Raw genomic sequence first — 55,278 nt, 5'->3', positions numbered from 1 at the left:
CAGGGCTTCAGGCCGCTTACCATAGTTTGTTCGGTAATTGGCTGCCTGAGTCCGGAGAGGAACCGGCGGATCAGCCCTGTTACGAGATTTACCTGAACGATCCGCGCGAAACTGCACCCGAGGACTTGCTGACCGAGATCTGCCTGCCGCTGAAATAGATCAAGGCCACAGCACCGGATACAGCGAGGCCACAAGAAGCCCCGCCATCGCCCAGTTGAACACCAACAACCGGCGCGGATTGGTCAGAATCCGCGCCATCTGTTGGCCGAGCACTGTCCAGACGCTGACCGATGGCAGATTGACCGCGCCAAACACGAGCGCGACGATTACGATGGCTGTGATCGTGTGGCCGGGCGTGTAGGCTGTGGTCGCCGTCAGCGCCATCGCCCAGGCTTTGGGATTGACCCACTGAAAGGCCGCCGCTTGCAAGAAGGTCATCGGCCTACCCGAAGCAGCCCCTCTTTGCGCCGGGGCGGCGTGGGCGATCTTCCATGCGAGATACAGCAGGTACAGGACCGATGCGATCTTGAGCAGCGTATAGCTGACGGGGAACCGATTGAAGACCTGCACCAGCCCGGCCCCGACCAGCAGCACCATGAACGTAAAGCCCAGCCCAATGCCCAGCATATGCGGGACGGTTCGGCGAAAGCCGAAATTGGCACCTGACGCCATAAGCATCAGATTGTTAGGCCCCGGCGTAATCGACGAGACGAAAGCAAATGCAATCAAAGCCAACAGGATGTCGTAGGTCATGCTTGGTATAATCTCGCCAAAGTGGGCAAATGTAATTGCGTTTTTGTGCGTTTGGGTGCAAATTTAGCAATAAATGGTGAATATAGATGAAATAAACCATCGAATATTGCGCGAGCTTTCTGAGGATGGGCGCATCAGCAATCTGGAGCTGGCTGAGCGTGTCGGCCTGTCCCCGTCGGCGTGCCTGCGACGCGTACAGGAACTGGAACGGACCGGCGTGATCGCTGGTTATCGCGCAGTGCTCAACCCTTCGGCCTTGGGTGTTGGCTTCGTCGCCTATATCGGCGTGGGGTTGGGAGAGCACACAAAAGCCGCTCAGGAAGGGTTTGAAAAAGCGCTTCACCGGGCCCCGGAAGTGGTCGAGTGTCACAATATCACCGGTACGATCGAATACCTGCTGCGGGTGGAGTGCGCCGATCTGCCGACCTACAAAGCCTTCCATACCGAGGTGCTGGGCACATTGCCCCATGTGACCTCAATCACGTCTTATGTGGTTATGGATTCCCCCAAAGACAGGCGCGCCTAGGGGCTATTTTGTGAAGTTTAACCACCTTGCCGGGTCGAATTTCACACCATAGAGTCATCATAAATACGTCGTCGGCAGGGGGATCGGCGCGAATTCAGGGAGATAAAGATGACCTTTCTCAGGACCGGGGCGCTTGCCGCTACCATGGCCGTGTTCGCCGGTGGTTGCTTTGCAGCGCCGTTGAAGCTGAAGCCAGCCAATCCGCAACCGAGCCCGAAGTCTGGGTTAAACGTAAAATATGCGTGGGAGGGAAACCCGCCTCGCAAGATTCAGAATTTTGGCAAAGTCGACCAGTTGCTGAAGAAAGCAAAGCCAGGTCAGCCGCTGCGAGGCCTTGATTACCGGGACACCAACGAGGGCGATCCGGTGCTGACCTTCAATGAAGCCTTCAATGTAGCAGCGGACATTACAGGCTATATCAGGTTTGACGCGGCGGGGGTCTACGAACTTGAAACATGGTCAAATGACGGTGTTGATGCCTGGATCGGTGGTCAGCAAATCGGCTATGTAAACGGGCGCCAGGGGTGTGAGGCCAACCAGCGCACCGAGGTCGAGGTACCGCAGGCAGGTTGGTATCCCGTGAAAATAAAGTATTTTCAGAAATATGGCACCTCGTGCCTGATGATGAAGTGGGGCAAGCAGGGCGAACGCTTTACCTGGACACCCAACGACGTTTTTGGGCGCTGAACCACGATCATAACTCAGATGAGGCGCCCTTTCGGGCGCCGATCTTTTGTCAGCCTCCGGCTGCGATCAGGTCCGACTGTGCCACGATTACTTCGGCCTGTTTGATCGAGGCAATGTCGACAAGACGGCCTTTGTAAACGGTTGCGCCTTCACCGTTGGCTTTGGCCTGTTCCATGGCCGCAAGGATTTCGCGCGCCTCAGTGACGGCTTCCTCTGAAGGCGTGAACACCTGATTGGCCAACGCAATCTGTTTGGGATGAATGGCCCATTTGCCGACCATACCCAGCGTCGCGGAACGTTTTGCCTGAGCGATATAGCCTTCGTCGTCCGAAAAGTCGCCAAAAGGTCCATCGACCGGAAGCACGCCATGGGTACGGCAGGCGGCGACGATCGCGGCTTGCGCCCAGTGCCAGGGATCGGACCAGTGCTTTTCGCCCTCTCGCAGCATGTAGTAGTTTTCCTGCGTGCCACCGATGCCGGTGGTTTGCATGCCCATCGAAGCGGCGAAATCCGCAGCGCCAAGGCTCATCGCCTGCAGGCGTGGAGAGGATGCGGCGATTTCTTCCACATGCGCCAGACCCGCCGCAGATTCGATGATAACCTCGAATGAGATTGGTTTGGTTCGGCCTTTGGCGTGCTCGATGGCCGTGACCAACGCGTCCACAGCATAGACATCGGCGGCGCAGCCCACCTTTGGGATCATGATTTGATCCAGCCGGTCGCCCGCTTGTTCCAGCACATCCACCACATCGCGGTACCAATAGGGTGTGTCCAGACCGTTGATACGGACGGACATGTACTTAGTGCCCCAGTCCACGCTGTTCAGCGCCTCGATGACATTGGCGCGGGCCGTATCCTTATCTGACGGAGCCACCGAGTCCTCGAGATCGAGATTGATGACATCCGTAGCCGATGCCGCCATCTTGGGGAACAGTTTGGTGTTCGAGCCGGGGCCAAACAGCTGGCAGCGGTTTGGCCGCGCCGGGGCGGGGGGTTGGATGCGGAAACTCATCTGGACCTCGCGTGAGTAATGAAATTGCGTTCTCTCGTTATGATGGGATATTAAATTGCGCAGCGGCACGCAAGCGCGATTGTGCATCTGCGGCAATGCGCGTGCAGCAACGGTCGCGAAGTGTGCTGAAATGAGTGCTTAAAGTTTGATCACTTTAAAAACTTCGAAGAATCTTGCTGAGTTGAGATCATATCTGCAAAATTTTTGCATGAATATCTCTGTTGTAAGGAGAATTCGAGAAACGCTCGCCAAATTGGTTCTCTAGTTTGGCTCGGAATCAAAGGAGTGCTGCGCGATGATCGAGACACCATATCTGTTGTTTTTGGGGGATGCGCCCGACCAACTGGCGGCCAAGGTTGCCGTTGGGATCAAGGACTGGCGGCCTGAAAACGCCGTAGGTCAGTACCGGATGGATGGCTGCAAGGCGGATCTTGGTCTCAAAGACATGGATCTGGTCGAAGCGCGCGAAGCGGGGGCCAAGACCCTGGTCATCGGTGTGGCCAACCGGGGCGGGGTGATCAGCCAGGATTGGAAAAAGGTTCTGGTCATGGCGTTGGAAGAAGGTTTCGATCTGGCCTCGGGCCTGCACAATCTTCTGCGCGATGAGCCCGATCTTGTTGCTGTGGCCGAGGCCACCGGGCGCAAGCTGCATGATGTGCGGGTGCCCGAAGTCGACTATCCGATCGCAAATGGCGTCAAACGTACCGGCAAGCGTTGTCTTGCCGTGGGCACCGATTGTTCGGTCGGCAAGATGTATACGGCCATGGCAATGGAAGCCGAGATGCGCAAGCGTGGAATGAAGGCCACCTTCCGCGCGACGGGGCAGACCGGTATTCTCATTACCGGCGATGGCGTGCCCTTGGATGCGGTCGTTGCCGATTTCATGGCGGGTTCGGTGGAATGGTTGACTCCGGACAATGACGAAGATCACTGGGATCTGATCGAGGGGCAGGGATCGTTGTTCCACGTCTCTTATTCGGGTGTGACCATGGCCCTGATCCATGGTGGGCAACCGGACGCGCTGATCCTATCGCACGAACCAACCCGTGAACATATGCGGGGTTTGCCCGGCTACCAACAACCCTCGCTGGAGGCGCTGCGTGATACGGCGCTCAACCTCGCGCGTGTTGCCAACCCCGACTGTCAGGTTGTTGGTGTCTCGGTGAATACTCAGCACATGAGCGAAGAAGACGCATCGGCCTATCTTGCACAGATCGAGGCCGATATGGGCCTGCCAGCAACAGACCCGTTCCGCTTTGGCTCGGGCAAGCTGGTCGACGCACTGGCCGAGATGTGATCTGAAGGACACGCGGGTGGCGGGCAATGTCCGCCACCGTCGCGTATTTGGGAAAAGATGAAGGAGCTGGCTCGTGCAGGTTGAAGTCTCTCGCGATGTGTTTCGGCTGGCGCAGGTGTTCACCATTTCGCGTGGCTCACGAACCGAGGCGCAGGTGTTGACCGTTCGGATTACGGACGGGACTTATCAAGGGTGGGGTGAATGCGTGCCTTATGCCCGTTATGACGAGACTTTGGATTCTGTTGAGGCCGAGATTGCCGGTCTGCCCGGTGAGTTTTCGCGGCACGCGCTGATGGAGCTTCTGCCCGCAGGGGCCGCACGCAATGCGGTGGATTGTGCGCTGTGGGATCTTGAGGCCAAGCGCGCGGGCAAACGGGTATGGGATCTGGCCGGATTACCGGTGCCGGGGCCCGAGATAACGGCCTATACTCTGTCGCTGGATACGCCCGAAGCCATGCAGGCGCAGGCCGCGCAGAATGCGCATCGTCCTTTGTTGAAGATCAAGCTTGGAACACCTGATGACATGCCGCGGCTTGAAGCGGTGCGTGCGGGTGCGCCAAAGGCACGGATCATTGTGGACGCCAACGAAGGTTGGTCGGCTGCAGTTTATGCCGATCTTGCGCCGCATCTGGTGCGACTGGGGGTGGCCTTGGTTGAGCAACCTTTGCCAGCCGGAGAAGACGAGGCCCTGATCGGAATGGAGCGCCCGGTCCCCGTTTGTGCGGATGAATCCTGCCATGACCGCGCCAGCCTGCCCGCGCTGAAGGGTAAGTACGACGTCGTGAACATCAAGCTGGACAAAACCGGAGGCCTGACCGAAGCGCTTGAATTGCGCAAGGCTGCGCTGGCCGAGGGGTATCGCGTGATGGTCGGGTGCATGGTCGGCAGCTCTCTGGCGATGGCGCCTGCGACCTTGTTGGCGCAGGGTGCGATGGTAACAGACCTTGACGGGCCGCTTCTGTTGGCCGAAGACCGAGCTAACCCGCTGACATTCGATGATGCCGGGGTGCATCCGCCAAAGGCAGCGCTCTGGGGGTGACGGACACCCGGGAAACGGGCGAAGCCCGGAGACGAAGAGGAAATGACATGACCCGCACCGTTTACGTGAATGGCGAATACCTGCCCGAGACCGAGGCCACGGTCTCGATTTTTGACCGGGGCTTTCTGATGGCTGACGCTGTTTACGAAGTGACCAGCGTTCTGGGCGGCAAGCTGATCGATTTCGACGGCCACGCGGTGCGCCTGAAGCGTTCGCTCGACGAACTGGATATGGCAGCGCCCTGCAGCAAAGACGCGCTGCTGGACATCCATCGCAAGCTGGTCGAACTCAATGAGATCGACGAAGGCCTGATCTATCTTCAGGTCACACGCGGCAGCGACGGTGACCGGGATTTCGTCTTCCCCTCGGATGATACCAAACCGACGCTGGTTCTGTTTACGCAGAACAAGCCTGGCTTGGCCAACAGCCCAGCGGCGCAGAAAGGGATCCGTGTCATTTCGATTGACGATATCCGCTGGGGTCGCCGCGACATCAAAACAACCCAGCTGCTCTATCCGTCACTGGGCAAGATGATGGCAAAGAAGGCTGGGGCTGACGATGCCTGGATGATCGAAGACGGCTATGTGACCGAGGGCACCTCGAACAACGCCTACTTCGTCAAAGACGGCAAGATCGTTACGCGCCCGCTGTCGAATGACATTCTGCATGGCATCACCCGTAAAGCGGTTTTGCGCATGGCGGCCGAGGCACAGATGGTGGTCGAAGAGCGTCTGTTCACCATTGATGAGGCGAAACAGGCGGAAGAGGCCTTTGTCACTTCGGCTTCGACATTTGTGATGCCAGTCGTCGAAATTGATGGCGAGACGCTCGGCGAAGGCACGCCAGGTCCCATCGCAAAGCGGTTGCGCGAGATTTATCTGGAAGAGAGTCTGAAAGCCGCTGTTTGAACCGGTTCTGGAAAAGGCCTGCCGCAAGGAATGCGGCAGGCCTTTTTCGTTCGACAGTAGGGCGCGAAGGCGCAGGGCGGGCTTTACGCCGCTGATCGTTAGGGCTCAGCCCTGTTTCCCCACATTCTCTTCAAAGGCGACCTTGAAAGCGGCCTGTTTCTCGGCGCTGGCTTCGGTCTGATAATTGGCCTTCCACTCATCCATGGTCATGCCATAGAAGATCTCGCGCGCCTCATCCTTGCCGATCTCGATGCCCTTTTCATTGGCCGCTTCCTGATACCAGCGCGACAGGCAGTTTCGGCAGAACCCGGCCAGATTCATCAGATCGATGTTCTGCACATCGGTGCGGTCTTCCATCAGATGTTTCTGCAGCCGACGAAAGGCAGCCGCCTGAAGTTCGATTTCGGTTTGCTTGTCCATGTTCTGGCTCCGAAGGTTTGTTTGCTAAGCCTGACCTAGCAATCCGGCGGCCATGTTACAATGAAACGAAAGGCGTATGAGCCCACCGGGACAATAGTTCTGGATATTACGCCAGTTTAAGTGCGATCCACGGCATCAGGCTGAATGTGATCGTCAGGATCTTGAAATTGGCAAGATACCGAAAATAGGCGCGCTTCACGTCGTGCTTTTCCATTTGGAACATTCTACCGTGTATACCGGCAATCCAATCCTGCAAGGCCACAACCATTAGTGTGCTGAACAGCAACACGCCGATGTTAAGGACTGTCATCCAGCCGAAGACGGTGGTCAGGAATTCCTGCGTCATGATCGCCTCCTTTCGTCCAATATATGTGTATCGGCGTCGACGCTCACAATGTCGTGAGCCGTGAAAGCGACCAGAGGCGTCCCTATGTCACAGCCCGCTTTCCGATAGTGCGTCCTGCAGAACAACGGCAAGCCGTTCGGCCCAGTGCCGCTGTCCGTCGTGATCTGCAATCAGGTCGTTGCGCAACTCGATCAGTGCATTGGGGCGGCCAAAAGTGGTGCAGTGCTTGTCGATCGCGTCACCCGGCAGCGTGCCGGTATAGGGCTCGTTGACGCCTACGCACAGATCGCCCTCGGCCTCAAGCCGGTTGATCAACGGGCGTGAGAAGCGTTCATCCGGGGTGTGCAGAACGCCGATATGCCAGGGGCGCGGTTCTCGGCCGCGCAATTGGCGGGTGAAAGAATGCATCGACACGATCACCGCATGCGGCAGGGCTGCCAGTTCAGCCAGTGCGTCGTGATAGGGCCGGTAACACATGTTCAAACGCCGTTCGCGCTCAGCCGCATCGGCGTGACGGTTTCCCGGGATAATCGAGCCGTCATACAGCTTCATCAGCAGGGTCGGGTCGTCTTCGCCTCGGTTTGGGTCAATCACAAGACGCGAGAAGTTGGCTGCAATGACAGGAGCGTTCAGAATCTCCCCCAGATGCTTCGAAACCTCGTAGGCCCCTACATCATAGGCGATATGGCGTTCCATATCTTCACGTGGCAGGCCGAGGTCACCGGCATTGATATCCGGCGGCACCATGTTGGTCGCGTGATCGCAGGTAATCAGCCAGCGCGACGGGCGATCCGCGCCGTGAACGAAAAACGGAGAGTATGTCATGAACCTGTCATCTTGTTTGCCGCAGGTGTAGGACAGTTGCTTCGGAAAGGGAATTGCGCAATAAGCAGCCTGAGAACTGTTTGCGGTAACATTTGGACGTTTGAGGAGAACTTGATCGATGCGACGCCTGAGAAACGTGAAGATCGTGGCGACGCTGGGGCCAGCGTCCAATGACTATGACATGATCCGCGCCCTGCACGAGGCTGGGGCGGATGTGTTCCGACTGAACATGAGCCATGGCAGCCACGATGAGATTCGCGAACGCCACCGCATCATTCGGCAGGTGGAAAAAGACCTGGACAGCCCAATCGCAATTCTGGCCGATCTTCAGGGGCCCAAACTGCGCGTTGGTGTGTTCGCCAATGATGCTGAAGAGTTAGAAGAGGGTGCGACCTTTCGGCTGGATCTGGATCCGGCACCTGGTGATGCCGGTCGTGTCTGTCTGCCGCACCCCGAAATTTTTGCCGCGCTGGAGGTTGGCGCGCGGCTGCTGGTCAACGACGGCAAGATTCGCCTGATCGTTCGAGAGTGTGGTCAGAATTTTGCGAATTGTACCGTTGAGGTCGGTGGCACGATCTCGAACCGTAAGGGTGTGAACGTCCCGGACGTGGTGCTGCCCTTGGCAGCGTTGTCGGCCAAGGATCGGGACGACCTGGAATTTGTATGCCAGCTGGGTGTGGACTGGCTGGCGCTAAGTTTTGTGCAACGCGCCAAGGACGTTTTTGAGGCGCGTGCGCTGGCCGATGGCCGTGCGTCGATCCTGTCGAAGATTGAAAAACCAGCTGCGGTCGAGGCGTTTGACGACATTCTTGACGCCTCGGACGGGATCATGGTTGCACGCGGTGACCTGGGGGTCGAACTTCCAGTCTCTGCCGTGCCGCCAATTCAGAAGCGTCTGGTCCGCAGATGCCGCAGTGCCGCCAAGCCGGTGATCGTGGCCACGCAGATGCTGGAGAGCATGATCGAAAGCCCAATGCCCACGCGAGCCGAGGTCTCGGATGTCGCCACCGCGATCTACGAGGGCACGGACGCAATTATGCTCAGCGCGGAATCGGCAGCCGGTACCTATCCGATCGAGGCCGTTCAGACCATGAACAAGGTGGCGATCGAGGTTGAGGCCGATCCGACCTACACCCAGATTATCGCCGCCTCGCGCACGGCGAAGGGCACGACGGTCGCGGACGGGATCGTTGCCGCCGCACGTGAGATTGCCGAGAAGACCGATATCAAGGCGATTTGCTGTTTCACCCAAAGCGGCACGACCGCCTTGCTGACCGCGCGTGAACGTCCCGGCGTGCCGATCATCGCGATGACCCCGGCCACTGGAACGGCGCGTCGCCTGTGCCTCAGCTGGGGGTGCCACTGTGTCATGACGCCCGAACTGGAGCGCTTCAAAGGTGCCGTGGTCAGCGCTGCTCGTGCCGCGCGCGCCGCGGGATTTGCATCAGAAGTTGATCAGATCGTGGTCACTGCCGGTGTCCCGTTCAACGTGCCCGGCACCACCAATATTCTGCGCATTGCGCCTTGCGATGAGCGGCTGATCTACAATACGGACCCGGGTTGAGCTCGGGTCCGCAGGCTAACTTTCAGTTCGACACTTCCGTGTATGTCAAACTATTAGGCAAAAAATATACTTATTTATCAATAGTATATTTGATTTCGGGTTGTGCTCGGCAATTATCTCTCTGTTTTTCCGTGTTTTTTAGGGATACTCGCCCCTAGGGCAGTCTACTCAAACAAGTTCCAGGTTCCGGCTGCCCTGCCGGGAGCGAGGGTCCCGGCCAAATCAACAATAACGGAGGAACGGCATGACAACGAAAATTGTCATAGGGCTGGACGGGACAGAAACCGGAGAACGCGCGATCACCTTTGCCAAAGATCTGGCAGGGCTCATCGGATCATGCGAGCTTCTGGCGGTTTATGTCATCGAATGGTCTCCTTTCACATTCCAGACACCAGAAGAAAACGCATTGCGCCACAAGCGGCGTGAAGAAGAGGTGGCGTTGGCCACGTCGCGGATCATTGAGCCAGCGGTCGAAGCGCTGAAGGCTGCAGGGTTCGAGGCGCGCGGCATCGTCCGTCACGGAGATGTGGCGGAAACGTTGAACGCAATCACGGTTGAAAACGGCGGTACTCAGATCGTTGTAGGCCGGGCCTCGGCAGATGGATTCAAGAAGCGCCTGTTTGGCAGTTCGACCCAGAACCTTGTCATGCACGCCGACGTTCCCGTCACGGTCGTGAACTGAGGGGAGAGATGATGATGAAAATTCAGAACAAACTGGGTCTGGCCGCGCTTACCGCTCTGGCCGCAGGTCCTGCCGCCGCTCAGGAAGCGGTTGGGTTGGACGACAAGATCAATCAGGCCTTTGCAGATTTCACCGGGCCGTTCGTCAGCTTTATCTTTGCTCCGTTCCCGGGCACCGGGTTCCCGTGGATTGTGGGTTGGCTGGTGATCGCGGCAACCGTGTTCACGCTGTATTTTGCCTTTGTTCAGCTGCGCTTTTTCGGGCATGCGATCAGCCTCGTGAAAGGCGATTATTCTGACCCCAATGATGCGGGTGAGGTTAGTCACTTTCAGGCGCTTGCCACGGCTCTGTCTGGTACGGTCGGTCTCGGGAATATCGCCGGTGTGGCGGTTGCCGTCGGGATTGGTGGTCCGGGTGCGACTTTCTGGATGATCGTCGCGGGTCTGCTGGGCATGGCGTCGAAATTCACCGAATGTACGTTGGGCGTGAAATATCGCAATGAATACGAGGACGGCACCGTTTCCGGTGGTCCGATGTATTACATGTCCAAAGGGTTCGACGAACTGGGCCTGCCGGGCGGTAAGATTCTGGCCATTCTGTTCTCGATCTTCTGTATCCTTGGCGCGCTGGGCGGGGGCAATATGTTCCAGGCCAATCAGGCGCATCAGCAGATTGCGGGTATTGTCGGAGATTATCCGGGCTGGATCACCGGTCTGGTCTTTGCAGGTATCGTCTTTGCCGTGATCGTTGGTGGCCTGAAATCCATCGCACGGGTGACTGAAAAAGTCGTGCCGTTCATGGGTGTCATGTATGTGGCGGCGGCGTTGGTCATCATTATCATGCATGCAGACCAGATCGGTTGGGCCTTCGGCCAGATCTTCGCAGGTGCCTTCACAGGGCTTGGTGTCGCCGGCGGTATGGTCGGCGCGCTGATTCAGGGCTTCCGCCGTGCGGCGTTCTCGAACGAAGCGGGCGTTGGTTCTGCGGCCATCGCACACTCGGCAGTGCGGACGAAGGAACCGATTACCGAAGGCTTTGTGTCTCTGCTGGAGCCGTTCATCGATACGGTTGTGATTTGTACCATGACCGCGCTGGTGATCATCATCACGCAACAGCTGATTATCGATCCGGCAACTGGCAACTACATGCTGAACGAAGCAGGCAACGCGATTGCAACCGTTGACGGCAATACTGGTGTCAGCCTGACATCGGCGGCGTTCGGCAGCGCATTCAGCTGGTTCCCGTTCATTCTGGCGATTGCCGTGGTCCTGTTTGCCTTCTCGACCATGATCAGCTGGTCCTACTACGGCCTGAAGGCCTGGACCTACCTGTTCGGCGAAGGCCACACCAAGGAACTGGTGTTCAAGATCATCTTCTGCATCTTCGTTGTTATCGGTGCGGCGGCCAACCTTGGCCCGGTCATCGACTTCTCGGATGCGGCGATCTTTGCGATGGCGGTTGTGAACGTCTTCGCGCTCTACTTCCTGATGAAAGTGGTGCGGCAGGAGCTGGCCTCTTACGCAGAACGGCTGAAGACCGGAGAAATCCGCAAATTCGGCCACTAAACCATTCCACCGGGGCGGCCCCGCGCGGCCCCGGTGCCTGACCCGATGCGAAAAGCGCAGAATCTGGGCCAAACCCCCTTGCCAGTATGACCGAACTTGCGTAAATGGCGCTTCTGATCGCGTGACCGGCCGAGATGGCATGCCGAGTCGCGTCTGAAACCGAACCCGGAAAAGGAGACGGAAATGCCTAAGATGAAGACCAAGTCGAGCGCCAAGAAGCGCTTTAAGGTGACTGCGACCGGTAAGGTCCTTGCTGGCCAGGCCGGCAAACGGCACGGCATGATCAAGCGGACCAAGAAATTCATCCGCGACGCCCGTGGCAACACCACCCTGTCCGCCCCCGACGCCAAGATCGTCAAGGGCTACATGCCCTACGACCGCTAAGAGGAGATTAGAAGATGTCCCGCGTTAAAGGTGGAACCGTAACTCACGCCCGTCACAAGAAGGTCATCAAGGCCGCCAAAGGTTACTATGGTCGCCGCAAGAGCACCTTCAAGGTTGCCCGTCAGGCCGTCGACAAGGCCAACCAGTATGCAACCCGCGACCGTAAGAACCGCAAGCGCAACTTCCGCGCGCTGTGGATTCAGCGTATCAACGCTGCTGTCCGTTCGCATGACGAGGCTCTGACATATTCCCGCTTCATCAACGGCCTGAACCTGGCCGGTATCGAAGTGGACCGCAAAGTTCTGGCCGACCTTGCCGTGCACGAACCGGAAGCGTTCGGCGCGATCGTGGCCAAAGCTCAGGCAGCTCTGGCCGCCTGATCCTCTGATACAGAGACAGTGAGCAAAGGGGTCGTTCCAAAAGGAACGGCCCTTTTTTGTTTCAGCCCTCTCTTTGTCCGATACCTGAAACGGGGGCGACCATCGAATTCACTCTATGTTTGGGCCTGCCGCGTTCCAAGCGCGAGGAGCTCTTGCCGTAGCTGCTGGATTCCCGGAGCCTTCAGGACTTCTTTCAACTGCCTGCGCCACAGTCTCAGAGATTTCTTTCGCAAGAGGAACAGCCTGCCATTGGACAGTTGGTTCAATCGCTGCATCTCATCCTGTACCGGGCCAACCCAGCGCTGTATAGAGCGATCTTCCTGATCATTAAACGACATTCTTTTCCAGTATTGCATCTGGACCTTTCGATCGGGATGAGAGGCGCTGCCGCGGGCGGATTTCAGCAGAAAGCTTGAAAGATCACGAACCGCATAATGATTGACTTGCGCCACTGCTCGTTTCTGAGGGTCGAGTGCGCGCCAACCCAATTCGCGGAATTGCCCTTGCTGCAAGCCTGATCCGTTGATCCGGCGTGGGGCTTCTATGAGAGGGGTCTTGGCGCGATGAATGCCGGGTCGCTCGAAAGCGCTGGTGCGAAACAGAGTCTTGACCCCACGCCACCGCTCTTTGATCAGATTTTCGTCCTCGGCCATGAAGAAGCGGCTTATCACAAGGTCTGGCGACAATTCGGTTTCGGCGCAGTCACCAAAAAGTCGCCAGTTGATTGCCATTTCGTCGAACGCATCCCCGACCGCATCAAAAAGCGCTGAAAGCGTGCCGTCGCCTGCCTGGATATTGAGAAATTCGTCACCATCCAGGGCCATACACCATTGGCACTCCTGGTATTCAGGCGATAGAGCAGAACGTCTATAAGCACGGTTCTGCCATTGCCGGTTCGGTGCTGCATTTCTGAAGTACTGGATTACGCCCAGCCGATTTAACGTACGCAGGGTCTTCTGCGTCTCGTCAGTGGAATCGTTCTGATACACATGGATATCCGTAAAGCCGATCAAACGATGATAGGCCACCCACTCGAGTATGTTTGGACCTTCATTCTTTACGGTCGTAACCAGAAGTGTTCGGCTCATGGTGGGTATGTGGCGTCCGTAAAAGGGCAGTTGGCCTGTTCTATCCTGATGTCGGTGCTGCACGAAAGGCTTGCACCGTAGTTTCCACGTTCAGAAAACGCGCGCAATTCGTACATACGACATATTGTCGGAAGTGGCGATTAATTGACGAAATCAACGACCTTTTCGTCAAGATACATCCTGCAGCCCGAACAAACCGTGCCTCATACTTGAAGCAAACGAAAAGATGGAGGCGCGTTTTGAACTGGAATGTTTGTATCGTCGGGGCAGGAAAGATCGGTCAGATGATCGCCACCCTGCTGAAATCGTCGGCGCATTATTCGGTAACGGTCGCAGATCATGATCTGTCCGCTTTGTCCGCATTCAAGAAGCGCGGCATTCCCACCCGACAGATCGATGCAACGGATAGCGTGGCGCTCGAACGGGCACTTGCAGGGTTTGATGCCGTTATTTCAGCGGCTCCGTTTTTCCTGACCCCCGCGATTGCAGGTGCGGCCAAGGCAGTTGGTGCGCATTACTTCGACCTGACCGAGGACGTGGCCGCCACAAATGCGGTGCGTGATCTGGCGCGTAACAGCGAAACTGCATTCATGCCGCAATGTGGTTTGGCCCCCGGATTTGTCGGAATTGCGGGCGCGGCCCTGGCATCTGAGTTTGATGAGATCGACAGCCTGCACATGCGGGTCGGTGCATTGCCGCTCTATCCGACGAATGCTCTTAAATACAATCTCACCTGGTCAACGGACGGGTTGATCAACGAATACTGCAACCCCTGCGATGCTATCGTGAATGGAGAGCGGACGAAAACTGCGCCGCTCGAAGATTATGAACTGATTGGCCATGACGGTGTGGAGTATGAATGTTTCAACACCTCGGGTGGCCTGGGCACATTACCGGAGACGTTAGAAGGTAAGGCGCGCGCAGTGTCTTATCGCTCGATCCGGTATCCGGGGCATCGCGATATTCTGCGTCTCTTGCTGAACGATCTGGGGCTTGGGCGTCGTCGCGATCTGCTGAAAGAGATTTTCGAAACGGCCCTACCGCGTACCGATCAGGATGTCGTACTGGTCTATTGCACCGCCAAAGGGATGGTTGATGGTACGCTGCGCGAGAAATCCCTGATCAACAAATCCTTCGCCCGCACAATCGATGGGCAGGTCTGGAGCGCGATCCAGATCACTACAGCGGCGGGTGTGCTGGGTGTCGTCGATCTGATGCGGGTGGGTGTGCTGCCCTCGAAAGGCTTTGTCCGGCAAGAGCAGGTGAAGCTTGCCGATTTCCTAAGCACCGAATTTGGCCGGCTCTATCGCGCCGGTGACGTCACCGAACAGAACAAGGCGGCCTGAGATATGAAAGATGTTGTGATGAATGCTGAAGCTACTCTTGCGAAACTGGACTTGACCGCGGCAGAGCTGACAGGGGGCGCATTGCGCGTAACCTCTCCGATCGACGGCAGCCTGCTGGCTGAAGTGCATGAAACACCGGTGTCCGAGATGGGGGCCATCTTTGATCGTTCGAAAGCAGCGTTCAAGGCATGGCGCGTGGTACCTGCACCGCGCCGGGGCGAGCTGATCCGCTTGCTTGGGGAAGAGCTGCGCGCCGCCAAAGACGACCTCGGCGCGCTTGTCAGTTGGGAGGCGGGCAAGATCACTTCGGAAGGTCTGGGCGAAGTGCAGGAGATGATTGACATCTGCGACTTCGCAGTTGGTCTGTCACGGCAGCTTTACGGTTTGACGATTGCATCTGAGCGCCCGGGCCACCGGATGATGGAAACATGGCATCCGGCGGGACCGGTAGGTGTGATTTCTGCCTTCAACTTCCCGGTTGCCGTATGGTCGTGGAACGCCGCGTTGGCTCTGGTCTGTGGTGACCCAGTGATCTGGAAGCCGTCCGAGAAAACGCCATTGACCGCTATGGCCTGCCAGAAGATCTTTGAGCGCGCTTTGGCTCGCTTTGGCGATGCACCCGAGGGTCTGCTGCAGACCCTGATCGGCGGCGCTGATTTGGGTGAGGCACTGGTTGCCAGCGAGGACGTTCCGGTCATCTCAGCCACCGGTTCGACCCGTATGGGTCGCGCGGTTGCGCCGATTGTGGCGCAGCGCTTTGGTAAATGCATCCTTGAGCTGGGCGGTAACAATGCGATGATCGTGGGCCCCTCGGCCGATCTGGAAATGGCTGTGCGTGCGATTGTATTCTCGGCCGTTGGGACAGCAGGTCAACGCTGCACTACATTGCGTCGCCTTATCGTGCACAACTCAATCCGCGAGGAACTGGTTGCGCGTCTGAAGAATGCCTATGCCGATCTGCCGATTGGCAACCCGTTGACCGAGGGCACGTTGATTGGCCCGCTGGTGGACGAAGCCTCGGGCAATGCCATGAGTGCCGCCCTTGAGGCTGCCAGGGCTGAAGGCGGAAGCGTGTTCGGCGGCAATCGCGTGACCGAAGGCGTGCCGGGTGGCGTCTATATGCAACCGGCCATCGTGGAGATGCCGGGCCAGACCGCAACAGTGAAGACCGAAACCTTTGCACCGATCCTCTATGTCATGGGCTATGACGACTTTGCCGAGGCGATCGATCTCCAGAACGACGTGCCGCAGGGCCTGTCCTCCTGCGTGTTCACGCTGAATATGCGCGAGGCGGAACAATTCCTGACGGCTGCTGGTTCGGATTGCGGCATTGCCAACGTCAATATCGGCCCGTCGGGGGCCGAGATCGGTGGGGCGTTTGGCGGTGAAAAGCAAACTGGCGGCGGGCGCGAGAGCGGCTCGGACGCGTGGAAGTCCTATATGCGGCGTCAGACCAACACGGTGAACTACTCGGCTGAACTGCCGCTGGCGCAAGGAGTCAAGTTCGATATCTGAGCCAGGTCTCCGGCGGTGTTTGGTGCGCCGCCGGACCTAATCTGCAAACAGATAATCCAACTGCATCACCGCATGTGCCTGACCCGGTTCAAGGTCAAGAAACTTGGCAATGACCGCCTCGTTTTCGGCGCGATTTGCAGACTCTCGCAGATAAAACAGCCCGTCATTTTGCGTGCCCCGGATCTGTTCGGATTCGAAGGCCAGAGCATTGCGCAGCGTTGGTAGCAATCGCCCCAAAGTGTCGTCCGAGCTATTCTGCCCGGCCAGCCCGACACGATGGGCGTGACCCTTCAGATATGCGTCGGAATAGTTGCAGTCGATTTCCAGTATGCGCGTTTCCGCCTGATCAGAGCAGAAATCCTGAATTGCATCCAGATTGGCCGGATCGAGGCAGAGCACCAGCCTGTTGTCTCCAAAATGATCGAACAACATCCGCATCACCGCACGCCGATGACGCGCGCGTTTCTTCAAAGTAGTTTCGATACCCCCAAGGTCGGGCAGTGCTGTCTCTTGCTCATCAAAGATGTATTCAATACAGGGCGTGTTGGTCTCAGACGCGATCTGATCAACCAGGCGCTTGGCTACGTGCCATTTCTTACAAACGATCAGAAGCACCTGACGGTTTGGACCTAGCGTATTTCCCGCTTCCCAGAAGCGTTGGCCAAAACGCCGCCCAACCCGCCCACGCCCCGTGAGGAAATGATAGAGGTTGCGCCCTTCATCCGAGATATCGAATGCGACCCCTTCACTGGCATAGAGCTGACCCAGCCGCTGTTTCAACTCATGCGCTTCAGCGCTGATCTTGCGCGCGAACAGATAATCCTGGCCCAGCAGCATGTCATAGTGATCGTTATAGAAAGTCACGGGCATCCCGTAGTCCGAAAACATCAGGAACGTCAGCGTCCGATTGTCGATCTCTTGCCTTGGGATCAGGTGGCGGACAAGGGTTTGAAAAAAGGTTTCGTCCGGGATCCAGGTGGTCGAGAAGAACCGGATCACATCGCGGCGCTGGCGCAGGAAATCAAGGATCATCTCAACCGTGCGGCGGCGCAGACACCACCATTGGCTGCCGATCATGATCTGCAGGTCAGCGGGGATTTCGCGCGTCAGGCCAAACCGCTTTTGGGTTTCATATGACGCGTAGAACAGGCGCGATTGCGTGCGTTCGTTGAAATAATGACGATAGATCAGCCGGTCCTCTTTCATGCCGGTCTTGATCCAGTTGCTTTCAAAGAAGTCATGGCTTTCGATGAAATCCATATCACACTCGTCGAGAAAGCGATGCGCGTACTCCGCTGTCTTGATCGCCATGCAATCGCCCGAAAGCATGTAGAAATGGGTGGCACGTGGGAAGGCCTCCACTGCGGCTTGCAGCGCATTCAGCGTGGCCTGGACAAGCGACCACTCCCCCCAGCCGCACTTTATCCGTTTGCGGGCGAAGGTAACGTTCGGGTTGTCCCTCAATGCGTCGCGGATGCGCGTATAGGCTGCCTCACTGGCGCGGGCGTCGAAATGGATCGCCATGCAATCCCCCGCCGCCGTCAGCTGCCCGGCCTGATCAATGATCGCGTCAGGGTCTTTGTGACATAGCAAGATATAGGCAATCTTTGCCATTTGCGTTTCGCTATTCCCCGTTTCTACCGTTCGCGACCGTGATACTGAGGATGAGCGATTGAATAAACAGAATATTTTTGGTTCTTTGGGCCAATACCGCCGAAGTATCACTCCGATATCCGGCCAAGGAGGCGCAGCAGATGGGTTTTCCCGGAACATGGATGACCGAAAGCCAGAGCATGGTGTACCGCGTGGTGCCGAAATGCGCCTGCTCGACCATTGGCCAGATCATGTATTATTCGGATCACGGTCGGTTTTTTGGTGGTGATATCCATGACGCCAAGGACGGGATGCACAAATGGGCTTTTGGGGCCAGCCAGGACCCGATCTCGCGCAACGTGCGATCACATGAATCCTATACGTTTACCTGTGTGCGAAACCCATATACCCGCATCCTGAGCTCGTTCTTCGACAAGATCTGCGGCATTCAGCGCAACGGTAAACGCTATCGCGGTAATCTGGTGCCAACGCTGATTTACAATTACGGGATCGAAGTGGGCGGCGAAGACGGTAAGGGTGAGTTCGATCAGATCGCCAGTTTCCGTCGATTTCTTCTTTTCGCGCGGGATACCATCCGTTGGCGTCGCCCGATGGACCCGGATATTCACTGGTCCGCCATGTCTGGCCATGTCTCGACCCTGATTGCAAATGGCGGGCGCTATGACCGGATTTTCTGGACCGAGAAGTTCAACGATGGGATGCAGGGTGTTCTGGACAACCTCAAGACCGCACACCCGGTGACCCTGTCCGAAATTCCGCGCTTTAATGAATCCGAAGGTCACGGACCCAAACGCGCGCATCCGGTCGAGGATTATTTTGACGATCTGTCCATGCACCTGGTCTATGAAATCTACAAACAAGATTTCGAACTGTTTAAATACGATTTCGAAAACCCGGCCAATAAGATGCCGGTAGGTGAGATCGATCTGGACGAGATTCACGCCAAGCTGGGTGACTGAGTCACTTAGACTAAAGAGCAAGACCACCCGCCCATCGTTAATGTCTCTGATGAGACATCTCCTCTGGTTGGGCCCGGCGCCGCGCGGCGCGGGCCCAAGTCCGCAAGGGGTATCGGCTTTGCCGATAGCACGTAGCGGGCGCGGGAGCGCGCCCATCTTCGTAGACCCTAGACCTGGCGAACAGCACCTTTCGCCGCGCTGGTGGTTAGCTTGGCATAGGCCTTCAGCGCCGTAGACACCTTGCGTTTGCGCGGTGCTGCGGGATGCCAGCCTTTTTCATCCTGTTCTTCGCGCCGGGCGGCCAGATCTTCATCGGACACCGCAAGATGGATGCTGCGGTTCGGGATGTCGATTTCGATGGTGTCGCCGGTTTGCACCAGCCCGATTTCACCACCCTCTGCCGCCTCGGGCGAGACATGGCCGATTGATAGACCCGAGGTGCCGCCCGAGAAGCGGCCATCGGTCAGCAAAGCGCAGGCTTTGCCCAGACCTTTGGATTTCAGGTATGAGGTCGGGTAGAGCATCTCTTGCATGCCCGGCCCGCCGCGCGGGCCTTCGTAGCGGATCACGACCACGTCGCCTTCTTTGACCTTTCCGGTCAGGATGTCGTTCACCGCCTGGTCCTGGCTTTCGCAGACATAGGCTGAGCCGGTGAATTTCAGGATGTTCTCGTCAACACCTGCAGTTTTCACAATGCAGCCGTCGCGGGCAATGTTTCCGAACAGTACCGCAAGACCGCCATCCTGGCTAAAGGCATATTCTTTCGAGCGGATCACGCCGCCTTGGCGGTCGGTATCCAGCTCCTTGTACCGGTTCGACTGGCTGAAGGCCTGAGTGGTGCGCACTCCGCCTGGTGCAGCCTTGAACAGTTCCTGCGCTTTGGGATTGTTGGCGATCTTGATGTCCCAATTGGCAATCGCTTCGCCCATCGTAGCCGAATGAACGGTTGCGCAATCTTCGTGCAGCAATCCCGCACGGCTCAGTTCGCCAAGGATTGAGAAGATGCCACCGGCGCGGTGCACGTCTTCCATATGCACATTCTCGGTATTGGGTGCGACCTTACACAAACAAGGCACTTCGCGGCTGAGGTGGTCCATATCGGACATGGTGAAATGCACCTCGCCCTCATGCGCAATGGCCAGCAAGTGCAGTACCGTGTTGGTCGAACCGCCCATAGCGATGTCGAGGCTCATGGCGTTCTCAAAGGCCTCGAACGTAGCGATCTCGCGTGGCAGGAAGCCTTTTTCGTCCAGATCATAGTGCCGCTTGGTGATCTCGACGATCCGGCGACCGGCCTCAAGGAACAGCTCTTTGCGGTCCGCGTGTGTGGCAAGGGTCGAGCCGTTGCCCGGCAGTGCCAGACCCAGCGCCTCGGCCAGACAGTTCATCGAGTTGGCAGTGAACATGCCCGAACACGAGCCGCAGGTGGGGCAGGCGTTTTCCTCGATATGCTGAACCTGTTCGTCGGTGAAGCGGTCGTCAGCAGCGGCTACCATCGCATCCACAAGGTCGATTTTCTTGGCGTCCAGATCGGCGATATCGATCTTGCCCGCTTCCATCGGACCACCCGAGACGAAGATGGCCGGGATGTTCAGGCGCATGGCCGCCATCAACATGCCGGGGGTGATCTTGTCGCAGTTCGAGATACAGACCATCGCGTCGGCGCAATGCGCGTTGACCATGTATTCCACCGAATCCGCGATCACCTCACGCGAGGGCAGCGAATACAGCATCCCGTCATGGCCCATGGCGATGCCATCATCGACCGCGATGGTGTTGAACTCTTTCGCGACACCGCCGGCTGCCTCGACCTCGCGCGCGACCATCTGGCCGAGGTCCTTCAAGTGGACGTGACCGGGCACAAACTGGGTGAACGAGTTTACGATAGCGATGATCGGTTTGCCGAAATCATCGTCGCCCATACCGGTGGCGCGCCACAAACCGCGGGCACCGGCCATGTTGCGGCCATGGGTAGAGGTTCTGGATCGGTACAATGGCATGATGCTGTTTCCCTTTTGCCTCGGGTTGCATGTCTTGGGGTTCGTACGTTATAGCGCACGTATCACATGTGCGCTATAACGTACAAGAGGATTCGGAAGTTGATGATATGGCACCGGACGACATAACGCTGAAATTACGGGACGTGCGGACGGCGTCCGGGCTGAGCCTGTCGAAGGTGGCTGAAATGACCGGGGTCAGCAAAGCCATGCTGGGCCAGATAGAGCGCGGCGAATCCAGCCCCACCATCGCGACCTTGTGGAAAATCGCCAAAGGCTTCCAGCTACCACTCAGCGCGCTGATCGATACGGCGCTGGGCGACCCGTCTGTTTTCCAGACCGTGACCTTCCCCGGGACCATAGAGGTCAAGATCGTCTTTCCCTTCGACCCCGCCCTAGGGGCCGAGACATTTCACGTCAGCTTGCATCCGAACCAAAGCCACGAATCCCCCGCCCATGCCGCTGGTGTGACCGAGGAGGTGTTTGTTCTTTCAGGTACGCTCGAGATTCTACGCGATCGGGAATGGGTATCTTTGCAGGCCGGACAGGGCTTGCGCTTTGCCGCTGATATCCCCCATGGATACCGCGCGGGTGCAGAGGGTGCCGCATTCCTGAACATGCACCACTACGCCCAGCACAACGAGTATTCTGAAAACGGCAAGGCCCATTCATGACTGCAGTTCTCGACAGCCTCACCATCGTCGACGCTATTGGCTCGTTTGGGGCTTTGATCGTGGTCGCGGCCTATTTTGCGACACAGATGCGGATGATGAACTCTGACGATCTCGCGTTTCCGGTGGTGAACCTCTTGGGGTCGGTTCTGATCGTCTATTCGCTGCTCGAGAATTTCAATCTGGCGTCGATGCTGATCGAGGGGTTCTGGATTCTGATCAGCATGATCGGGATCATTCAGCATTTCAGGTTGCGCCGCGCAAAGTAGTGCGCGGCGCGGGATGTTTAGGCTGCGCTGAGAAGACGTGGCGTGAACAGGCCGAGCTTGTTCAGACCCTTCATGGATTTCGCAGCCGCAAGAACGGCAAGATCGGCCAGGGGCTCAATCAGGATAACCATCATGTAAGCTCCGCCAAAGCTGGCCACGGCGGCGATGTTTTCGGCACCGAAACCCTGACCGTAGAACGCCCAGAAGGCCACCCATAGTACGACACCACCCTGATAGGCGGTCGACAGCGCAAGTGCCTGAGAATACTTGAGGTCAACATAGGCCGTATTCGGCGCAATGACGCGGTTTGCCAACGCCTGCAGGGCAAACAGAGGCACCAGCAACGTCGTCATGTTCATTCCGAACTGGGGCAGATCGAAGGGTGCCAAGAAAAACCCTTGAACAAAGAGGCCCAGGATCAGACCAATCGCAGCCGGGGCGGCACCGAACAAAAGAAACAGTGTCGAGCCCAGAATAAAGTGCACCTCTGACACTCCCACCGGGAAATGAGGCAGAACTTCAAAGAATGTGAAAACAAGGCCGGTTGTCAGGGCAGACCGCACTGCAAGGCTTGCAACACCACTGTTTTTGACGCTCTCCCACGCCAGCTTCAGACTATAAAGCCCTGCCCCGGCCGCGGTGGCATAGCTCAGGACAAGTTTGGCGCCGTTAACGACGCCCGGTTCGATATGCATAGTTTGTTCTCCTTACCGTCACACCCGACGGTAGAAACGTGTTGAAATTGGGCGGATGCCCGGTTTGTGCATGGCAGGTCTCCTGACTCGCGGATTGGGATCGATCCCGGCCTTCCCAACCGATCATTTCGGTCAGTGGCCCTGATGGGGCGATACTCCGCTTACAGTTGCGGGGGCAGTTCCGGAATTGACAGGATTTGTCGCACCGGATTCCCTTTTCATCCCTCTGGGGAAACCCCTTTGGGAACCATGTCGCACAGATTTCTGCCACAGAATGCTGTCTGTCAAGCACGCCAAGCATGTGGTTGGAAAAAAACGTTCCCCGCGCGGGTTCTGAACTGCGGCGTGACTTGAACGTTTGGCCGTGCCCATATAGGGAAAATCCAAGCTCGCTCAGGGGAGGCTTTGATGCAGGACGATCCGAAAACTCTCGTATCCACAGACTGGCTGGCCGCGCATCTCAAGGACCCGGATCTGCGGATTTTGGACGGGTCCTGGTATCTGCCCGCGCAGAACCGCGATGCGAAGGCCGAGTATGATGTAGGCCATATCCCCGGTGCACGGTTCTTTGACATTGATGACATTGCTGATCACCGTTCGGACCTGCCGCATATGGCACCCCCGGTTGAGAAATTCATGTCCCGCCTGCGGGCGATGGGGGTGGGCGACGGCCATCAGGTCGTTGTCTATGACGGGGCCGGGCTGATGTCTGCCGCACGCGTCTGGTGGCTGTTCCGTTTGATGGGTCAGGACAATATTGCCGTTCTGGATGGGGGGCTGCCGAAATGGCAGGCCGAAGGTCGCGAGATTGAGGACCTGCCGCCCGTCGTTCGCGATCGCCATATGACCGTTCGCGTACAAAACCATCTGGTGCGTGACGTGACGCAGGTTTCAGCTGCGGCCAAGCTGAACGATCATGAGATCATCGATGCGCGCTCGACCGACCGCTTTGCCGGAACAGCGCCAGAACCACGCGAAGGTTTACGCTCGGGTCATATTCCGGGCTCTCGCAATGTGCCCTTTGGCACGCTGTTGAAAGCAAATGGCACCATGAAGTCGCCGGAAGAGTGCCACGCCATATTTGAGGCCGCAGGCGTAGATCTGTCGAAACCCGCAATCACATCCTGCGGCTCGGGCGTCACGGCTGCGATCCTCAGCCTTGCGCTTGAGCGCATGGGTAAAAAAGATCATTCGCTTTATGACGGCTCCTGGGCTGAATGGGGTGCCTTCCCAACCCTGCCCGTCGCAACCGGAGAGAACTGATGTTCGAGAACCTCAAGCCACAGCCAGCCGACAAGATTCTGGCGCTGATGCAGATGTATCGCGATGACCCGCGCGATCAGAAAATTGACCTGGGGGTTGGCGTTTATAAAAACGCTGAGGGCATCACCCCGGTCATGCGCGCCGTGAAAGCGGCTGAAAAACGCATTCTGGAAGAGCAGGAGACTAAGGCCTATACCGGTTTGGCCGGTGATCCAGCCTATGCCGATGCCATGATCGGTCTGATTTTGGGTACATCGGTCCCGCGCGCCAACATCGCCGCCGTGGCGACGCCGGGCGGCACCGGTGCCTGCCGTCAGGCGTTTGAGATGATCCGCATGGCCAATCCGTCGGCCCGTGTTTTTGTGTCGAACCCGACTTGGCCGAACCATCTGTCGATCCTGAACTATCTAGGAATCGAGACGGTCCAGTATCGTTATTTCGACGGTGAAACCCGCGGCGTCGATTTCGACGGCATGATCGAGGACCTGAAAACCGCCAATGCGGGCGATGTGGTTCTGCTGCACGGCTGCTGTCACAACCCGACCGGAGCCAACCTGAACATGGTGCAGTGGCAGGAGGTCGTGAACCTGATCAACGAGCGAGGCCTCGTAGCGATGATCGATATCGCCTATCAGGGCTTCGGCGACGGCCTTGAAGAGGATGCGCAGGCGACCCGTCTGGTTGCCTCATCGGTCAAGCGCTGCCTGATCGCGGTGTCCTGCTCGAAGAACTTCGGCGTCTACCGCGAACGGACTGGTCTGCTGATGGCGATCAGCGACGATGCGGCGCAAACGGCTCTGAACCAATCGACACTGGCTTTCCTGAACCGTCAGAACTACTCGTTTCCGCCAGATCATGGTGCGCGGGTGGTAACGACGATCCTGAATGATGACGCGCTGCGCGCCGACTGGGCCGCTGAGCTGGAAGAGATTCGTCTGTCCATGCTGGGCCTGCGTCAGCAACTGGCTGACGAATTGCAACGCCTTAGCGGGTCGGATCGTTTCGGGTTTGTCGCACAGCACCGCGGCATGTTCTCGCGCCTTGGTGCGGCACCTGAACTGGTCGAGCAACTGCGCAACGATCACGGGATCTACATGGTCGGCGACAGCCGCCTGAACATCGCCGGTCTGAACGCGACCACCGTGCCAATTCTGGCGCAGGCGATTGTAGACGTCGGGGTCTGATTCCAACGAAAATGGTTTGCTGAGCGCTGCGCAAACGAGCGCAGCGTTCAGTGAGATTTGTATTGGGTTTTCTCAAAGTCATCTTGCCCGCTCGGCTATGACCATATTTCTTTGTCACCAGCGATGGCAGAGACAACTGCCTTTGCACGTTGCTCAACTCCGGGCATATAGGAAAGGCCCATATGCTCAACCTCAATGTATATCAAATAGTTGGCAACATCAGTTTGGGTGCTACCGTTGCGCAGTTGGCCAGCTGCTGACATAAGATACGTATCGTACTCATCCGCGAAGGGTTCGGATTGCTCATCTCGCCAGCAATCTCCGGGGGCTAGTAACCCAATAGGATCCCAAAGTGACCATCCTATGTCGCGTAGCCGGGGTAAATTAATTCGAGGATTACGAGAAGAGTGCATTGCTGTCGTCATTCAATTGTTCCCCCAGACGGTTTCATAGGGGCACCATTTTGAAAAGCGGCACTTCGACGAAATACAATTCTCGGGGATAAATAAAAAAACCGGGCGCGGACGCCCGGTTTTGATTGTGCTTTGATGGGGAGGTTTAGCCCTTCGAAAACTCCGGATAGGCTTCCATGCCCAGTTCCGCCATGTCGAGGCCGTTGATCTCGTCCTCTTCGCTGACGCGGATACCAAGAGTGGATTTCAGGATCACCCACAGGATCAGCGCGCCGACAAAGGTGAACACACCGTAGGCGACAATGCCGATCAGCTGAGTGATCAGGCTCGCCTCACCGTAGAAGATCACGGCGATGGTGCCCCAGATGCCTGCGAACAGGTGAACCGGGATGGCACCCACGACGTCGTCGATCTTGAACTTGTCCAGCATCGGAACCGCGAAGACCACGATGATACCGCCGACGGCACCAATCCAGAGCGAACCGAACAGGGTCGGGGCCAGCGGCTCCGCCGTGATCGAGACCAGACCGGCCAGCGCGCCGTTCAGAACCATGGTGAGGTCGGGCTTTTTGTACATGACCTGTGTCATGATCAAAGCGGCGACGGCGCCAGAGGCCGCGGCCATGTTGGTGTTGGCAAAGATGCGCGACACGTCGGACACGTCCCCAACAGTACCCATTGCCAGCTGTGAGCCTCCGTTGAAGCCGAACCAGCCCAGCCACAGGATGAATGTACCCAAAGTGGCCAGCGCCAGGTTTGAACCGGGCATCGGATGTACCTTGCCATCTTTATACTTGCCGATACGCGGGCCAAGGATGATGGCACCTGCCAGAGCGGCCCAGCCACCAACCGAGTGTACAACGGTCGAGCCGGCAAAGTCCGAGAAACCGGCTTCGGACAGCCAGCCGCCACCCCACTGCCAGGACCCCGAGATCGGGTACAGAACACCAGTCAGAACGATGACGAAGATCAGGAAGGGCCACAGCTTGATCCGCTCTGCCACAGCACCTGAGACGATCGAGGCGGTTGCAGCCACAAACACCAGCTGGAAGAAGAAATCCGAGCCAATCGATGCGTAGTCGAGCGCTGCGTCAGCGGGCGCAACGCCAACGGCATCGAGTTGTGTGGTCGAGAAGAACGGCCCCAGCCAGCCAGCGATGGTCCAGCCGTCGCCAGGATACATCAGGTTAAAGCCGATCAGCCAGTACATGATCGCGGCAAAGGAAAACAGCGCAACGTTCTTGATCATCTGCATTGCGACGTTTTTCGACCGCACCAGACCGCCTTCCAGCATGGCAAAGCCAGCGGCCATGAAGAAGACCAGAAAGCCCGCCATCAGGAACAGCAGTGTGGTGAAGATATATTGGGTATGCAGCGCAGCCTCGCCTTCGGCAGCCTCTTGCGCCAGCCCCATCTGCGGCAGCACAACAAGTGCGGCGGCAGGAATGATGAATTTCATCAGGTTCATTGTCAGTCCTCGAATGTTTTGGAAGCGGGGCGCTTAAAGCGCGTCCTCGTTGGTTTCCCCGGTCCGCACGCGCATGGCCTGCTCGACATCGAGGACGAATATCTTGCCGTCACCGATCTTGCCGGTTTTGGCTGTTGTGGTGATGGTCTCGACGATCTGGTCGGCCATGGTGGCGGGCACCACGATCTCGAGTTTGATTTTGGGCACGAAGTTCACAGCATATTCCGCGCCCCGATAAATTTCCGTGTGGCCAGATTGCGAGCCGAAGCCCTTGATCTCGGTCACCATCATGCCGCGCACGCCCGCGTTGGTCAGTGCCTCGCGCACCTCCTCGAGCTTGAACGGCTTGATTGTCGCAATGATCAGTTTCACGTCTTTCCCCTCTATCGTCCCGGACAGACCGGTATTTTGCACCTGCAGAAAAAGAGCGTGACATCGCGCGTTAGGAAACGATTCCGGAGGGGTGACGCGGGGAAAAAGAATGAAAAGTTGCACAATTTTTGCACAAACAGAGAGGCAGGATGAAAAAATAGGCAGTTTTACGAGGGGAAATACCGGAAATTCACACCTCTACATGGCTGCTTTGCCAAGGTATGGTGACGCAAAAGCATAAACGGGCAGAGTTTGAGCATGACTGAGTCCAAGCGCCGCAAGCCTACATTGGTCGCGGACAAAAGATACCCCTCGAAGGGTCGCAAGCCTGCGGCAACCAAGCGGTCTGCCAAACCGGCGGGCAAGAAAGCGGCTGCGCGCAAAACCGCCACACGCAAGACGGCGCGCCGGAAATCGCGCCGCAGTTCGGGCGGCAAGGGTGGCGGTATCTTCCGCCGTCTGTTCCGTTGGATTTGGCGTCTTTTCTGGGGAATCACATGGCGGGTGGGTGCCGTCGCGGGCCTGCTACTGGCGTTGGCGGTCGGCGTCGTCTACTCTTCTTTGCCCGAGGTCGATGCCCTGCTGGACGGGCGCGCAAAGGGTTCGGTGACGTTGCTGGACCGCGATGGCAAGGTATTTGCCTGGCGCGGGGATCAGTTCGGCGGAGTAATCACGGCGGATACGGTCTCGCCTCATCTCAAGAACGCGGTGATCGCGACCGAAGACAAGCGGTTCTACCGTCATTTCGGCGTCAGTCCGCGTGGTGTCGCCAGTGCGGTGCGGATCAACCTCAGCGAAGGGCGCGGGCCGTTGTCGGGCCATGGCGGCTCGACCATCACGCAGCAAACGGCGAAGTTGCTGTGTCTGGGTGTTCCATACAACCCAGCTGATTGGGAGTCCGAGGCGGCCTATGAGTCGGATTGTCGGCAGGGGTCGCTGTGGCGCAAGGCGAAAGAGGCTGTTTATGCCATCGCGATGGAGGTGAAATACTCCAAAGACGAAATCCTGACCATCTATCTGAATCGCGCATTCCTTGGGGCGGGCGCACGCGGGTTCGAAGCGGCCAGTCAGCGCTATTTCGGTATCTCCGCAGCCGAGGTCAGCCCGGCAGAGGCTGCCATGCTGGCCGGTCTGTTGGTGGCACCCACGCGCTATGCGCCAACGAATAACCTGCAGCGTTCACAGGATCGGGCGCGGTTGGTGGTCGGTCTGATGGAAGATCAGGGCTATCTGAGCCAGGCGCAGGCCAGCGAGGCCCGCAGCCGTCCGGCAGAGCTGTCCGAGGCGGCGGCAGCGCGTGCCGGTGGATATTTTGCGGATTGGGTCATGGCGAGCGGACCAGAATTCTTTACCCGCAACACCACCGAGGATGTTGTGATCCGTACCACGCTGGATCAACGCATTCAGCAATCGGCGGAAGAGGCGTTGCAATTCATCTTTCAGGAAAAGGTGCGCGAAGGGTCAAAGGCACAGGCCGCCATTGTTGTGATGTCGGCGGATGGCGCGGTCCGCGCCATGGTGGGCGGGCGCAAGACCCGAGTATCAGGGGCGTTCAACCGGGCCACACAAGCGCTGCGACAGACCGGGTCGTCGTTTAAGCCCTTCGTTTACGCCACCGCGCTGGAACTGGGCTATTCGCCTCTGGATACGGTGATGGACGAGCCCTATTGCGTCGACATCCCCGGGTCGGGTCAGTGGTGCCCCAAGAACTACACCAACAAGTTCTATGGCCGGGTGACGCTGGCGGATGCCCTGAAAAACTCGCTGAACATCCCCGCCGTTAAAGTGGCTGAGATATCGGGGCTGGAAAATGTCCGAACCGTGGCCAGCGGTTTTGGCATCACGAGCGATCTGGCGCAGGGTCCGGCGCTGGCGCTGGGCGCATCAGAAAGCACGTTGATCGAGATGACGGGCGCTTATGCGGGTATCCTGAATGGCGGTTCGTCGGTCGAGCCGTATGGCCTGACCGAGCTGAAGTTGTTAGGCGAAACCGAACCGGTGATGGTGACGACCACCGGGATCGGTGAGCGCGTGATCAATGACAAGGCTGCGAAACAACTGACCTGGATGATGGAGCGCGTCGTTTCGGAAGGCACTGGAGGGCGTGCGAAACTGCCCGGCTGGCAGGTGGCGGGCAAGACCGGCACAACGCAGGCCGCCAGGGATGCGTGGTTTATCGGCTTCACTGCCGACTATGTGGCGGGTGTTTGGATGGGATATGATGACAACACGCCCTTGGCGGGTGTCACAGGCGGTGGGTTACCTGCAGAGATCTGGAAAGAGACCATGGCCCGCGTCACCGAAGGGATGACGCCCACACCATTGCCGATGCTGGCGCCTGATCCGCCCGTGCGTACGGCACAACCCAGACAGCAGCGCCGCAAGAACAATGGTTTTGAAAATGCGATCAACAACCTGCTGAATAACATTTTCGGAAACTGACGAAGCAAAGAAAAAAGGCGGTGCATATGACACCGCCTTTGACGTTTCAGGCGCTCGCGTCCAGCGCAGCGACAATCGCGTCGCCCATTTCCGAGGTCGAAACTGGCTGAACGCCTTCCTCGGCCAGCAGATCCGCAGTGCGGACACCATCGGCCAGAACCTTCTCGATGGCGGCTTCCAGACGATCCGCCTCGGCACCCTGGTCAAAGCTGTAGCGCAGCGCCATGGCAAAGCTCAGGATACAGGCGATCGGGTTGGCTTTGCCTTCACCCGCGATATCCGGCGCTGAACCGTGGACCGGCTCGTACATCGCCTTGGGGCGACCATTCGCCATCGGAGCACCGAGCGATGCAGATGGCAGCATACCCAGTGAGCCGGTCAGCATCGCGGCGCAGTCGGACAGCAGATCGCCAAACAGGTTGTCGGTGACGATGACATCGAATTGCTTCGGTGCCCGCACCAATTGCATGGCACCGTTATCCGCGTACATGTGGGTCACTTCGACTTCGGGATATTCCTCGGCCACGCGGTTCACGACTTCGCGCCACAGGATGCCCGATTCCATGACGTTGGCCTTTTCCATCGAGCACAGCTTTTTGTTCCGACGCATTGCCAGTTCAAAGGCCGAGCGCGCGGCGCGTTCGATTTCGGATTCGGTGTAGCGTTGGGTGTTGATGCCCACACGCTCATTGCCTTCCTCAAAAATGCCGCGCGGTTCGCCGAAATACACACCCGAGGTCAGCTCGCGCACGATCATGATATCCAGACCGGCCACGATGTCCTTCTTCAGCGACGAGAAATCGGCCAGCGCGTCAAAACACTGTGCCGGGCGCAGGTTCGAGAATAGATCCATTTCCTTGCGCAGGCGCAGCAGGCCGCGCTCGGGCTTAACCGAGAAGTCCAGGTCGTCGTATTTCGGGCCACCCACGGCACCCAGCAGCACCGCGTCAACCTCTTGCGCTTTTGCCATGGTCTCATCCGACAAAGGCTTGCCGTGCGCGTCATAGGCCGCGCCGCCCACAAGGTCCTCGCTCACGTCAAAGTGAAGGCCGCGATTGGTGCCGAACCAATCGATGACTTTGCGCACTTCGGCCATGACTTCGGGGCCAATTCCGTCTCCGGGCAGGATGAGGAGCGAGGGGTTGGACATGAAGGATCTCCTTGCGTTTCGTTGCACAGGCCCTAGCGTTTGCGGCGCATCGGGTCAATGAGACGAACCCGCCAAAACACGAGGAACAGACATGCTGACACCCGGAAAACCCGCCCCATCGCTGAAAATCGAAACCGTGAGCCACGGCACCTTTGATCTTGAGCGTGACACAGGTGAAAACGGGACGCTGGTGATTCAGTATCGCGGTCTGCATTGCCCGATCTGTATTCGCCAGATGGGCGAGGTCGAAGCAGCGCTGGATGACTTCGCCGAACTGGGTATCGAGGTGATCATGATCACCACGGATACAGGCGAACGCGCGGCTGAAACGGTCGAGAAAGCCGGGGTCTCAAAACTGCGCGTGGGGTATGGTTTGTCGATGGTCGATGCGCGTGACACCTGGGGGCTGAATATCTCGGTCGCACGCGAAGGCAGCGCTGAGCCTGCGCTGTTTGCTGAGCCGGGGCATTTCTATATCAAACCGGATCAAACCCTGTACTACGTCTGGCAGCAGACGACGCCATTCGCCCGGCCTCCGATGTCGGATATTGTCGGAGGGTTGAAATTCACCCTCGCCAATGACTATCCAGCGCGCGGCACCTATACTGGCGCGCTGTAGGAGGCATCACAATCTGGCCTTCAACCCCTCAGCCAGCAGATTCCAGACCCTGCGGATGCGTGGGGTCTGACGCATGGCTTGCGGGGCGGCCAGCCAGACCGGCAGAACGGGTATCTCGGCTTCGATATCCAGCACCTCAACCGCCGGATCCGCCTGTGCGATGCTGAGTTGGCTGAAGCCGACACCGCAGCCTGCGCGGATCAGCTCCCAATAGGCGGTCTGGTTGTCGCAGCGGGTGGCAAAGCTGTCACGGCTGGCAGGCCAGCCTTTGTTGCGCATGGCGGTGATGATGTCCTGATTAGCGTCGAACCCTACCAGATCATGCTGCATCAATTCCTCGGGGGTCGTTGGACGCCCGGCGCGTTCCAGATAGGATCGCGCAGCACAAAAGCAGAGCGGAAGCTCTCCGATATGTTTGGCCACGATGTCGACCTGCTCGGGGCGATACATGCGCACGGCGATGTCGGCCTCTCGATACAATAGGTTCTCGCTGGCATCCGAGGCGACCAGATCAAGCTGTATGGCCGGCTCCTCCTGGCGGATCGCGGCCAGGATGGGAGGCAGCAGGTGGTGCGAGACAAAGACCGAGGCGGTGATCCGGACCGAACCCTCAAGCTGTTGCGCCTGCCCCGCCGCCGTCAGCCCAAGCGCGTTAACCGCGCCGTGCATCTGCTGAGCCATCGGCAACACCTGTTGCCCAACTTCGCTGAGTGTCAGGCCGCGCGCATGTCGGTCGAACAGGGGCACGCCCAGTTCTTCCTCAAGCGCATGCACTTGTCGCCCCAGTGTCGGCTGACTGCGCCCCAACCGCCGCGCCGCAGCTGAAAGCGAGCCGGTTTCAGCCACGGCCAGAAAGCTCTGGATCAGGGACCAGTCGGAAAGCTGCAGAGGGTTTGCCATTCAAAAACGAATACATGATCTGCGGTTATTGGCAATTCATCAATGCATGCGAATGAGTAAATTGAGAGCATCAGGAGGAATACATGCAACAAACAGCGCTAATCCTTGGTGCCTCAGGGCGTTTTGGCCGCAACTCAGCTGCAGCGTTTTCTCATGCGGGCTGGTCCGTGCGCCGTTTCAACCGTGCCTCGGATGATCTGAAAGCTGCGGCCTGCGATGTGGATGTCATCGTGAATGCGTGGAACCCGCCCTATCCGGACTGGGCGCGTGATGTGCCGACGTTGCATCGCAGAGTGATCGCGGCTGCTGAAAGCAGCGGGGCCACCGTTATCTTGCCCGGCAATGTCTATGTCTTTGGCGCAGACGCTCGTGCCCCTTGGTCGTCTGAGACGCCACATTTGGCCACCAATCCGCTCGGTCGTATTCGCATTGAGATGGAGGCTTCCTATCGCGATTCATCCGTGCAGACCATTTTGCTGCGGGCCGGAGATTTCATCGATACCGCTACATCGGGGAACTGGTTTGATCAGGTGCTGATCAAGCATCTGCGTCGTGGTCGCTTCGTATATCCCGGTAATCCCGACATCCCGCATGCCTGGGCATATCTGCCTGATCTGACCCGCGCTGCTGTCCGCTTGGCCGAGATGCGCGCCGACCTGCCACGATACAACGATATTCTGTTTGCAGGTTATACGCTATCCGGCAACGACCTTGCGCGGGCGTTGTCGCGGGTGATTGAGCGCGAGGTTGAACTGCGGAAGATGGCTTGGTGGCCGTTGCAATTGGCCCGTCCGTTCTGGCGTATGGCGCCTCATCTGCTTGAAATGCGGTACCTGTGGGACACGCCGCATCGTTTGGATGGTGCGCGGTTTGAAGCGCTGCTGCCTGATTTTGTGCAGACTGATCTTTCTGCAGCGTTGACAGCTGCAGTTCCGGGTTTTGCCGTACAACCGCGCGGACAATCGGGCGGTGCCCCTCTTTGGTCATAACGCGCATTGCTGTTCTCTTATGCTGAACGCCGCTTCATGGGAGGTATCCCAAGCGCGTTAGCATCACCGATCACTGATCGAGCAGATCGACCCAGACCAGTCGATGACGGCTGGCAGTCTCGGCGTTGTCACGATCCGGTTGAGGTGGCCAATACGCACCTGCATCCTGTATCTGCCAATCGGCCGAGGGCAGGACATAATCGACCCGCATCTCGCCCACGCCCTTCCAGAGAACCGTCGCGGTGGAACCTTCCGCATTCGTGGGTTTTGGGTCTTGCAGCAAAGGGTGGGCAAGCAGGTCCCGGATGGCGTCCTTGCGACCTTCACCGCCATCCGGGTCGAGATTTGCATCCCCCGCTATTACGAACCGATTTGATGGAGCAGGGCCAATCTCTTTCTCCATGAGCACTGACCAGAACCTTATCTCATCTCTGTTTCGCAGACCGTTGCGGTCCTCTGGCCCGTCAAACACCGGTGGGCTGGCGTGGAACGTCATCAGCTCAAGACGACCCCCGGGCGCATCGATCGGAATGACCCAATGGGCAGTTGAAGAAAGCCGTTGAATGGCTTGCGCTTGGGGCGACGGAAATGGAGCATTCCTAGCGACAGGCAGCGTAGCACCCGGAAGATCCTGCCATAGCATCGTGGAGTAGACCTGCACCTGATCTTCCGCGATGGGATGTCGTGATAGAACGGCCAAACCGCCTTGCCCTGTGAACCGGCCCCAGCCCTGAGCATCGCCCGGCCCGCCGGTTTTGCCGTCTCCGTCCAGATCTATCGGGGTTTCGAGCCCTGAATTGGGTTGTGCCGAAAAGCTGTGAGGATAAGTCAGACCCGCTTCGTCCAGCTTCGTCTGAAGGGCGGTCAGGGTCAACCCATCCAGATCCCAATCGATCCCCTGCAGTGTCACGATATCGGGACGTGTCTCCGTCAGCACTTCGACCACCGCACTCACTTGTGGGTCGCCCCGTCTGATATCCCGCAGCAAGAGCCCCGGCCCCTCGCGGCTGAGTTCGGTGTTATAAGTGGCGACTCGCAATATGTCTGCCTGCGCCGAAAGGGGCAGCAGCAGTACAATAAGGGCTCGGATCATGCGATCTGAGTGGCCTCGGAGGTTGAGTAGGCGCGGCGTTTTTCGACAATCAGTCCCGCGATGCGCAAGGTCGCCATACCCCGCATGATCATGCTGGCAGGCAGGAAAGCCCAGGCGCACAATGTCCAGATCAGGGTTTGAGGATTACTGAGGGCAATTGGAGCCGCAAAGGCAGCCATCAGTTTCACCACGGCTGGAATCAGGAATGGCAGCAGCACCCCGATGGCGATGTTCAAACGGCCATCCCGTTGCAGCCGGGTCACCACATCACCACCCTTAGTAGGGTCGAACAAGGGCAGATTGGTCCAGACATTGAAGGCTCCGTTGCCCATGGGCCAGCCCCGCAGCTTGACCGCGTAGGCAAAGCTACCAATCGTGGCCAACGCGGCGACATAAGCGATGCTTGCTGAGATGCGTACCAGTTCAATCAAAGGTTGGCTGGCGTTGTCAGGCAGCATCAGTACAACCAGACGCACGGGCGAATAAGGGAAATCTGCCACATTCGAAACCGCCAGCCCGGTCGCATAGAACAGGCTGGTCATATGCGTCGGCGCATAAACGTTTTTGCAGATCATCGTCAGGAAGATGACCATCGATACAAGCCCGACAAAACGCAGACGGTTCACCGGTGCGGCATCACGAAATTCGATAAAGCTGGGAAAGGCGGAGTTATATTCGGAGAACGTCAACAGGAACGCCAGGATGGCGAGAAAAACAACGATCTCTGTCCCATTAGACGTCGAAGCTGGCAGGTACAACGCGGGAGTGAGCACCATAAGCGCCACCAATATTCCACGTATCGCCGCTCCTGTTGTGCGTGCAATCAAAATCCGAACCCTTTTTTCCAAACCGGAGTGGCCGATTCTATGTCGACTTCACTTCCAACTTGTGCGGACCGTTCGTTTAGTGACGGTTACCTCAGTATCGCCAAGATTGACGATAAGCGGTATTTCGCTCAAGCCGGAGTGCAGAAAACACGCACTTTCGGGCAAAATGATGGCGCAACTGGTGCGGGATTGCATCATTTTCGACGCAAATTCGACGTGTATCTCAATATGATACCTAGATGTAGTGGTTTGCGGACTTTTAGCCCCAAGAATGCGAACGGGGCCGCGCTTGCGACCCCGTAAGGTTGAGTATCAACAGATTCGTCCCCAGAATCATACCCAAGGGCGGGACTGGCTTGCGTGATCCTCGAATTTGTCGATGTGATGGTCTTTTTCCATGGTCAGACCAATGTCATCCAGACCGTTCAGCAGGCAGTGTTTGCGGTGCGGGTCGATGTCGAATTCAATTTCAACACCATCCGATGTGGTGATCTTCTGATTTTCCAGATGCACAGTCATGCGGGCGTTTTCGCCTTTGTGTGCGTCGTCCATCAGAATCGCGTGGTGCTCTTCTTCGACCACGATCGGCAGGATGCCGTTCTTGAAGCAGTTGTTAAAAAAGATGTCGGCGAAGCTGGTCGAGATCACGACCTTGATGCCGAAATCCTTGATCGCCCAAGGCGCATGTTCGCGCGATGAGCCGCAGCCGAAATTGTCGCCAGCAACCAGAATCTCGGTCTGTCGATAGGCGGGTTTGTTCAGAACGAACTCTTCATTCTCCTGCCCGTCATCGTGATAGCGCATCTCGTCAAACAGAACGACGCCCAGACCGGACCGCTTGATGGTTTTCAGATGCACTTTGGGGATGATCATATCGGTGTCGATGTTGATCAGTGGCATTGGGGCGGCCACCCCGTGGACTTTTTCGAACTTTTCCATCTCTACACTCCTGCAGGAGAGGGCCGCGCCCTGTATCCTGCGTTTAAGCCTCTTTGGCTTTTGTTGTTTCGTCCTTGGGTGCGTTCTTGACGAAGAACGCCATGAAGACCAATCCAAACCCGTTGAACAGCATCTCGATGCCCAGCAGGATACCCAGCAAGCTCAGCAGGGCCGCGGGTTCCGCCGCCGCATAAGACCAGATGATACCGGCCAGAACGATCGACAAGATGCCCGAGATCAGCGTGGGCCAGAAAAACTGCGTTCCCTTCATCTGGAACGACAGGATGACCCGCGCGATGCCACCTGCCATGAACAGGATCAGCATCACGGTCGCCAGCGTCAGCGTGCCCTGCAGCGGGTGATCCAGGAAGGACCAGCCCAGAAACAGCATGACCGCACCCATGATGAGCGACAGGATCTTGTTGCCAGCGCCTTCAACGGTGAAGCCGCCGACCAGCTGCAATGCGCCTGCAATCAGCAGCAGCACACCGGTTACGACCGTTACAGCCACGGATGCCACCACCGGTGCGCCCAGCACAAAGACGCCAAACGCGATGGACAGCAGTCCAAGCAAAAGCCATTTGATCCAGTCACTCATGTCTTCAATCCCTCAAATATCTAGATATGAGGGCACCTTACATCAGTTCGCGGACGTCTGTCAGCCGTCCTGTGATTGCCGCTGCGGCAGCCATTGCCGGGCTCAGCAGATGGGTACGTCCACCTCGACCCTGACGACCTTCGAAGTTGCGGTTCGAAGTCGCAGCGCAGCGCTCGCCCGGTTGCAGCTGGTCGGGGTTCATCGCCAGACACATCGAGCATCCGGCCAGACGCCATTCGAATCCGGCCTCTTTGAAGATGTCCGCCAGACCTTCTTCTTCGGCCTGAGCACGCACCAGACCCGAACCGGGCACGACCATGGCGCGCATCCCGTCCTTGATCTTCTTACCTTTCAGGATCTCAGCCGCGGCGCGCAGGTCCTCGATGCGGCCGTTGGTGCATGAGCCGATGAAAACGGTATCGATTTCGACATCGCTCAGCTTCTGACCGGCTTCCAGACCCATGTACTCGATCGAACGGCGGGCCGCGTCGACTTTACCGCCTTCGAAATCTTCGGGGTGCGGTACGGATGCGGTGATCGGCAGTACATCCTCGGGGCTGGTGCCCCATGTGACGACCGGAGCAATGTCTTCGCCGCGCAGGGTGATGACCTTGTCAAAATGCGCACCTTCGTCGGTATAGAGGGTTTTCCACCAGTCCATCGCGGCTTCCCACTGGGCACCTTTCGGGGCATGAGGGCGACCTTTGACATATTCGAACGTGGTCTCGTCTGGTGCAATAAGACCCGCGCGTGCGCCACCTTCGATGGCCATATTGCAGACGGTCATGCGGCCTTCCATCGATAGATCGCGGATCGCTTCGCCGCTATATTCGATGACATAGCCGGTACCGCCCGCGGTGCCGGTTTCCCCGATCACGGCCAGAGTGATGTCCTTGGCGGTCACGCCCGGCTGCAGTTTGCCGGTGATCTCGACCTTCATGTTCTTGGATTTCTTTTGGATCAGGGTCTGCGTGGCCAGTACGTGTTCAACCTCGGACGTGCCGATACCATGCGCCAGCGCGCCGAATGCACCGTGAGTGGCGGTGTGGCTGTCGCCACAGACAACGGTCATGCCGGGCAGGGTCCAGCCTTGCTCGGGGCCGACGATGTGTACGATACCCTGACGAATATCATTCACTGGATAATAGTGGATGCCGAAATCCTTGGCGTTCTTATCCAAAGCTTCGACTTGAATACGCGATTCGGGGTTTTCGATCCCGTTCACCCGATCCGGCGTGGTTGGGACGTTGTGATCCGGCACAGCGATGGTTTTCTCTGGTGCGCGTACTGGTCGACCGGCCATGCGCAGACCTTCAAAGGCCTGCGGACTAGTGACTTCGTGCACCAAGTGGCGATCGATATAAAGCAGGCAGGTGCCATCATCGGCTTCATGCGCGACATGGGCATCCCAGATCTTGTCATAGAGTGTTTTGGGGGACATCGGTCCTCTCCCGTATGTAATGAGAAATAGCTGGCGAGTTGGCTCAGGCCGCCGATAGGCAGGCCAAGACCGTGCGGGCAGCCCCAAAGAACCGTTCACGCAGGCGCGCGCGGTCTTCCAGATTCTGTTCTTGGGCCACATTGAGTCTCATGCGCACCAGATATAACGGGGTTTGTCGTCAATCAAGGTTCAATCCGGCTGTGGGCTTGCATCGCGCATCAACGCTGTCCAAGCTGGGGACATGAATAAGGATTTGCTACCGGAAACGCTGTCCGAGCTTTATGCCAACATGACGGCGGCCTTTTCAGAACAGTTGGAAAACCTGATCGAGCTGATCGTAACGCCGGGCTGGCGGCAATACCAACTGGTTATCATCCTGTTCCTCTGGGGGCTGGCGTTTCTGCTGAAGCTGTTGACCCAGACCCGATGGGAGACTTGGGCCCGTGCCCGCACGGGTTGGCCGAAATGGCGTTTGCGTATTTTGATCCAGCTGATGCGCCGTCTTACTCTGGTCTATTTCGTGGTGCTCTCGTGGGGCCTGTATTGGATCATGCAGCAGGCAACATGGCCCTCGCGCAGCTATATCATTGGCGTTTTTGCGACACTGGCTGCAGCTTGGCTTGCGATTGCGCTGGTCTCGCGGCTGGTGCGCAATCGGACGTTGCGGCAGATATTCAAGTGGTCCATGTGGGTCTATGCAACGCTGATTGCGCTGAACCTGACGGATGACGTCGCAGGGTTTCTCGACGGCGTGGCGCTGTCTATCGGTGATCTGCACATCTCGGCTTTGGGGATCATCAAAGCGGTTCTGCTGATCGGCGTGCTGTTGACGCTTGCTCGGCTCGGAACTCGGGCAGCGGAGCGTGGCCTTAAGAGCAACGATGACATCACGCCGTCGATGCAGGTCCTGCTGGCCAAGGGCATTCAGGTGCTGCTGTATGGCGCGGTTTTCATGGCGGCGATCCGCACGTTGGGCTTCGATCTGACGGGGATAGCTCTGTTATCTGGCGCAATCGGTGTGGGGATCGGTTTCGGATTGCAAAAGGTGGTCTCGAACCTGATTTCGGGCATCATCATCCTGATGGACCGGTCGATCAAACCCGGTGACGTGATCTCGCTCGGCGACACGTTTGGTTGGATCAACGCGCTTGGCGCACGTTATGTTTCGGTGGTGACGCGGGACGGACGGGAGTACCTGATCCCGAATGAAGACCTGATCACCAATCAGGTTGTGAACTGGTCGCATTCCGACAAGTTCGTTCGGCTGGATCTTGAGTTTGGCACCAGCTATGGCGATGACCCGCACAAGGTGCGTGCCACGGCGATCCGGGCCGTGAAAACCGTCGGTCGGGTACTGAGCGGTGGGTCACATGAGCCTGTCTGCCACATCACCGGTTTTGGCGACAGCAGCGTGGACTATGTGCTGCGGTTCTGGATCAGCGATCCGACCAAGGGGCTGACCAATATCCGGGGCAATGTCTATCTTGCGCTGTGGGACGCATTTCAGGCCGAAGAGATCTCGCTGCCTTTCCCGCAGCGCGAAGTGCGCCTGCTGTCCGACGACGCCGAGGCGCAACAGCTCGCCAAAGAGTGAGCGGATGTCACGGACTGAAACAGCGCGTTTATTGAAATGTTGCAATCCCCTTGTTACCTTATTAGTACCCCAGCGCCGGGGATTTGGCGGCGCGTTGCAAAGGAGGACTATGTCCTGTCTCTACATACACAGGCGGGTTTGCCCGCCGAAGATGGGGCCAGCATGATGGCCCGCTCTCAGTCAATCAGCGATAAGCTGCTTGAACGTATCCTTTCCTCACTTTCCGATGACAAGGCCGAAGACGTCGTGCAGATCAACCTGCAAGGTAAGTCTTCTGTTGCGGATCACATGGTGATTGCCTCGGGTCGGTCGACCCGTCAGGTTTCGGCCATGGCGGAAAAGCTGATGGATCGTATCAAGCAGGAGTTCGGTTTCACCTCGAAGGTCGAAGGCAAGGATGCCGGCGACTGGGTGTTGATCGATACGGGCGACGTGATCGTCCATATCTTCCGCCCCGAAGTGCGTGAATTCTATCAGCTGGAAAAGATGTGGCTGCCTCAGGGCGGCAGCGCCTCGGCGAACTGAGGCGCCATCCCGGCCTGTATTGAAGGGCCGGAGGCGAGAGAGATATGCGTATCAGCATAGTTGCGGTTGGGCGATTGCGCGCCGGACCGGAGAAATCCCTGCTTGACGACTACCTGACCCGTTTTGACCGGACCGGCCGTGCGCTGGGCCTTGGTCCCGCACGGGTGATCGAGGTTGAAGACAAGAAAAACGCGGGCATGGGGGCCGAGGCTGCCCTGCTGCGCAAGGCGCTGCCCAAAGGCGCTGTGATCTGCACGCTGGACGAACGCGGGCGGGTGATGTCGTCGCCGGATTTTGCGCAGAAGCTGGGCGGCTGGCGCGATGCCGGGCGGCAGGATCTGGCGCTGATCATCGGTGGAGCGGACGGAATAGATCCTAACCTGCGGGCTGAAGCAGATTTTTCCATCTCATTCGGATCGATGGTCTGGCCTCATATGCTGGTCCGTGTGATGCTGGCCGAGCAACTCTATCGGGCCGCAACCATCTTGTCGGGCGGTCCCTATCACCGGGTCTGACATGGCGCAGCTTCTGATCGTTTACCATTCGCGCACCGGCGGTGCCCGGCAAATGGCCGAAGCCGCAGCCGAAGCGGCACGGGACGAGGCGGAGGTCGTGCTGAAATTCGCCGATCAAGCCGGGCCCAACGACCTGCTGGCCGCTGATGGTTACATCTTTTGCGCACCCGAGAATCTGGCGGCGATTTCGGGCCTCATGAAAGAGTTCTTCGACCGTAGCTACTATCCTGTGCTGGGCAAGATCGAAGGCCGCCCCTATGCCCAGATGATCTGCGCCGGGTCCGACGGGGAAAACGCCGCCCGCCAGATCGCCCGTATTGCCACCGGCTGGCGGCTGAAAGAGGTGCAGCCACCGCTGATCCTCTGCACCCACGCGCAAACGTCTGAGGCCATTCTGGCCGAAAAGACCATTCCACAGGATCAACTGGAGCAATGCCGCGAAATCGGCGCGGCGCTGGGCGCGGGTCTGACGCTGGGCGTGTTTTAGTTAAGGGGAACCACAAAGGTATCTTTTGCCCAACCATCCACATTGGTGCGGGCCTGAACTTGTACCTGAGCAGTACCGACCGGGATAGCGATGCCACTCAATGACCGGGTAAAGGGCTGTTCGTTCTCATGCGGGTGATGCAGTACGCGCATCCCAAGCTCTGTCCCGTCCATATCCAGCACGCGCCAACCGTCGGCATAATCATCCCAGCCGGTTTCAGGATGCGAGACGGTTACGTCGAATCGCCACGTATCGCCGCTTTGCTTGGCGGTGACGTTTTCAATCACGGGATCATCGGCAAAGGCGGGGCTGGCCAGAAGGGTCGCAAGAATCACATATCGCATGGTGTGAATGTACGGTTTCGGTGCCGCAAATGGGATCACGTCTTTGTGTTAGCCGTCTGTTTCATCAGGATGGAACGGGATTGCGATGCAAACTCCCGCCGATAGAGCACGCCAAAGGTGATTACCGCGCCGACCATCAGGGCCACGGGGCCGAGGATCCAAGCCAATGACGCCAGTGCAAAATAAGTCGCCCGCAAAGCACGGTTAAAGCTGCGGGCAGCGGTGACGCAAATCTCGGCTGCTTGCGCTGCGCGTGGATAAGCGGCGGGGTCTTCGGGCTCGTTGGGCACCGCGGCCATCAGAATCGCGCAGTAGCCGAATAGGCGATGGGCCCAGACATATTTCAGGAAGGCGTTGGCGAGAAAAAGGATCACGATCAGTATCTTGATCTCCCACACAACGGCTGGCGCGCTGCCAATAGCCAAATCATTGGCGACACCGGCCAGACGCTCGGTATTTCCCAGCAGCGCCAAGCCGCCACCAATCGCGATCATCGTGGTCGATGCAAAAAACGTACTGCCCTGCCGCATCGCTGCCACGACCTGTGCGTCGAACATGCGAGGTTGCCGGGTGACCATTTCCCGCATCCAACCGCGACGAAAGTCGTCCATCATCATTGCCACGGATTGTTTTTTGGGCGAGGGGTTTTCGATGCGCCAGCCGATGCCCAGCCAAGCACCAAGCAGCAGTGTGATGGCGATGTAGTCCAACGACGAAAACAGAGCGGCACGATCAATCCAGGTCATGCTGCGACAGTAGGACCGCAGGTGCGAACTTGCCAGACGGATAAATTGGTAATATTATTTTACCAAATGGAGGTCAGCCATGGAAATGCCCACGCCAAGCCCCGCGGTCCTCAGCCGCAAATCCCAGGTCGTCGCGCGATTGTCGCAGGTTCTGCCTGAAGACGCGATCATTCACGACCCTGCTGAGACCCGTGCTTATGAATGCGATGCGCTGACCGCTTACCGATGCCCACCGATGCTGGCCGTTCTGCCGTCGAACACGCAGGAGGTTTCAGATATTCTGCGCATTTGCCACGACGAGGGCGTGCCGGTGGTGCCGCGCGGGTCGGGCACCTCGCTGGCCGGAGGTGCTTTGCCCACAGCGGATTGCGTCATTCTGGGTGTGGCGCGGATGAATGATGTGCTGGAGGTCGACTATGACAACCGTTTCATCAGAGTTCAGTCGGGCCGCACCAATCTGAGCGTCACCGGCGCGGTCGAGGAAGAAGATTTCTTTTACGCGCCCGATCCGTCATCCCAATTGGCCTGCGCGATTGCAGGCAATATCGCGATGAACTCAGGTGGCGCGCATTGTCTGAAATACGGCGTGACCACGAATAACCTGATGGGCGTGACCATGGTGATGATGGACGGCACCGTGGTCGAGATCGGAGGCGCGTATCTGGACGCGGGTGGGCTGGACTTGCTGGGCGTTATCTGCGGCTCCGAAGGGCAGCTGGGCGTGGTGACTGAGGCCACGTTGCGCATTCTGCGCAAGCCAGAGGGCGCCCGGCCTGTGTTGATGGGGTTTGATGACAACGAGATCGCTGGCCAATGTGTCTCTGACATTATCAAATCGGGCATCCTACCAGTCGCGATCGAGTTCATGGACCGTTTGTGTATTCAGGCCTGTGAGAATTTCGCCAAGGCTGGATATCCCGATTGCGAAGCGTTGTTGATTGTCGAGGTTGAGGGCTCGGAGGCCGAGATCGACTATCAATTGTCGAAGATTGTTGAGATCGCCAAACGGCACAACCCGGTCGAATTGCGTGAGAGTCAGTCGGCGGAGGAAAGCGCCAAGATCTGGCTGGGTCGAAAATCGGCCTTTGGGGCGATGGGGCAGATGAACGATTATATGTGCCTTGATGGAACAATACCTGTTTCTGCACTGCCTGCCGTGTTGCGCCGGATCGGCGAGTTGAGCGTCGAATACGGCCTGCCCGTCGGCAATGTCTTTCATGCGGGGGATGGGAATATGCACCCTCTGATCCTGTTTGATGCCAACAAGCCTGGCGATCTTGAGAAATGCGAGGCTTTCGGGGCCGAGATCCTAAAGCTCTGCGTTGATGAGGGCGGCTGCCTGACCGGCGAGCATGGCGTGGGGATCGAAAAGCGCGATCTGATGCATCATCAATACGCATCCGCTGATCTTGAGGCGCAGATGGCGGTCAAGGATGTGTTCGATCCAGCGTGGTTGTTGAACCCGGCAAAGGTGTTCCCTCTGGACGCGTCTGAGGGGCGTCGGATGGCAGCAGAATAGCGGGCCAGATCTGTGCCTTACGTGGTGCAAGGCTACTGATTATTTTTGAACAGAAGAAGTGATATGGGACCAGAGACAGAAGCGGAACTGGCCGAGATGGTGGCGGGGCTGAATGGTCCCGTGCGGATTGCCGGTGGCGGAACGCGCGGGGTGACCGGGGCGGAACCTGTGCTGAGCACAGCAGGGTTGAGAGGTATTGCACTTTATGAGCCCGGAGCGTTGACCCTTGTGGTACAGGCGGGGACGCCATTGGCTGAGATTGAAGCGACGCTGGATGCGGAAGGGCAGCAACTGGCTTTTGAGCCGATGGATCATCGCGGGTTGCTGGGGATCGAAGGCACACCGACCATTGGTGGGGTTGTCGCGGCTAATATATCGGGCCCTCGGCGCATTCAGGCGGGGGCTTGTCGGGATTTTCTGTTGGGCGTGCGTTACGTCGATGGTCTTGGCCAAGTGGTTAAGAATGGTGGCCGGGTAATGAAAAACGTCACTGGCTATGATCTGGTCAAGCTGATGGGCGGGTCATGGGGCACTTTGGGTGTGTTGACAGAAGTCTCGCTGAAAGTGTTACCCAAACCGGAACAGGTCGCGACCTTAACGATTGCGGTACCAAATGTCGAAACGGCGGTGCAAGCGCTGTCGGCGGCGTTGAAATCTCCGTTTGAGGTCACCGGCGCGGCGTATGATCCAGGTGCACAAAAAGCCTTTGTTAGGATCGAAGGTTTTGCAGATTCAGTTGCGTATCGGGTTGATAGACTGACATCGGTGTTAGGGCAGTTAGGTTCTGTGTCAGAAGAGGTTGACCCTGCGTCGATCTGGACGGCCATTCGCGATGTTCATGCGTTTAAGGGCAAGCAAGGGGACGTCTGGCGTTTGTCTGTCAAACCCGGCGATGCATCAGAGATCGTCGCTCGCGCCAAGGCCGACCAGTTGCTGCTTGACTGGGGCGGCGGGTTAATCTGGGTATGCGTCCCGGCTGGAACGAATCTCAGAACCCGGTTGGGTGCATTTGCTGGCCATGCGACTCTGGTGCGTGCGGATCATGAGACCTTCGCAAAACTTGGGAGATTTCAACCAGAGGATGCGGCTATTTCGGCTCTAACGCGAGGAATTCAGGCTAAATTTGACCCACGCGGTATCTTCAATCCGGGGCTAATGGGGTAGGCGATGCAGACGACCTTTAGTGAAAAGCAACTGCAGGACCCGGCGATCCAGCGCTCGAACGAGATTCTGCGGAGCTGTGTGCATTGCGGGTTTTGCACAGCGACTTGCCCCACCTATCAGGTACTGGGCGATGAGTTGGACAGCCCGCGCGGCCGTATCTATCTGATCAAGGACATGCTGGAGAATGAGCGTGTTCCGGATGAGAAAACGGTCAAACATATTGACCGGTGCCTCTCATGCCTGGCGTGCATGACGACCTGTCCTTCGGGCGTGCACTATATGCATCTGGTTGATCACGCACGGGAATATATCGAGGCAAATTACAAGCGACCTCTGACAGATCGTATGCTGCGCTGGATTCTGTCGCGGATATTGCCCTATCCGATGCGATTTCGCTGGGCGCTGATCGGGGCTAAGCTGGGCAGGCCGTTCAGGTTCCTGATGCCTGATGCCAGATTGCGGGCGATGCTCGACATGGCGCCGAAACATATTCCCCCAGTCAGCCGCAATGACGATCCGCAGAGTTTCACACCCAAAGGCACGCCGATAAAGCGGGTTGCATTGATGACGGGCTGCGCACAGAAGGCACTCAATACCGACATCAATGACGCCACGATCCGCCTGTTGATGCGTTTGGGGTGTGAGGTGGTCGTGGCCGAAGGAGCAGGTTGCTGCGGCGCGCTGACCCATCACATGGGAAAGACTGCCGAAAGTCACCGTGCCGCCGCGGCCAATATTCGTGCCTGGATGCGTGAGATGGATACGGATGCGCTGGACGCCATCGTCATAAACACATCCGGTTGTGGTACGACGGTGAAAGACTATGGTCATATGTTCCGCAACGATCCGTTGGCGCAGGATGCCGCGCGAGTCTCAGAGATTGCCATGGATATCAGCGAGCTGCTTGTGCAACTCGATCTGCCGGAAATGATGGGTCAGGATTTGGTTGTTGCTTATCACGCGGCATGCTCGCTCCAACATGGCCAGCAGATCAAATCGCATCCGAAAGATCTGTTAAAGCGGGCCGGATTTACCGTGTTAGAGCCTGTTGACAGCCATCTGTGTTGTGGCAGTGCCGGGACGTATAACCTGATGCAGCCCGAGATTTCAGCCAAGCTGAAGCAGCGCAAAGTGCGCACGCTTGAGGCAAAGAAACCGGATGTGATCGCGGCAGGGAATATCGGCTGCATGATGCAGATCGGTTCTGGCGCCAAGACGCCCGTGGTGCATACGGTAGAACTGTTGGATTGGGCAACCGGAGGCCCACGTCCGCGCGCCATGTGCGCAGAATCGTCAGAGGTTCCTATCCTGCGCTGATCCCATTGGAGCAACACGGCATTGTTGGGGGTCAAAGCCCTGAGGCGGTGCTGCCCTAATTTTGCCGCACCTCGCGCGTACGACTCGGGGCCGGACCCAATGACCGGAGACCCACGTGCGCAACTGGATCACGGCCTTTGCACTCAGCCTGCTCCCCATGGCCACGCAGGCACAGGATACCGGGCTGGAACGCCTTGAGACCTCGCATGCTGGACGCGCGTGGATGGCTGTGGGGCGTCTGGATATCGACGGAACCGGATTTTGCACCGGGGCGTTGATCTCGCCCACATTGGTGCTGACGGCAGCGCATTGTCTGTTCGACAAGGTTACAAAGCAACCGATTGATCCGGCACGGATCGAGTTTCTGGCTGGCTGGCGGTTGGGTCACGCGTTGGCCTATCGGGCAGCACAGCGCACTGTTGTGCATCCCCAGTACGAATATGATGGCGGGTCCTCGGCTACGCGGGTGCGTCACGATATTGCATTGATCGAGCTGCGGCAGCCGATCCGGAATACCGCTGTCATGCCATTCGAAACGGGAGATCGCCCGTCAAACGGCGAGGACGTGGGTGTAGTATCTTATGCCCATGACCGGGCCGAGGCACCGTCACTGCAAGAGGTCTGCTCGGTCATGGCGCGTCAGGCCGGTATTCTGGTGATGTCCTGCGATGTCGATTTTGGGTCTTCTGGGGCGCCAATCTTCTCATTCGATGGTGAGCGTCCGCGCATTGTTTCTGTCGTGGCTGCCAAGGCCGAGATGCACGGCAAGAGCGTGGCGCTGGGTACCGCATTGGATCAGTCACTTGAGCTGCTGCAAGCCGAGTTGTCGCAAGGACGCGGCCTGAACGCATCACCGGTCAACGGTTCCAAGAATCTAGGAGCGAAATTTCTGAAACCATGACCCGATCCTTTCTTATTTTTTCATTGATCTTTTCCGTTCTTTTCACTTCCGCGCACGCTCAGAACAGTGGCAAGCGACGTCTGACTGATCGCGATGATCTCTACGGTTGGGAGGCGGTCGGTCGGCTCGATATCGGCAGCAGTGGCTTCTGCACTGGCACCCTGATTGCGAAGGACATGGTGTTGACGGCCGCGCATTGCGCACTGAACAAAGCAACCGGTAAACCTTATGCCCCCGGAGAGGTGACCTTTCGCGCAGGGTTAAGTGATGGTGAAGCTCTTGCCGAACGCAAGGTTATCCAGATCGCCGCGCATCCAGATTTCATCGCCAACGCCCCGGTTTCCGTGCCCAGAATCCGCGTTGATGTGGCTCTAATGCGCTTGGAAGAGCCCATTCCTTATGCCATCGCCGATCCGTTCGCCTTGTTCAGCGGGCGGGTCACCGACAGCGAGATCAGCGTCGCCTCATACGGGCGCGGTCGGGCCGAGGCGATCACGCGTCAGCGATCGTGCCAGATTTTGCAGCGCGGGCAGGGGTTGATCAGTTTTGATTGCGACATCACATTCGGATCGTCCGGTTCCGCGATCCTGGCCAAGAACGGGCCACGCTGGCAGATTCTCTCGGTTGTATCTGCGGGTGCGTCTGACGGCCGTCGCAAGATCGGCTACGGCATGGAGCTTTCAGGCATCGTCTCGGAACTGAAGGCTATGATGCGCCGCGATGCGCCGCGTCCGACTGCGACAATCCGCAGGCTGCAGCCGGGGACTGACAAATCAAGTTCTGGCGCCAAGTTTATCAGCGCAGGCGGGTCTTGAACCGCGCCAATTCTCTTCCCATCTGAGCTGTATCGGGTCGCCTGAACAGGGGCCCGTGCAATCACCGCCCGTCCAAAACGGAGGGCACATTCGCAAATCGCTCAATGAAGAGGATATGACACATGCGTACATTTGATTTTGCACCGCTGCACCGCGCAACCATCGGTTTTGACCGCGTTGCAGATATGATGGACCGGGTTTTGACCAACGACGTGGCTCAGCCCAGCTATCCACCGTACAATATCGAGAAAACCGACGTCGACACCTACCGGATTTCTGTTGCTGTCGCCGGCTTCTCGGAAAACGATCTGTCGGTCGAAGTGAAAGAGAACTCGCTGGTCGTCTCTGGCAAGAAAGCCGCTGAAGACAAAGAGCGCAGCTATCTGCACCGTGGCATCGCCACCCGCGCATTCGAGCGCCGTTTCGCTCTGGCCGACCACGTGCGCGTCACCGGCGCGAGCCACGAAAACGGCATGCTGAACATCGACCTCAAGCGCGAGGTGCCTGAGGCCCTGAAACCGCGCAAGATTGAGATCTCTTCGGCCAAGGCCATCGAAAAGGACGTAGTTGACGCCAAGGCCGTGAACTGAGGCATTTGATCACCTTGCGGTAATCTCTTCCTCTCTGGATTATCGCAACACACGCCCCGCGTTCCTCCAGGCGCGGGGCGAAGTTGTATCCAACGTGACCCCGGACATGGCGGGCAGCACGTTCTCACTAAGATCTGGCAATAGTTTAGGTCGTCAGGCTAGTCTCTTCTGGAACACTTCAATGAACTGAATTTTGTTCACTGCCTTCAGAGGGAGACGAAATAGATGCGAATGAAATCCGTTTTTGCCGCTATAGTCTGTGCCGTTGTTGCATCGACCACACTGACCGCGACACCAACCCGTGCCAACGATACCGGAGCGCTTATCGCTGGGGTCGCGTTGGGTGTGCTGGGAGCGTCGATCGCCAAACACCATCACAAGCACGGATCAAAATACCAGAAGCACCCGCATATTTCGCCCGAGGAGAATGCGATCGGGCTTTGTATGCATCGGACCCACACCGCCATGAGCAATCAAGGCTACTATGCCGTCGATTTTGAGCGGACGCTTTCCTATACGACGAATTCTGATGGCATCGATCTGATTGATTTGGAGGTCGCGCGCTCGAAGGACAGCAATGATGCGCGGAGCCACATAAAAGCCCATTGCGCTATTCAAGATGATTCTGTGGTTAATTTCCGGTATTCGAACTACTGAGCTTGCCCATCGGCAGCTTCAACTTAAGAAAACCAAGCGCTTCTATTTTCCCTTCTGAAAACCAGCAGGCAATGTGTCTCGGCCTTGTCTCTGCGTCTATCTTTTTGGCGTCGAGTTTGTCACAGTCTTGGTGATTTGGAGACCCAAGGGGATGTAAATTGCCATAACATTCTCTATGTCATTGGATGATAAGAAGAATAGGGATAGCAGATGTCGAACCAGCAATTCGAAGCATTGATTCAAGAGACGCAACAGAAAGTCCGCGAAAGCCAATCGCAGATTGAAGGCTTGACCTCACGGATCGAAGCAGCTCGTGCCAAGATCGGAACCGCCGAGGCGGATATCGACATTGAAAATGCCACTTTGGAAGATGTGCACGCCCATACCGAGGTGATGAACGCCAACATCGCCGAGCTGATCATGGGGCTCGACGACGTGACCAACGCGTTTTCCAAGGATTTCGACGAAATGCGTTCGAAAACCGGGTGGGAGTCGTTCGTCGGCATCTTCGCCAAGGCCAAATCCGAGTCCATGCGGCAGGAACGCATGCGCACCGCCAATATTGATGACAAGCTGCAGGACCTGATCGCCAAGTCCGATGTGATCGTAAAGTTGCTGGAAGGGCAGTTGTCGGTACTGGAGGAACAGCGCGTCAAGGTCGAAGACAACCTAACTGTCACGCTGGATGACCGTGAGGCGACGGTGGCCGAGTTGGAAGCACTGCGCGCCGAGATTCAGGGTATGGACCCGACAATCATCACGCTGGAAAACAAAATCAGCGTCGAACAGGACGCCGCTGCGCGGACCCAGCTGGAAACTGAACTGGCCGAGTTGAACAAGCAGTACAACGCCAAGGTTCAGGAAGAGCAGGTCAAGCTGGCCAAGTCTCAGACGCTGGAGCGCTATATCGAAAAGGGCAAAACCTGGGTCGATTCACTCCAAAATCAGGCGGCGACGCAGATGGTGCTGATCAACAAGCTGCAGACAGACACGCAACAACGCGTGGTGCTGTATGACGCCCTGACCAAATCGCTGAAAACTGCACAGCAGCAGGACGTGGCCCACCGCATCAACGAGATCGGTGTGCAAACCGACCAAGAGGCGCAAACCGCCATGGCCGCTATCGGCACCGCGACCAACCAGAAAATGGCCGACATGCTCGAGGCGCATGAGGACCACATGGTCTTTGCCCGCGACGTGCTGGAGAAAAAGGCCAAGGCGGATGAACGCTTTGCCCGCCGGTTCGCCTCGATTGTCGAGAAGCATGATAAGAATTTGTATGGCGGGTGAGGCGCTTCAGTGACGTTCCGTTCCAAAGGCAAGCCAAAGGGTATACGCGACAGGTTCAGAATAGGGATTCTCTTTGTTGTCTTTGGCGGGTTCCTAACTTTGCTTCTTCTGACAGCTAATTTAATGCCAGACCATTTGGTGACTAAACTTGTGCTGATAGCGGGTGTTCTTTTGGTGACATTCTGCCTCTGCGTTCTGTTCGCCAACGGTCTCATCAAGCTTGAACAGCTTGATGAGAAGTTGTTCGGTCGCCGACAAAGAAAAGAGCGCGTGGATAATGACTGACCCCACCCAAGACCATGTCGGTCTGACCGACACCTTTGCCTCGCGCCGCTATTTCCGCAAATTCGAGGTGATCACCGTCCACCTCCTGCGCGTGGCCGCGACGATGGAGGCCGAAGGCGCGATCTCGAAACAAGAGGTGCGAATCGTATCGCGCTACCTCTCAGGGCTGCTCTACACCTTCCGAGCGCTCAGCATGAAGTACCTGCTGGTCGGGCGCGATACCGGGCGGTTCTTTGGCAGCCTCGCCATGGACAAGCGCGACAGCGGGTTTCCGGTGGCGGCCGAGCTGCTGACGATGGCCAATGATGCGCAACAGGCGCAGGTGCATCTGGCGAATATGCCCTCGGAAGACGACCTGAAAACCGACATGGTGCGGACGATCATTGGCGATCAGGAAATCCCGACCAAACTGCAATTCGCGCTGTCCCAAAGGCTCTATTACGAGGAATTGCTGAAAGGTCAGCTGTTCTGGGCCCGCAACGATCCCGAATGCCACTGGATCGGGAATGAGGGCGAACGGCGCAAGTTCATGATCCATTGGGCGGTCTATGACAGTCAGATCAACCTGCCGGTCATCTATCTGATGCAGCTGGAGGATAGCGGCAAAACCGCCCTTCCCAAAGACCAACGCCGCTGGCCCGAAGTGCAGGCGCATCTGATGGCGCAGTCTCTGGGCGGGTTGAAACTGGTGACCATAGCCAAAGGGTTCGATCAGGATTTCGACGACCTGCACCCCAAACACATGCGCCGCATCCATGTGGGGCCGATGTATTCCTCGGCCTATACCGAGCAATCCGGCCCTCTGCGGCAAGTGCTGGAGGACGCGCAGTCTCCGCAAGGTCAGGACTGGGCACTGGCCTGGACCACTGAAGAACTGGAAAGCGAAGAGGTGATTGAAGAACGCGCCGGGTGGTTCTCGACCGTCGAGCGCGAAGTCTTTGCGCTGGACCCGTTCGGCGGGCAGGGGGCCGAGACCGGGGCCACGCGCACCCAACGCTCGATCATCCTGCCCCAGCGACCGTTTCAGGTGCTGGCCGAACGCAACCCGCCGGGTTTTGTCGACGTACGCAAGTTCGTCGTCAGCAAGGCCGGGCAGGTCTTGAGATATTGAAGACAGTGAAAGCGATTTTGAAATGAGTTTGACGTCAGATCAAATGGAATTGCGCGAAGACGATATTCGCAAGCATTATCCCGCAGCGACCGCCTTGCTGAACGGTTTCGAGCACGCTCCGCGGATTGCAAAGGCAGTTGAGACCGCTGTTGAACGGTCTCCGGGCGTGACCACGGGTCGAAGGTTTCGGTCGACAACGCCGGGGCTGGTAACACGGAGCACCGTGCGGAAGGACGGAGTGCATCTGGTCGAACGGATCGAAGCCTCGGATGATGGCGATACACTGGTGTCTCCGCCGCAGGCGACCACGCAACAGGCCATCCGTCGTGCTATTGCCATCGCACTGGCCGTAGCCGAGGCGTACGCCGAGCAGACCCCCCTGGCTGACCTGAAACGTGCGAACCTAGCGGGCGATTTGCCAGCCGCCCGAAAGACAGAGTTCTCAGAATTGCTGACGGCTGAGGCGCTGATCACTTTACACACCTTCGGCAACGCATTGGCCTATCTGATATCCTCGCATCTTGGCGAAACCACTGTTGATCTTGGCGAAATCGAAGAGGTCTTGACTGACAACGGCCAACTCGCCCTGCACGGCGCGCTTTGGGAGCTGGACCAAGTCCTCGCCAAATACGCGCCCGACGACGCGCACCTGATCGCTGCCACCAGCGCTTATGCCGAACAGCTGATGGAAAAAGCCGCCTTGCGCGCCCAATCCGCAGGCCATCTGGCCCCGTTCCAGAACGCCGCCTGGCATATCGAGGCGGATGATCTGACGATCCGGGGGTTCGAACCGGCCTCCAAAGCCAAATCCACCACTCTGACCATGACGTTCAAGAAGCCGAACGAGGTGGTCGGCAACCACATCGCCAAGTATCAGGCGATGAAGCTGGCCAAGATGGTCATGGCCTATGACTTCGACCGCCGCCTGAACCCGTTTGCTGAACTGGGTGGGTTCATCTTTACCTTCATGGGCGATGGCAAACCGGGCACCGGCAAGACCACGCTGATCCAGATGATGGCCGGGCTGATCAATGACTATTGCCAGAACGCGGGCTATCCGTTCCGCTATCAGAACCTGAGCACCGACAATATCGATAGCTATCAGGGCAAGTCCGGCCAGAACGCCAAAGCGTTTATCAACACGATCATCGACCCCTCGGTCATCGGGTTCGGCACCATCGACGATATCGACCAACTGGCGGGCAAACGCGGTGACCGGCAGTCCTCGGCCGGGCAACTGGAAATCACCGCCGTGCTGATGGAGAGTTTTGCCGGCGCTAATACCGTCGTGCGCGGCAACTGCACCTTTGGCATGTTCTCGAACTACCCCGAGAACGTCGACGATGCCCTGCGCCAGCGGGCGGGCGCGCGGTTCTTGGTGGACGGGCCGCAGACGCGCGAGGATTACATCGACATCCTGCACCTGCTGATGGGCCGCAACCACGACATCCCGCTGGGCGCACACGAAGCCTATGCCGCGCAGGAGATCAAGAAGGCCGTCGCCGCCAGTTTCGAAAGCCATTCCCGCCCGCATGAGGACGCCTTGCTGCAGGTCTATGACCGGGTGTCCGGCGAGATCGGCCAGATGGACACGATTGCGAAGCTGGGCACCTATCTCAAGGCGATCCAGCAGGCCGATGAGCGCTTTACCGGCCGCGCGATCAAGAACATCACCGACGCGGTCAAGGTTCGCGCGATGGACTTCGAACTGCCGGATGAGTGGATGGAGAACCCCGATCTGTTCCTGTTCCGCGATTACGACACCAAGAAGGCGATGATCGAGGACCTGCGCCAGTCGATCACCGTGGAAATGGTGATCCAAGAGATCAACCGCTACGCCGACAGCGAGTTCCGCTATGCCGACAAGAGTGACGAGGTCGCTATCGAGAACGCCGTGCGCGAGATGGGCCGGATGGAAGAGGCCAAGCGGCGGTATCTGGAGGGGAAGGGGTAAAACATTGAGGCAAAGCGACCTTACATCGTGGCGCTCTGCTCCGATGATAATTGGCTACTTCTTGACCGGCGTTTTCTTGGCGTTTTGGATTGCGGTTGCGTTTTCCGATGCCGTAACTAGTGGATCTTGTGCCAACCGGTTCTGTGAGTTTTGGAAGGCACCAACCAATGAAATAGGTGACACTTTCGCAGGCTTGTTTGGTTCATTAGCGTTCGTCTGGATTATTGTAACCGTACTGCTCCAAGGGCGTGAGCTGGCTGCGCAACGAGAAGAACTGAGATTGGCAAGGGCGGAGTCGAAGCGCACTGCGGATGCACTTTCTGAGCAAGTTGCGGTTCTAAAAGACGAGCAAAAACAGAGAGATGAAATTCGAGCAGAAAATGAATTTCTTGCTTTGGTCAAAAATTGGAATCGACATTTCTCACGACTTAAAAGTCATCTTTGGACCCTCAACCACTCTGAGAAAGGTGGGCGGGTAATTGGCCTTTTCGACACTTTACCAGATAATGAACCCATTGTTTCTTTTGAAATTTCCTGTCGCAAACTGCTCCATGGGTTTTATGAACTTGGACTTGAGAAAAGGGAGAGCTTTATAATTGAGAAGACCCCCAACAGAAGTGAGGGCATTTTTGAGCTAAAACGAATAGCTGATCGGATCGAGGAGCTTCAAGAAAGACTTTCAGAAGCAAAACGTGAAGAACTAGCAGGGACGCAGTTCAGCGCGGCTCGAATAGCCCTACAGTTAGTGTTAGAGAATGATCGGTATTGGGGAGATGAAGCATGATCCGCCTCATCGAAAAAGGCCTGATGTTCGGCAACCTCGTCCACATCTCCAGCCCGGCCTTAGTCGAGCGTTATAACCGCGCGCTGCAGCATCTGGCGGGCAAGACCACGGCGCTGACGGATTTCCATGTCGATATCTCGGGCTATTCGCCAGAGGTGGGGATTGAGCTGGAAGACGAGCTTTACCTCAATCCCAATGGGGTCAACCGGCAGTTCATCCTGCTGACGACCGAGCAGAAACGCGCGCCTTTGCTGAACGTCAAATTCTCGACCTCGCGCGATATCCTGCGTGAATTCATCGAGATGAACGAGGCGCAGTTGTTCGCCCTCACCGCCACCGATGCGGTGGCCGGAGAGCTGGTGAATTCGGTCATCAAACTCACCACGCCGGGCGATTTACTCAATATCAAAAAGATCGAAATCGAGGCTGATACCGCAGGC

59 protein-coding genes and 1 riboswitch (2 of these 60 only partly in view) are annotated in these 55,278 nt (G+C 57.6%); of the genes, 38 read left to right on the top strand and 21 right to left on the bottom strand.

What is annotated here, in order from left to right; all coding sequences use genetic code 11:
* Positions 1 to 158, top strand: partial view of an AraC family transcriptional regulator gene (locus ACR3EM_RS13610; protein ID WP_480471195.1) — the 3' portion only. The gene continues 676 nt to the left of window position 1, outside the view; 158 of the gene's 834 nt are visible here — the last part of the coding sequence; its start codon lies off the left edge, out of view; the stop codon is at positions 156 to 158.
* Position 159: 1 nt separating this feature from the next.
* Here the strand turns inward: ACR3EM_RS13610 and ACR3EM_RS13605 are convergent, their stop codons facing one another.
* Positions 160 to 753: a LysE family translocator gene (locus ACR3EM_RS13605; RefSeq protein ID WP_480471194.1), complete on the bottom strand. Its 594-nt coding sequence runs from the start codon at positions 751 to 753 to the stop codon at positions 160 to 162.
* A 73-nt stretch (positions 754 to 826) separates the two neighbouring features.
* Here ACR3EM_RS13605 and ACR3EM_RS13600 point away from each other — a divergent pair, with 73 nt between their 5' ends.
* Both ACR3EM_RS13600 and ACR3EM_RS13595 read left to right on the top strand, forming a co-directional pair.
* On the top strand, positions 827 to 1,279 hold the full coding sequence (locus ACR3EM_RS13600) for an Lrp/AsnC family transcriptional regulator (protein WP_480471193.1): 453 nt from the start codon (positions 827 to 829) through the stop codon (positions 1,277 to 1,279).
* A gap of 144 nt (positions 1,280 to 1,423) precedes the next feature.
* A complete protein-coding gene (locus ACR3EM_RS13595) occupies positions 1,424 to 1,966 on the top strand; it encodes a PA14 domain-containing protein (protein WP_480471192.1) in 543 nt (180 codons plus the stop codon).
* Between the two features lie 49 nt (positions 1,967 to 2,015).
* On the opposite strand, the gene ACR3EM_RS13590 is transcribed toward ACR3EM_RS13595, so the two are convergent.
* Entirely contained in the window at positions 2,016 to 2,978 is a 963-nt protein-coding gene (locus ACR3EM_RS13590) for an L-malyl-CoA/beta-methylmalyl-CoA lyase (protein ID WP_480471191.1), read from the bottom strand.
* Between the two features lie 295 nt (positions 2,979 to 3,273).
* Here ACR3EM_RS13590 and dgcN point away from each other — a divergent pair, with 295 nt between their 5' ends.
* The 3 genes from dgcN (at position 3,274) to ACR3EM_RS13575 (ending at position 6,222) form a co-directional block, all read left to right on the top strand.
* Complete coding sequence (gene dgcN, locus ACR3EM_RS13585) at positions 3,274 to 4,275, top strand: N-acetyltransferase DgcN (RefSeq protein WP_480471190.1); 1,002 nt, start codon at positions 3,274 to 3,276, stop codon at positions 4,273 to 4,275.
* A 73-nt stretch (positions 4,276 to 4,348) separates the two neighbouring features.
* A complete protein-coding gene (dgcA, locus tag ACR3EM_RS13580; RefSeq protein WP_480471189.1) occupies positions 4,349 to 5,314 on the top strand; it encodes an N-acetyl-D-Glu racemase DgcA in 966 nt (321 codons plus the stop codon).
* A gap of 47 nt (positions 5,315 to 5,361) precedes the next feature.
* The gene (locus ACR3EM_RS13575) at positions 5,362 to 6,222 is read left to right on the top strand and encodes a D-amino-acid transaminase (protein WP_480471188.1); all 861 of its coding nucleotides are present in this window, start codon (positions 5,362 to 5,364) and stop codon (positions 6,220 to 6,222) included.
* Positions 6,223 to 6,327: 105 nt separating this feature from the next.
* Here ACR3EM_RS13575 and ACR3EM_RS13570 read toward each other — a convergent pair whose 3' ends face one another.
* From ACR3EM_RS13570 to ACR3EM_RS13560, 3 genes are all read right to left on the bottom strand, one after another.
* Complete coding sequence (locus ACR3EM_RS13570) at positions 6,328 to 6,642, bottom strand: DUF1244 domain-containing protein (RefSeq protein WP_480471187.1); 315 nt, start codon at positions 6,640 to 6,642, stop codon at positions 6,328 to 6,330.
* A gap of 106 nt (positions 6,643 to 6,748) precedes the next feature.
* Entirely contained in the window at positions 6,749 to 6,988 is a 240-nt protein-coding gene (locus ACR3EM_RS13565) for a DUF6868 family protein (RefSeq protein ID WP_480471186.1), read from the bottom strand.
* A gap of 87 nt (positions 6,989 to 7,075) precedes the next feature.
* The gene (locus tag ACR3EM_RS13560) at positions 7,076 to 7,813 is read right to left on the bottom strand and encodes an N-formylglutamate amidohydrolase (protein ID WP_480471185.1); all 738 of its coding nucleotides are present in this window, start codon (positions 7,811 to 7,813) and stop codon (positions 7,076 to 7,078) included.
* A gap of 118 nt (positions 7,814 to 7,931) precedes the next feature.
* On the opposite strand from ACR3EM_RS13560, the gene pyk reads away from it, so the two are divergent.
* The 5 genes from pyk (at position 7,932) to rplT (ending at position 12,388) form a co-directional block, all read left to right on the top strand.
* Positions 7,932 to 9,377 (top strand): pyruvate kinase, encoded by a 1,446-nt coding sequence (gene pyk, locus ACR3EM_RS13555; protein WP_480471184.1) that lies wholly within the window; start codon positions 7,932 to 7,934, stop codon positions 9,375 to 9,377.
* 244 nt (positions 9,378 to 9,621) lie between these two features.
* A complete protein-coding gene (locus ACR3EM_RS13550) occupies positions 9,622 to 10,059 on the top strand; it encodes a universal stress protein (RefSeq protein ID WP_480471183.1) in 438 nt (145 codons plus the stop codon).
* A gap of 14 nt (positions 10,060 to 10,073) precedes the next feature.
* Positions 10,074 to 11,624: an alanine/glycine:cation symporter family protein gene (locus ACR3EM_RS13545; protein WP_480471182.1), complete on the top strand. Its 1,551-nt coding sequence runs from the start codon at positions 10,074 to 10,076 to the stop codon at positions 11,622 to 11,624.
* Between the two features lie 183 nt (positions 11,625 to 11,807).
* On the top strand, positions 11,808 to 12,008 hold the full coding sequence (gene rpmI, locus ACR3EM_RS13540; RefSeq protein ID WP_010443552.1) for a 50S ribosomal protein L35: 201 nt from the start codon (positions 11,808 to 11,810) through the stop codon (positions 12,006 to 12,008).
* Positions 12,009 to 12,022: 14 nt separating this feature from the next.
* A complete protein-coding gene (gene rplT, locus ACR3EM_RS13535; protein WP_008756009.1) occupies positions 12,023 to 12,388 on the top strand; it encodes a 50S ribosomal protein L20 in 366 nt (121 codons plus the stop codon).
* A gap of 113 nt (positions 12,389 to 12,501) precedes the next feature.
* Here rplT and ACR3EM_RS13530 read toward each other — a convergent pair whose 3' ends face one another.
* Positions 12,502 to 13,476 (bottom strand): glycosyltransferase family 2 protein, encoded by a 975-nt coding sequence (locus ACR3EM_RS13530; protein ID WP_480471181.1) that lies wholly within the window; start codon positions 13,474 to 13,476, stop codon positions 12,502 to 12,504.
* A gap of 239 nt (positions 13,477 to 13,715) precedes the next feature.
* Between ACR3EM_RS13530 and ACR3EM_RS13525 the strand changes: the two genes are divergently transcribed.
* Positions 13,716 to 14,822, top strand: a complete 1,107-nt coding sequence (locus ACR3EM_RS13525; protein WP_480471180.1) for a saccharopine dehydrogenase family protein — start codon at positions 13,716 to 13,718, stop codon at positions 14,820 to 14,822.
* A gap of 3 nt (positions 14,823 to 14,825) precedes the next feature.
* Positions 14,826 to 16,337, top strand: a complete 1,512-nt coding sequence (gene amaB / locus ACR3EM_RS13520; protein ID WP_480471179.1) for an L-piperidine-6-carboxylate dehydrogenase — start codon at positions 14,826 to 14,828, stop codon at positions 16,335 to 16,337.
* A 36-nt stretch (positions 16,338 to 16,373) separates the two neighbouring features.
* On the opposite strand, the gene ACR3EM_RS13515 is transcribed toward amaB, so the two are convergent.
* Entirely contained in the window at positions 16,374 to 17,951 is a 1,578-nt protein-coding gene (locus ACR3EM_RS13515; RefSeq protein WP_480471178.1) for a DUF5928 domain-containing protein, read from the bottom strand.
* Between the two features lie 140 nt (positions 17,952 to 18,091).
* Here ACR3EM_RS13515 and ACR3EM_RS13510 point away from each other — a divergent pair, with 140 nt between their 5' ends.
* Positions 18,092 to 18,910, top strand: a complete 819-nt coding sequence (locus ACR3EM_RS13510) for a sulfotransferase family protein (RefSeq protein WP_480471177.1) — start codon at positions 18,092 to 18,094, stop codon at positions 18,908 to 18,910.
* Positions 18,911 to 19,077: 167 nt separating this feature from the next.
* Here the strand turns inward: ACR3EM_RS13510 and ilvD are convergent, their stop codons facing one another.
* Positions 19,078 to 20,910: a dihydroxy-acid dehydratase gene (ilvD, locus tag ACR3EM_RS13505; protein WP_480471176.1), complete on the bottom strand. Its 1,833-nt coding sequence runs from the start codon at positions 20,908 to 20,910 to the stop codon at positions 19,078 to 19,080.
* Between the two features lie 107 nt (positions 20,911 to 21,017).
* Between ilvD and ACR3EM_RS13500 the strand changes: the two genes are divergently transcribed.
* Entirely contained in the window at positions 21,018 to 21,581 is a 564-nt protein-coding gene (locus ACR3EM_RS13500; protein ID WP_480471175.1) for a helix-turn-helix domain-containing protein, read from the top strand.
* On the top strand, positions 21,578 to 21,847 hold the full coding sequence (locus tag ACR3EM_RS13495) for a CBU_0592 family membrane protein (protein ID WP_480471174.1): 270 nt from the start codon (positions 21,578 to 21,580) through the stop codon (positions 21,845 to 21,847). Before ACR3EM_RS13500 ends, ACR3EM_RS13495 begins: the two co-directional genes overlap by 4 nt.
* A gap of 17 nt (positions 21,848 to 21,864) precedes the next feature.
* Here ACR3EM_RS13495 and ACR3EM_RS13490 read toward each other — a convergent pair whose 3' ends face one another.
* Positions 21,865 to 22,542: an energy-coupling factor ABC transporter permease gene (locus ACR3EM_RS13490; RefSeq protein WP_480471173.1), complete on the bottom strand. Its 678-nt coding sequence runs from the start codon at positions 22,540 to 22,542 to the stop codon at positions 21,865 to 21,867.
* A gap of 55 nt (positions 22,543 to 22,597) precedes the next feature.
* Positions 22,598 to 22,809, bottom strand: a riboswitch (cobalamin riboswitch).
* A 141-nt stretch (positions 22,810 to 22,950) separates the two neighbouring features.
* Between ACR3EM_RS13490 and sseA the strand changes: the two genes are divergently transcribed.
* A complete protein-coding gene (gene sseA / locus ACR3EM_RS13485; protein WP_480471172.1) occupies positions 22,951 to 23,805 on the top strand; it encodes a 3-mercaptopyruvate sulfurtransferase in 855 nt (284 codons plus the stop codon).
* Complete coding sequence (locus tag ACR3EM_RS13480; RefSeq protein WP_480471171.1) at positions 23,805 to 24,989, top strand: amino acid aminotransferase; 1,185 nt, start codon at positions 23,805 to 23,807, stop codon at positions 24,987 to 24,989. The genes sseA and ACR3EM_RS13480 overlap by 1 nt, the downstream gene beginning before the upstream one ends.
* Positions 24,990 to 25,547: 558 nt before the next feature.
* On the opposite strand, the gene ACR3EM_RS13475 is transcribed toward ACR3EM_RS13480, so the two are convergent.
* Together ACR3EM_RS13475 and ACR3EM_RS13470 are read right to left on the bottom strand one after the other, a co-directional pair.
* A complete protein-coding gene (locus ACR3EM_RS13475; RefSeq protein ID WP_480471170.1) occupies positions 25,548 to 26,870 on the bottom strand; it encodes an ammonium transporter in 1,323 nt (440 codons plus the stop codon).
* A gap of 33 nt (positions 26,871 to 26,903) precedes the next feature.
* Positions 26,904 to 27,242: a P-II family nitrogen regulator gene (locus ACR3EM_RS13470; RefSeq protein WP_480471169.1), complete on the bottom strand. Its 339-nt coding sequence runs from the start codon at positions 27,240 to 27,242 to the stop codon at positions 26,904 to 26,906.
* A 258-nt stretch (positions 27,243 to 27,500) separates the two neighbouring features.
* On the opposite strand from ACR3EM_RS13470, the gene ACR3EM_RS13465 reads away from it, so the two are divergent.
* The gene (locus ACR3EM_RS13465) at positions 27,501 to 29,684 is read left to right on the top strand and encodes a transglycosylase domain-containing protein (protein ID WP_480471168.1); all 2,184 of its coding nucleotides are present in this window, start codon (positions 27,501 to 27,503) and stop codon (positions 29,682 to 29,684) included.
* A gap of 46 nt (positions 29,685 to 29,730) precedes the next feature.
* On the opposite strand, the gene leuB is transcribed toward ACR3EM_RS13465, so the two are convergent.
* Complete coding sequence (gene leuB, locus ACR3EM_RS13460; protein WP_480471167.1) at positions 29,731 to 30,834, bottom strand: 3-isopropylmalate dehydrogenase; 1,104 nt, start codon at positions 30,832 to 30,834, stop codon at positions 29,731 to 29,733.
* A 91-nt stretch (positions 30,835 to 30,925) separates the two neighbouring features.
* Here leuB and ACR3EM_RS13455 point away from each other — a divergent pair, with 91 nt between their 5' ends.
* Complete coding sequence (locus tag ACR3EM_RS13455) at positions 30,926 to 31,453, top strand: redoxin domain-containing protein (RefSeq protein ID WP_480471166.1); 528 nt, start codon at positions 30,926 to 30,928, stop codon at positions 31,451 to 31,453.
* 6 nt (positions 31,454 to 31,459) lie between these two features.
* Here ACR3EM_RS13455 and ACR3EM_RS13450 read toward each other — a convergent pair whose 3' ends face one another.
* Positions 31,460 to 32,353, bottom strand: coding sequence for a LysR family transcriptional regulator (locus ACR3EM_RS13450; protein WP_480471165.1), 894 nt, complete (start codon positions 32,351 to 32,353; stop codon positions 31,460 to 31,462).
* Positions 32,354 to 32,436: 83 nt separating this feature from the next.
* Between ACR3EM_RS13450 and ACR3EM_RS13445 the strand changes: the two genes are divergently transcribed.
* On the top strand, positions 32,437 to 33,342 hold the full coding sequence (locus ACR3EM_RS13445; RefSeq protein ID WP_480471164.1) for a Rossmann-fold NAD(P)-binding domain-containing protein: 906 nt from the start codon (positions 32,437 to 32,439) through the stop codon (positions 33,340 to 33,342).
* 70 nt (positions 33,343 to 33,412) lie between these two features.
* Here ACR3EM_RS13445 and ACR3EM_RS13440 read toward each other — a convergent pair whose 3' ends face one another.
* The 6 genes from ACR3EM_RS13440 to ACR3EM_RS13415 all read right to left on the bottom strand — a co-directional run bounded on the left by ACR3EM_RS13440 (position 33,413) and on the right by ACR3EM_RS13415 (position 38,379).
* Positions 33,413 to 34,435, bottom strand: a complete 1,023-nt coding sequence (locus ACR3EM_RS13440; RefSeq protein WP_480471163.1) for an endonuclease/exonuclease/phosphatase family protein — start codon at positions 34,433 to 34,435, stop codon at positions 33,413 to 33,415.
* A complete protein-coding gene (locus ACR3EM_RS13435) occupies positions 34,432 to 35,262 on the bottom strand; it encodes a hypothetical protein (RefSeq protein WP_480471162.1) in 831 nt (276 codons plus the stop codon). Before ACR3EM_RS13435 ends, ACR3EM_RS13440 begins: the two co-directional genes overlap by 4 nt.
* A 333-nt stretch (positions 35,263 to 35,595) precedes the next feature.
* Positions 35,596 to 36,201 carry a 3-isopropylmalate dehydratase small subunit gene (gene leuD / locus ACR3EM_RS13430; RefSeq protein WP_480471161.1) on the bottom strand — a complete coding sequence of 202 codons (606 nt, stop codon included), beginning with the start codon at positions 36,199 to 36,201 and terminating at the stop codon, positions 35,596 to 35,598.
* Positions 36,202 to 36,244: 43 nt separating this feature from the next.
* Positions 36,245 to 36,799 carry an HdeD family acid-resistance protein gene (locus ACR3EM_RS13425; RefSeq protein ID WP_480471160.1) on the bottom strand — a complete coding sequence of 185 codons (555 nt, stop codon included), beginning with the start codon at positions 36,797 to 36,799 and terminating at the stop codon, positions 36,245 to 36,247.
* Between the two features lie 37 nt (positions 36,800 to 36,836).
* On the bottom strand, positions 36,837 to 38,240 hold the full coding sequence (gene leuC, locus ACR3EM_RS13420; RefSeq protein ID WP_480471159.1) for a 3-isopropylmalate dehydratase large subunit: 1,404 nt from the start codon (positions 38,238 to 38,240) through the stop codon (positions 36,837 to 36,839).
* Between the two features lie 43 nt (positions 38,241 to 38,283).
* On the bottom strand, positions 38,284 to 38,379 hold the full coding sequence (locus tag ACR3EM_RS13415) for an isopropylmalate isomerase (RefSeq protein ID WP_480471158.1): 96 nt from the start codon (positions 38,377 to 38,379) through the stop codon (positions 38,284 to 38,286).
* 102 nt (positions 38,380 to 38,481) lie between these two features.
* On the opposite strand from ACR3EM_RS13415, the gene ACR3EM_RS13410 reads away from it, so the two are divergent.
* The 4 genes from ACR3EM_RS13410 to ACR3EM_RS13395 all read left to right on the top strand — a co-directional run bounded on the left by ACR3EM_RS13410 (position 38,482) and on the right by ACR3EM_RS13395 (position 41,361).
* Entirely contained in the window at positions 38,482 to 39,834 is a 1,353-nt protein-coding gene (locus tag ACR3EM_RS13410; RefSeq protein WP_480471157.1) for a mechanosensitive ion channel family protein, read from the top strand.
* Positions 39,835 to 39,996: 162 nt separating this feature from the next.
* Positions 39,997 to 40,359: a ribosome silencing factor gene (gene rsfS, locus ACR3EM_RS13405; protein WP_480471156.1), complete on the top strand. Its 363-nt coding sequence runs from the start codon at positions 39,997 to 39,999 to the stop codon at positions 40,357 to 40,359.
* 44 nt (positions 40,360 to 40,403) lie between these two features.
* Positions 40,404 to 40,874, top strand: coding sequence for a 23S rRNA (pseudouridine(1915)-N(3))-methyltransferase RlmH (gene rlmH, locus ACR3EM_RS13400; RefSeq protein ID WP_480471155.1), 471 nt, complete (start codon positions 40,404 to 40,406; stop codon positions 40,872 to 40,874).
* Between the two features lies 1 nt (position 40,875).
* On the top strand, positions 40,876 to 41,361 hold the full coding sequence (locus tag ACR3EM_RS13395; RefSeq protein WP_480471154.1) for a flavodoxin family protein: 486 nt from the start codon (positions 40,876 to 40,878) through the stop codon (positions 41,359 to 41,361).
* Here ACR3EM_RS13395 and ACR3EM_RS13390 read toward each other — a convergent pair.
* Both ACR3EM_RS13390 and ACR3EM_RS13385 read right to left on the bottom strand, forming a co-directional pair.
* Positions 41,358 to 41,705, bottom strand: a complete 348-nt coding sequence (locus ACR3EM_RS13390; protein ID WP_480471153.1) for a hypothetical protein — start codon at positions 41,703 to 41,705, stop codon at positions 41,358 to 41,360. The two genes, ACR3EM_RS13395 and ACR3EM_RS13390, sit on opposite strands and share 4 nt — an antisense overlap.
* A 35-nt stretch (positions 41,706 to 41,740) precedes the next feature.
* Positions 41,741 to 42,451, bottom strand: coding sequence for a DUF599 domain-containing protein (locus ACR3EM_RS13385; protein WP_480471152.1), 711 nt, complete (start codon positions 42,449 to 42,451; stop codon positions 41,741 to 41,743).
* A 79-nt stretch (positions 42,452 to 42,530) separates the two neighbouring features.
* Here ACR3EM_RS13385 and ACR3EM_RS13380 point away from each other — a divergent pair, with 79 nt between their 5' ends.
* The 13 genes from ACR3EM_RS13380 to ACR3EM_RS13320 form a co-directional block, all read left to right on the top strand.
* Positions 42,531 to 43,970, top strand: a complete 1,440-nt coding sequence (locus tag ACR3EM_RS13380; RefSeq protein WP_480471151.1) for an FAD-linked oxidase C-terminal domain-containing protein — start codon at positions 42,531 to 42,533, stop codon at positions 43,968 to 43,970.
* A gap of 63 nt (positions 43,971 to 44,033) precedes the next feature.
* Positions 44,034 to 45,134, top strand: coding sequence for an FAD-binding protein (locus ACR3EM_RS13375; RefSeq protein WP_480471150.1), 1,101 nt, complete (start codon positions 44,034 to 44,036; stop codon positions 45,132 to 45,134).
* 3 nt (positions 45,135 to 45,137) lie between these two features.
* On the top strand, positions 45,138 to 46,451 hold the full coding sequence (glcF, locus tag ACR3EM_RS13370; protein WP_480471149.1) for a glycolate oxidase subunit GlcF: 1,314 nt from the start codon (positions 45,138 to 45,140) through the stop codon (positions 46,449 to 46,451).
* A 115-nt stretch (positions 46,452 to 46,566) separates the two neighbouring features.
* Positions 46,567 to 47,352 (top strand): trypsin-like serine peptidase, encoded by a 786-nt coding sequence (locus ACR3EM_RS13365; protein WP_480471148.1) that lies wholly within the window; start codon positions 46,567 to 46,569, stop codon positions 47,350 to 47,352.
* A gap of 23 nt (positions 47,353 to 47,375) precedes the next feature.
* Positions 47,376 to 48,167, top strand: coding sequence for a trypsin-like serine peptidase (locus ACR3EM_RS13360; protein ID WP_480471147.1), 792 nt, complete (start codon positions 47,376 to 47,378; stop codon positions 48,165 to 48,167).
* 122 nt (positions 48,168 to 48,289) lie between these two features.
* On the top strand, positions 48,290 to 48,757 hold the full coding sequence (locus ACR3EM_RS13355; RefSeq protein ID WP_480471146.1) for an Hsp20 family protein: 468 nt from the start codon (positions 48,290 to 48,292) through the stop codon (positions 48,755 to 48,757).
* Positions 48,758 to 48,982: 225 nt separating this feature from the next.
* Positions 48,983 to 49,414 (top strand): hypothetical protein, encoded by a 432-nt coding sequence (locus ACR3EM_RS13350; RefSeq protein ID WP_480471145.1) that lies wholly within the window; start codon positions 48,983 to 48,985, stop codon positions 49,412 to 49,414.
* Between the two features lie 210 nt (positions 49,415 to 49,624).
* Positions 49,625 to 50,704 (top strand): coiled-coil domain-containing protein, encoded by a 1,080-nt coding sequence (locus ACR3EM_RS13345; protein ID WP_170423295.1) that lies wholly within the window; start codon positions 49,625 to 49,627, stop codon positions 50,702 to 50,704.
* Between the two features lie 9 nt (positions 50,705 to 50,713).
* The gene (locus ACR3EM_RS13340) at positions 50,714 to 50,989 is read left to right on the top strand and encodes a hypothetical protein (RefSeq protein ID WP_480471144.1); all 276 of its coding nucleotides are present in this window, start codon (positions 50,714 to 50,716) and stop codon (positions 50,987 to 50,989) included.
* Positions 50,982 to 52,100 (top strand): hypothetical protein, encoded by a 1,119-nt coding sequence (locus ACR3EM_RS13335; protein ID WP_480471143.1) that lies wholly within the window; start codon positions 50,982 to 50,984, stop codon positions 52,098 to 52,100. The genes ACR3EM_RS13340 and ACR3EM_RS13335 overlap by 8 nt, the downstream gene beginning before the upstream one ends.
* A 22-nt stretch (positions 52,101 to 52,122) precedes the next feature.
* Positions 52,123 to 54,054 (top strand): AAA family ATPase, encoded by a 1,932-nt coding sequence (locus ACR3EM_RS13330; RefSeq protein ID WP_480471142.1) that lies wholly within the window; start codon positions 52,123 to 52,125, stop codon positions 54,052 to 54,054.
* A gap of 61 nt (positions 54,055 to 54,115) precedes the next feature.
* On the top strand, positions 54,116 to 54,838 hold the full coding sequence (locus ACR3EM_RS13325) for a hypothetical protein (RefSeq protein WP_480471141.1): 723 nt from the start codon (positions 54,116 to 54,118) through the stop codon (positions 54,836 to 54,838).
* Positions 54,835 to 55,278, top strand: the 5' end (the start) of a protein-coding gene (locus tag ACR3EM_RS13320; protein WP_480471140.1) for a DUF6638 family protein. 894 nt of this gene lie beyond the right edge of the window; only the first 444 of its 1,338 coding nucleotides appear in the window; its start codon is at positions 54,835 to 54,837; its stop codon lies beyond the right edge, outside the window. The genes ACR3EM_RS13325 and ACR3EM_RS13320 overlap by 4 nt, the downstream gene beginning before the upstream one ends.

The organism is Ruegeria sp. AH3, from assembly GCF_056536265.1.
This window is presented reverse-complemented; position numbering and strand designations above follow the sequence as displayed.

What these genes read in the sequence shown, in the direction of transcription:
- rplT (WP_008756009.1), top strand. Translation starts at nt 12,023, where the DNA reads ATGTCCCGCGTTAAAGGTGGAACCGTAACTCACGCCCGTCACAAGAAG.
- ACR3EM_RS13500 (WP_480471175.1), top strand. Translation starts at nt 21,018, where the DNA reads ATGGCACCGGACGACATAACGCTGAAATTACGGGACGTGCGGACGGCG.
- ACR3EM_RS13575 (WP_480471188.1), top strand. Translation starts at nt 5,362, where the DNA reads ATGACCCGCACCGTTTACGTGAATGGCGAATACCTGCCCGAGACCGAG.
- ACR3EM_RS13450 (WP_480471165.1), bottom strand. Translation starts at nt 32,353, where the DNA reads ATGGCAAACCCTCTGCAGCTTTCCGACTGGTCCCTGATCCAGAGCTTT.
- ACR3EM_RS13345 (WP_170423295.1), top strand. Translation starts at nt 49,625, where the DNA reads ATGTCGAACCAGCAATTCGAAGCATTGATTCAAGAGACGCAACAGAAA.
- ACR3EM_RS13390 (WP_480471153.1), bottom strand. Translation starts at nt 41,705, where the DNA reads ATGCGATATGTGATTCTTGCGACCCTTCTGGCCAGCCCCGCCTTTGCC.
- rsfS (WP_480471156.1), top strand. Translation starts at nt 39,997, where the DNA reads ATGATGGCCCGCTCTCAGTCAATCAGCGATAAGCTGCTTGAACGTATC.
- ACR3EM_RS13545 (WP_480471182.1), top strand. Translation starts at nt 10,074, where the DNA reads ATGAAAATTCAGAACAAACTGGGTCTGGCCGCGCTTACCGCTCTGGCC.
- ACR3EM_RS13570 (WP_480471187.1), bottom strand. Translation starts at nt 6,642, where the DNA reads ATGGACAAGCAAACCGAAATCGAACTTCAGGCGGCTGCCTTTCGTCGG.
- ACR3EM_RS13515 (WP_480471178.1), bottom strand. Translation starts at nt 17,951, where the DNA reads ATGGCAAAGATTGCCTATATCTTGCTATGTCACAAAGACCCTGACGCG.
- ACR3EM_RS13475 (WP_480471170.1), bottom strand. Translation starts at nt 26,870, where the DNA reads ATGAACCTGATGAAATTCATCATTCCTGCCGCCGCACTTGTTGTGCTG.
- ACR3EM_RS13385 (WP_480471152.1), bottom strand. Translation starts at nt 42,451, where the DNA reads ATGACCTGGATTGATCGTGCCGCTCTGTTTTCGTCGTTGGACTACATC.
- ACR3EM_RS13480 (WP_480471171.1), top strand. Translation starts at nt 23,805, where the DNA reads ATGTTCGAGAACCTCAAGCCACAGCCAGCCGACAAGATTCTGGCGCTG.
- ACR3EM_RS13350 (WP_480471145.1), top strand. Translation starts at nt 48,983, where the DNA reads ATGCGAATGAAATCCGTTTTTGCCGCTATAGTCTGTGCCGTTGTTGCA.
- ACR3EM_RS13395 (WP_480471154.1), top strand. Translation starts at nt 40,876, where the DNA reads ATGGCGCAGCTTCTGATCGTTTACCATTCGCGCACCGGCGGTGCCCGG.
- amaB (WP_480471179.1), top strand. Translation starts at nt 14,826, where the DNA reads ATGAAAGATGTTGTGATGAATGCTGAAGCTACTCTTGCGAAACTGGAC.
- ACR3EM_RS13425 (WP_480471160.1), bottom strand. Translation starts at nt 36,799, where the DNA reads ATGAGTGACTGGATCAAATGGCTTTTGCTTGGACTGCTGTCCATCGCG.
- ACR3EM_RS13510 (WP_480471177.1), top strand. Translation starts at nt 18,092, where the DNA reads ATGGGTTTTCCCGGAACATGGATGACCGAAAGCCAGAGCATGGTGTAC.
- leuB (WP_480471167.1), bottom strand. Translation starts at nt 30,834, where the DNA reads ATGTCCAACCCCTCGCTCCTCATCCTGCCCGGAGACGGAATTGGCCCC.
- ACR3EM_RS13490 (WP_480471173.1), bottom strand. Translation starts at nt 22,542, where the DNA reads ATGCATATCGAACCGGGCGTCGTTAACGGCGCCAAACTTGTCCTGAGC.
- ACR3EM_RS13330 (WP_480471142.1), top strand. Translation starts at nt 52,123, where the DNA reads ATGAGTTTGACGTCAGATCAAATGGAATTGCGCGAAGACGATATTCGC.
- ACR3EM_RS13445 (WP_480471164.1), top strand. Translation starts at nt 32,437, where the DNA reads ATGCAACAAACAGCGCTAATCCTTGGTGCCTCAGGGCGTTTTGGCCGC.
- pyk (WP_480471184.1), top strand. Translation starts at nt 7,932, where the DNA reads ATGCGACGCCTGAGAAACGTGAAGATCGTGGCGACGCTGGGGCCAGCG.
- rlmH (WP_480471155.1), top strand. Translation starts at nt 40,404, where the DNA reads ATGCGTATCAGCATAGTTGCGGTTGGGCGATTGCGCGCCGGACCGGAG.
- ACR3EM_RS13455 (WP_480471166.1), top strand. Translation starts at nt 30,926, where the DNA reads ATGCTGACACCCGGAAAACCCGCCCCATCGCTGAAAATCGAAACCGTG.
- leuD (WP_480471161.1), bottom strand. Translation starts at nt 36,201, where the DNA reads ATGGAAAAGTTCGAAAAAGTCCACGGGGTGGCCGCCCCAATGCCACTG.
- ACR3EM_RS13380 (WP_480471151.1), top strand. Translation starts at nt 42,531, where the DNA reads ATGGAAATGCCCACGCCAAGCCCCGCGGTCCTCAGCCGCAAATCCCAG.
- ACR3EM_RS13560 (WP_480471185.1), bottom strand. Translation starts at nt 7,813, where the DNA reads ATGACATACTCTCCGTTTTTCGTTCACGGCGCGGATCGCCCGTCGCGC.
- ACR3EM_RS13550 (WP_480471183.1), top strand. Translation starts at nt 9,622, where the DNA reads ATGACAACGAAAATTGTCATAGGGCTGGACGGGACAGAAACCGGAGAA.
- ACR3EM_RS13495 (WP_480471174.1), top strand. Translation starts at nt 21,578, where the DNA reads ATGACTGCAGTTCTCGACAGCCTCACCATCGTCGACGCTATTGGCTCG.
- ACR3EM_RS13335 (WP_480471143.1), top strand. Translation starts at nt 50,982, where the DNA reads ATGACTGACCCCACCCAAGACCATGTCGGTCTGACCGACACCTTTGCC.
- leuC (WP_480471159.1), bottom strand. Translation starts at nt 38,240, where the DNA reads ATGTCCCCCAAAACACTCTATGACAAGATCTGGGATGCCCATGTCGCG.
- ACR3EM_RS13600 (WP_480471193.1), top strand. Translation starts at nt 827, where the DNA reads ATGGTGAATATAGATGAAATAAACCATCGAATATTGCGCGAGCTTTCT.
- ACR3EM_RS13375 (WP_480471150.1), top strand. Translation starts at nt 44,034, where the DNA reads ATGGGACCAGAGACAGAAGCGGAACTGGCCGAGATGGTGGCGGGGCTG.
- ACR3EM_RS13530 (WP_480471181.1), bottom strand. Translation starts at nt 13,476, where the DNA reads ATGAGCCGAACACTTCTGGTTACGACCGTAAAGAATGAAGGTCCAAAC.
- glcF (WP_480471149.1), top strand. Translation starts at nt 45,138, where the DNA reads ATGCAGACGACCTTTAGTGAAAAGCAACTGCAGGACCCGGCGATCCAG.
- ACR3EM_RS13605 (WP_480471194.1), bottom strand. Translation starts at nt 753, where the DNA reads ATGACCTACGACATCCTGTTGGCTTTGATTGCATTTGCTTTCGTCTCG.
- ilvD (WP_480471176.1), bottom strand. Translation starts at nt 20,910, where the DNA reads ATGCCATTGTACCGATCCAGAACCTCTACCCATGGCCGCAACATGGCC.
- ACR3EM_RS13465 (WP_480471168.1), top strand. Translation starts at nt 27,501, where the DNA reads ATGACTGAGTCCAAGCGCCGCAAGCCTACATTGGTCGCGGACAAAAGA.
- ACR3EM_RS13410 (WP_480471157.1), top strand. Translation starts at nt 38,482, where the DNA reads ATGAATAAGGATTTGCTACCGGAAACGCTGTCCGAGCTTTATGCCAAC.
- sseA (WP_480471172.1), top strand. Translation starts at nt 22,951, where the DNA reads ATGCAGGACGATCCGAAAACTCTCGTATCCACAGACTGGCTGGCCGCG.
- ACR3EM_RS13565 (WP_480471186.1), bottom strand. Translation starts at nt 6,988, where the DNA reads ATGACGCAGGAATTCCTGACCACCGTCTTCGGCTGGATGACAGTCCTT.
- ACR3EM_RS13355 (WP_480471146.1), top strand. Translation starts at nt 48,290, where the DNA reads ATGCGTACATTTGATTTTGCACCGCTGCACCGCGCAACCATCGGTTTT.
- dgcN (WP_480471190.1), top strand. Translation starts at nt 3,274, where the DNA reads ATGATCGAGACACCATATCTGTTGTTTTTGGGGGATGCGCCCGACCAA.
- ACR3EM_RS13595 (WP_480471192.1), top strand. Translation starts at nt 1,424, where the DNA reads ATGGCCGTGTTCGCCGGTGGTTGCTTTGCAGCGCCGTTGAAGCTGAAG.
- ACR3EM_RS13440 (WP_480471163.1), bottom strand. Translation starts at nt 34,435, where the DNA reads ATGATCCGAGCCCTTATTGTACTGCTGCTGCCCCTTTCGGCGCAGGCA.
- rpmI (WP_010443552.1), top strand. Translation starts at nt 11,808, where the DNA reads ATGCCTAAGATGAAGACCAAGTCGAGCGCCAAGAAGCGCTTTAAGGTG.
- ACR3EM_RS13590 (WP_480471191.1), bottom strand. Translation starts at nt 2,978, where the DNA reads ATGAGTTTCCGCATCCAACCCCCCGCCCCGGCGCGGCCAAACCGCTGC.